The organism is Cupriavidus mimosae (assembly GCF_023952485.1).
GTDB classification, from domain to species: Bacteria; Pseudomonadota; Gammaproteobacteria; order Burkholderiales; family Burkholderiaceae; genus Cupriavidus; species Cupriavidus taiwanensis_C.
Window position 1 is genome coordinate 54,718 of sequence record NZ_JALHRY010000018.1, and the last position, 53,180, is coordinate 107,897.

The 53,180-nt window shown below is 68.3% G+C and carries 58 protein-coding genes; 40 read left to right on the forward strand and 18 right to left on the reverse strand.

All coding sequences use genetic code 11. The annotated features are described in order from the left end of the window. Nucleotides 1-63 precede the first annotated feature (63 nt). The 3 genes from MKD50_RS25925 to lipA all read left to right on the forward strand — a co-directional run bounded on the left by MKD50_RS25925 (nt 64) and on the right by lipA (nt 2,358). Complete coding sequence (locus MKD50_RS25925) at nt 64-432, forward strand: DUF2917 domain-containing protein (RefSeq protein ID WP_115702969.1); 369 nt, start codon at nt 64-66, stop codon at nt 430-432. A 152-nt stretch (nt 433-584) separates the two neighbouring features. Beyond that, entirely contained in the window at nt 585-1,313 is a 729-nt protein-coding gene (lipB, locus tag MKD50_RS25930; RefSeq protein WP_252669300.1) for a lipoyl(octanoyl) transferase LipB, read from the forward strand. A gap of 40 nt (nt 1,314-1,353) precedes the next feature. Continuing rightward, complete coding sequence (lipA, locus tag MKD50_RS25935) at nt 1,354-2,358, forward strand: lipoyl synthase (RefSeq protein ID WP_018006678.1); 1,005 nt, start codon at nt 1,354-1,356, stop codon at nt 2,356-2,358. A gap of 104 nt (nt 2,359-2,462) precedes the next feature. On the opposite strand, the gene MKD50_RS25940 is transcribed toward lipA, so the two are convergent. Together MKD50_RS25940 and MKD50_RS25945 are read right to left on the reverse strand one after the other, a co-directional pair. Next, a complete protein-coding gene (locus tag MKD50_RS25940) occupies nt 2,463-2,774 on the reverse strand; it encodes a type II toxin-antitoxin system RelE/ParE family toxin (protein WP_252669302.1) in 312 nt (103 codons plus the stop codon). Then, nucleotides 2,771-3,049: a ribbon-helix-helix domain-containing protein gene (locus MKD50_RS25945; RefSeq protein WP_252669304.1), complete on the reverse strand. Its 279-nt coding sequence runs from the start codon at nt 3,047-3,049 to the stop codon at nt 2,771-2,773. The genes MKD50_RS25940 and MKD50_RS25945 overlap by 4 nt, the downstream gene beginning before the upstream one ends. Before the next feature lie 203 nt (nt 3,050-3,252). Between MKD50_RS25945 and pxpB the strand changes: the two genes are divergently transcribed. The 6 genes from pxpB (at nt 3,253) to pcp (ending at nt 8,156) form a co-directional block, all read left to right on the forward strand. Continuing rightward, nucleotides 3,253-3,900 carry a 5-oxoprolinase subunit PxpB gene (gene pxpB, locus MKD50_RS25950; protein WP_062796198.1) on the forward strand — a complete coding sequence of 216 codons (648 nt, stop codon included), beginning with the start codon at nt 3,253-3,255 and terminating at the stop codon, nt 3,898-3,900. Further along, nucleotides 3,897-4,916, forward strand: coding sequence for a 5-oxoprolinase subunit C family protein (locus MKD50_RS25955; protein WP_115702974.1), 1,020 nt, complete (start codon nt 3,897-3,899; stop codon nt 4,914-4,916). Before pxpB ends, MKD50_RS25955 begins: the two co-directional genes overlap by 4 nt. A 34-nt stretch (nt 4,917-4,950) precedes the next feature. Next, a complete protein-coding gene (gene pxpA / locus MKD50_RS25960) occupies nt 4,951-5,691 on the forward strand; it encodes a 5-oxoprolinase subunit PxpA (protein ID WP_115702976.1) in 741 nt (246 codons plus the stop codon). Nucleotides 5,692-5,798: 107 nt separating this feature from the next. Then, entirely contained in the window at nt 5,799-6,527 is a 729-nt protein-coding gene (locus tag MKD50_RS25965) for a DUF969 domain-containing protein (RefSeq protein WP_115702978.1), read from the forward strand. Nucleotides 6,528-6,537: 10 nt separating this feature from the next. Continuing rightward, the gene (locus MKD50_RS25970; RefSeq protein ID WP_252669306.1) at nt 6,538-7,488 is read left to right on the forward strand and encodes a DUF979 domain-containing protein; all 951 of its coding nucleotides are present in this window, start codon (nt 6,538-6,540) and stop codon (nt 7,486-7,488) included. Nucleotides 7,489-7,505: 17 nt separating this feature from the next. Next, nucleotides 7,506-8,156, forward strand: a complete 651-nt coding sequence (pcp, locus tag MKD50_RS25975; protein ID WP_252669308.1) for a pyroglutamyl-peptidase I — start codon at nt 7,506-7,508, stop codon at nt 8,154-8,156. A gap of 26 nt (nt 8,157-8,182) precedes the next feature. Here pcp and MKD50_RS25980 read toward each other — a convergent pair whose 3' ends face one another. The 5 genes from MKD50_RS25980 to MKD50_RS26000 form a co-directional block, all read right to left on the reverse strand. After that, nucleotides 8,183-9,433, reverse strand: a complete 1,251-nt coding sequence (locus tag MKD50_RS25980; RefSeq protein WP_115702984.1) for a VanZ family protein — start codon at nt 9,431-9,433, stop codon at nt 8,183-8,185. 18 nt (nt 9,434-9,451) lie between these two features. After that, a complete protein-coding gene (locus MKD50_RS25985) occupies nt 9,452-10,102 on the reverse strand; it encodes an ABC-type transport auxiliary lipoprotein family protein (protein ID WP_501993638.1) in 651 nt (216 codons plus the stop codon). A 67-nt stretch (nt 10,103-10,169) separates the two neighbouring features. Further along, nucleotides 10,170-11,114, reverse strand: coding sequence for an MlaD family protein (locus MKD50_RS25990; RefSeq protein ID WP_115702987.1), 945 nt, complete (start codon nt 11,112-11,114; stop codon nt 10,170-10,172). Then, the gene (locus MKD50_RS25995; protein ID WP_115702989.1) at nt 11,111-11,971 is read right to left on the reverse strand and encodes an ABC transporter ATP-binding protein; all 861 of its coding nucleotides are present in this window, start codon (nt 11,969-11,971) and stop codon (nt 11,111-11,113) included. The genes MKD50_RS25990 and MKD50_RS25995 overlap by 4 nt, the downstream gene beginning before the upstream one ends. Beyond that, nucleotides 11,968-13,104, reverse strand: a complete 1,137-nt coding sequence (locus tag MKD50_RS26000) for an MlaE family ABC transporter permease (protein WP_256503880.1) — start codon at nt 13,102-13,104, stop codon at nt 11,968-11,970. The genes MKD50_RS25995 and MKD50_RS26000 overlap by 4 nt, the downstream gene beginning before the upstream one ends. A 183-nt stretch (nt 13,105-13,287) precedes the next feature. On the opposite strand from MKD50_RS26000, the gene MKD50_RS26005 reads away from it, so the two are divergent. From MKD50_RS26005 to MKD50_RS26015, 3 genes are read left to right on the forward strand one after another with little or no spacing between them, the layout of a single operon-like run. Further along, a complete protein-coding gene (locus tag MKD50_RS26005; RefSeq protein ID WP_252669310.1) occupies nt 13,288-14,163 on the forward strand; it encodes a biotin--[acetyl-CoA-carboxylase] ligase in 876 nt (291 codons plus the stop codon). Then, nucleotides 14,160-15,011 (forward strand): type III pantothenate kinase, encoded by an 852-nt coding sequence (locus MKD50_RS26010; protein WP_252669312.1) that lies wholly within the window; start codon nt 14,160-14,162, stop codon nt 15,009-15,011. Before MKD50_RS26005 ends, MKD50_RS26010 begins: the two co-directional genes overlap by 4 nt. Before the next feature lie 33 nt (nt 15,012-15,044). Then, a complete protein-coding gene (locus MKD50_RS26015) occupies nt 15,045-15,257 on the forward strand; it encodes a hypothetical protein (protein WP_252669314.1) in 213 nt (70 codons plus the stop codon). 15 nt (nt 15,258-15,272) lie between these two features. Here the strand turns inward: MKD50_RS26015 and rfaE2 are convergent, their stop codons facing one another. From rfaE2 to MKD50_RS26050, 7 genes are all read right to left on the reverse strand, one after another. After that, nucleotides 15,273-15,767: a D-glycero-beta-D-manno-heptose 1-phosphate adenylyltransferase gene (gene rfaE2, locus MKD50_RS26020; RefSeq protein WP_115702997.1), complete on the reverse strand. Its 495-nt coding sequence runs from the start codon at nt 15,765-15,767 to the stop codon at nt 15,273-15,275. Nucleotides 15,768-16,120: 353 nt separating this feature from the next. Beyond that, nucleotides 16,121-16,984, reverse strand: coding sequence for a ferritin family protein (locus MKD50_RS26025; RefSeq protein WP_115702999.1), 864 nt, complete (start codon nt 16,982-16,984; stop codon nt 16,121-16,123). A gap of 202 nt (nt 16,985-17,186) precedes the next feature. Beyond that, nucleotides 17,187-18,476, reverse strand: coding sequence for a patatin-like phospholipase family protein (locus tag MKD50_RS26030; protein WP_115703001.1), 1,290 nt, complete (start codon nt 18,474-18,476; stop codon nt 17,187-17,189). Nucleotides 18,477-18,514: 38 nt separating this feature from the next. Continuing rightward, a complete protein-coding gene (locus MKD50_RS26035) occupies nt 18,515-19,354 on the reverse strand; it encodes a PhaM family polyhydroxyalkanoate granule multifunctional regulatory protein (protein ID WP_115703003.1) in 840 nt (279 codons plus the stop codon). Between the two features lie 65 nt (nt 19,355-19,419). Further along, nucleotides 19,420-20,253: an enoyl-CoA hydratase/isomerase family protein gene (locus MKD50_RS26040; protein WP_252669316.1), complete on the reverse strand. Its 834-nt coding sequence runs from the start codon at nt 20,251-20,253 to the stop codon at nt 19,420-19,422. Nucleotides 20,254-20,370: 117 nt separating this feature from the next. Next, nucleotides 20,371-21,351 (reverse strand): fumarylacetoacetate hydrolase family protein, encoded by a 981-nt coding sequence (locus MKD50_RS26045; protein ID WP_252669318.1) that lies wholly within the window; start codon nt 21,349-21,351, stop codon nt 20,371-20,373. Nucleotides 21,352-21,426: 75 nt separating this feature from the next. Continuing rightward, nucleotides 21,427-22,425 carry a Bug family tripartite tricarboxylate transporter substrate binding protein gene (locus MKD50_RS26050; RefSeq protein ID WP_252669320.1) on the reverse strand — a complete coding sequence of 333 codons (999 nt, stop codon included), beginning with the start codon at nt 22,423-22,425 and terminating at the stop codon, nt 21,427-21,429. Nucleotides 22,426-22,605: 180 nt separating this feature from the next. Between MKD50_RS26050 and MKD50_RS26055 the strand changes: the two genes are divergently transcribed. From MKD50_RS26055 to MKD50_RS26070, 4 genes are all read left to right on the forward strand, one after another. Continuing rightward, nucleotides 22,606-23,439, forward strand: a complete 834-nt coding sequence (locus tag MKD50_RS26055; protein WP_252669322.1) for an IclR family transcriptional regulator — start codon at nt 22,606-22,608, stop codon at nt 23,437-23,439. Nucleotides 23,440-23,497: 58 nt separating this feature from the next. Next, the gene (locus tag MKD50_RS26060; protein ID WP_252669324.1) at nt 23,498-24,508 is read left to right on the forward strand and encodes a DUF3108 domain-containing protein; all 1,011 of its coding nucleotides are present in this window, start codon (nt 23,498-23,500) and stop codon (nt 24,506-24,508) included. Between the two features lie 53 nt (nt 24,509-24,561). Further along, complete coding sequence (locus MKD50_RS26065; RefSeq protein ID WP_115703013.1) at nt 24,562-25,404, forward strand: alpha/beta fold hydrolase; 843 nt, start codon at nt 24,562-24,564, stop codon at nt 25,402-25,404. A gap of 227 nt (nt 25,405-25,631) precedes the next feature. Continuing rightward, nucleotides 25,632-25,889: a BTH_I0359 family protein gene (locus tag MKD50_RS26070; protein ID WP_012351433.1), complete on the forward strand. Its 258-nt coding sequence runs from the start codon at nt 25,632-25,634 to the stop codon at nt 25,887-25,889. 104 nt (nt 25,890-25,993) lie between these two features. Here the strand turns inward: MKD50_RS26070 and MKD50_RS26075 are convergent, their stop codons facing one another. Next, a complete protein-coding gene (locus MKD50_RS26075; protein WP_018006652.1) occupies nt 25,994-26,386 on the reverse strand; it encodes a rhodanese-like domain-containing protein in 393 nt (130 codons plus the stop codon). 199 nt (nt 26,387-26,585) lie between these two features. Here MKD50_RS26075 and MKD50_RS26080 point away from each other — a divergent pair, with 199 nt between their 5' ends. The 5 genes from MKD50_RS26080 to MKD50_RS26100 all read left to right on the forward strand — a co-directional run bounded on the left by MKD50_RS26080 (nt 26,586) and on the right by MKD50_RS26100 (nt 32,542). Further along, a complete protein-coding gene (locus tag MKD50_RS26080; RefSeq protein ID WP_115679112.1) occupies nt 26,586-27,647 on the forward strand; it encodes a homocysteine S-methyltransferase family protein in 1,062 nt (353 codons plus the stop codon). Nucleotides 27,648-27,665: 18 nt separating this feature from the next. Beyond that, a complete protein-coding gene (gene metH, locus MKD50_RS26085) occupies nt 27,666-30,413 on the forward strand; it encodes a methionine synthase (protein WP_252669326.1) in 2,748 nt (915 codons plus the stop codon). Nucleotides 30,414-30,675: 262 nt separating this feature from the next. Continuing rightward, complete coding sequence (locus MKD50_RS26090) at nt 30,676-31,137, forward strand: hypothetical protein (protein WP_115703017.1); 462 nt, start codon at nt 30,676-30,678, stop codon at nt 31,135-31,137. A gap of 309 nt (nt 31,138-31,446) precedes the next feature. After that, nucleotides 31,447-32,079 carry a response regulator gene (locus MKD50_RS26095; RefSeq protein WP_018006648.1) on the forward strand — a complete coding sequence of 211 codons (633 nt, stop codon included), beginning with the start codon at nt 31,447-31,449 and terminating at the stop codon, nt 32,077-32,079. 55 nt (nt 32,080-32,134) lie between these two features. Further along, entirely contained in the window at nt 32,135-32,542 is a 408-nt protein-coding gene (locus MKD50_RS26100) for a response regulator (RefSeq protein WP_018006647.1), read from the forward strand. Between the two features lie 4 nt (nt 32,543-32,546). Here MKD50_RS26100 and MKD50_RS26105 read toward each other — a convergent pair whose 3' ends face one another. Continuing rightward, on the reverse strand, nt 32,547-33,950 hold the full coding sequence (locus MKD50_RS26105; RefSeq protein WP_252669328.1) for a sensor histidine kinase: 1,404 nt from the start codon (nt 33,948-33,950) through the stop codon (nt 32,547-32,549). Nucleotides 33,951-34,293: 343 nt separating this feature from the next. Between MKD50_RS26105 and MKD50_RS26110 the strand changes: the two genes are divergently transcribed. Further along, a complete protein-coding gene (locus MKD50_RS26110) occupies nt 34,294-34,461 on the forward strand; it encodes a DUF1328 domain-containing protein (RefSeq protein ID WP_010812883.1) in 168 nt (55 codons plus the stop codon). Between the two features lie 52 nt (nt 34,462-34,513). Next, nucleotides 34,514-34,942: a DUF883 family protein gene (locus MKD50_RS26115; protein ID WP_115703021.1), complete on the forward strand. Its 429-nt coding sequence runs from the start codon at nt 34,514-34,516 to the stop codon at nt 34,940-34,942. A gap of 194 nt (nt 34,943-35,136) precedes the next feature. On the opposite strand, the gene MKD50_RS26120 is transcribed toward MKD50_RS26115, so the two are convergent. Then, a complete protein-coding gene (locus MKD50_RS26120) occupies nt 35,137-35,460 on the reverse strand; it encodes a DUF1840 domain-containing protein (protein WP_115703022.1) in 324 nt (107 codons plus the stop codon). 277 nt (nt 35,461-35,737) lie between these two features. Here MKD50_RS26120 and argS point away from each other — a divergent pair, with 277 nt between their 5' ends. From argS to MKD50_RS26145, 5 genes are all read left to right on the forward strand, one after another. After that, nucleotides 35,738-37,534: an arginine--tRNA ligase gene (argS, locus tag MKD50_RS26125; protein ID WP_115703024.1), complete on the forward strand. Its 1,797-nt coding sequence runs from the start codon at nt 35,738-35,740 to the stop codon at nt 37,532-37,534. A gap of 124 nt (nt 37,535-37,658) precedes the next feature. Next, entirely contained in the window at nt 37,659-38,372 is a 714-nt protein-coding gene (locus MKD50_RS26130; protein WP_252669329.1) for an SPOR domain-containing protein, read from the forward strand. 137 nt (nt 38,373-38,509) lie between these two features. Beyond that, nucleotides 38,510-39,145, forward strand: coding sequence for a thiol:disulfide interchange protein DsbA/DsbL (locus MKD50_RS26135; protein WP_252669330.1), 636 nt, complete (start codon nt 38,510-38,512; stop codon nt 39,143-39,145). A gap of 136 nt (nt 39,146-39,281) precedes the next feature. After that, nucleotides 39,282-40,088: an SDR family oxidoreductase gene (locus MKD50_RS26140; protein WP_115703028.1), complete on the forward strand. Its 807-nt coding sequence runs from the start codon at nt 39,282-39,284 to the stop codon at nt 40,086-40,088. Between the two features lies 1 nt (nt 40,089). Beyond that, on the forward strand, nt 40,090-40,923 hold the full coding sequence (locus tag MKD50_RS26145) for a helical backbone metal receptor (protein WP_115703030.1): 834 nt from the start codon (nt 40,090-40,092) through the stop codon (nt 40,921-40,923). A 5-nt stretch (nt 40,924-40,928) separates the two neighbouring features. Here MKD50_RS26145 and MKD50_RS26150 read toward each other — a convergent pair whose 3' ends face one another. After that, the gene (locus tag MKD50_RS26150; protein ID WP_252669331.1) at nt 40,929-42,005 is read right to left on the reverse strand and encodes an MBL fold metallo-hydrolase; all 1,077 of its coding nucleotides are present in this window, start codon (nt 42,003-42,005) and stop codon (nt 40,929-40,931) included. A gap of 209 nt (nt 42,006-42,214) precedes the next feature. Here MKD50_RS26150 and MKD50_RS26155 point away from each other — a divergent pair, with 209 nt between their 5' ends. The 12 genes from MKD50_RS26155 (at nt 42,215) to MKD50_RS26210 (ending at nt 52,997) form a co-directional block, all read left to right on the forward strand. Continuing rightward, entirely contained in the window at nt 42,215-42,655 is a 441-nt protein-coding gene (locus tag MKD50_RS26155) for a MerR family transcriptional regulator (RefSeq protein ID WP_252669332.1), read from the forward strand. 122 nt (nt 42,656-42,777) lie between these two features. Beyond that, the gene (locus MKD50_RS26160; protein WP_115679124.1) at nt 42,778-43,254 is read left to right on the forward strand and encodes a PaaI family thioesterase; all 477 of its coding nucleotides are present in this window, start codon (nt 42,778-42,780) and stop codon (nt 43,252-43,254) included. 59 nt (nt 43,255-43,313) lie between these two features. After that, complete coding sequence (locus MKD50_RS26165) at nt 43,314-44,495, forward strand: isovaleryl-CoA dehydrogenase (RefSeq protein WP_252669333.1); 1,182 nt, start codon at nt 43,314-43,316, stop codon at nt 44,493-44,495. A gap of 121 nt (nt 44,496-44,616) precedes the next feature. After that, the gene (gene aceK, locus MKD50_RS26170) at nt 44,617-46,440 is read left to right on the forward strand and encodes a bifunctional isocitrate dehydrogenase kinase/phosphatase (protein ID WP_240073435.1); all 1,824 of its coding nucleotides are present in this window, start codon (nt 44,617-44,619) and stop codon (nt 46,438-46,440) included. Then, nucleotides 46,437-47,108, forward strand: coding sequence for a carbonate dehydratase (can, locus tag MKD50_RS26175; protein WP_252669334.1), 672 nt, complete (start codon nt 46,437-46,439; stop codon nt 47,106-47,108). The genes aceK and can overlap by 4 nt, the downstream gene beginning before the upstream one ends. Before the next feature lie 172 nt (nt 47,109-47,280). Next, nucleotides 47,281-48,459 (forward strand): acetyl-CoA C-acetyltransferase, encoded by a 1,179-nt coding sequence (locus MKD50_RS26180; protein ID WP_115703041.1) that lies wholly within the window; start codon nt 47,281-47,283, stop codon nt 48,457-48,459. A 132-nt stretch (nt 48,460-48,591) separates the two neighbouring features. Further along, nucleotides 48,592-49,272 (forward strand): SDR family oxidoreductase, encoded by a 681-nt coding sequence (locus MKD50_RS26185; protein WP_062796281.1) that lies wholly within the window; start codon nt 48,592-48,594, stop codon nt 49,270-49,272. Nucleotides 49,273-49,303: 31 nt separating this feature from the next. Continuing rightward, nucleotides 49,304-50,434 carry an acyl-CoA dehydrogenase family protein gene (locus tag MKD50_RS26190; RefSeq protein ID WP_240073437.1) on the forward strand — a complete coding sequence of 377 codons (1,131 nt, stop codon included), beginning with the start codon at nt 49,304-49,306 and terminating at the stop codon, nt 50,432-50,434. A gap of 94 nt (nt 50,435-50,528) precedes the next feature. After that, nucleotides 50,529-51,185, forward strand: a complete 657-nt coding sequence (locus tag MKD50_RS26195) for a 2-hydroxychromene-2-carboxylate isomerase (RefSeq protein ID WP_115703045.1) — start codon at nt 50,529-50,531, stop codon at nt 51,183-51,185. Beyond that, nucleotides 51,182-51,868, forward strand: coding sequence for an HAD family hydrolase (locus tag MKD50_RS26200; RefSeq protein WP_252669336.1), 687 nt, complete (start codon nt 51,182-51,184; stop codon nt 51,866-51,868). Before MKD50_RS26195 ends, MKD50_RS26200 begins: the two co-directional genes overlap by 4 nt. Beyond that, on the forward strand, nt 51,865-52,323 hold the full coding sequence (locus MKD50_RS26205; RefSeq protein ID WP_115703047.1) for a YchJ family protein: 459 nt from the start codon (nt 51,865-51,867) through the stop codon (nt 52,321-52,323). Before MKD50_RS26200 ends, MKD50_RS26205 begins: the two co-directional genes overlap by 4 nt. Beyond that, the gene (locus MKD50_RS26210; RefSeq protein WP_252669338.1) at nt 52,320-52,997 is read left to right on the forward strand and encodes a glutathione S-transferase family protein; all 678 of its coding nucleotides are present in this window, start codon (nt 52,320-52,322) and stop codon (nt 52,995-52,997) included. The genes MKD50_RS26205 and MKD50_RS26210 overlap by 4 nt, the downstream gene beginning before the upstream one ends. The last annotated feature ends 183 nt before the right edge of the window (nt 52,998-53,180 follow it).

Genomic DNA, 53,180 nt, shown 5'->3' on the forward strand with positions numbered 1-53,180 from the left:
CCGCCGCGAATCCGTACTGCGTCTGGCGTATCCCCGCCAGGGCCGGCTGAACGGAGAACCACCATGAAAACCGTGCTCACAACGACCGAGTTCACCCTGAATCCTGGCGAAGTCACCACGCTGTCGGTGCACGCCGCGCAGCGCCTGCACATTGCAGAGGCCCGCGGTACCGACGTATGGCTGACCCGCGAGAACGATTCGGAGGACTACTGGCTGCGTTGTGGCGGCAGCCTGCTGCTGCGCCCGGGCGACGAAGTGGTGCTCAGCATCGACCCGCGCGCCTTGCATCCGGTGCGCCTGGCGCTGATCGCCGAGGCGCGCCGCCCGGCGCTGGCGCTGGCCGACCTGCCGCACCTGGTGTACCGCAGCCTGCGCCGGATGGTTCGAGGCACGGAGTGGACACCTAACCAGGACCGGGTCACCGCTTCCTGAAGCAGAGCCGGGCGGGGCAGCGTCCGCATCGCACCGGGGCCATCTGCGCCTGGTCTGGTCGCGTGACGCATCGGACGGTTGCCCGCCGCGGGCACGCTGAATGGGCCAGGTCGGGGCCGGCGCAAGCCGGCCCTTTTCGTTACACTCTCGCCATGCATCCGATTCAAGTCATCGAACGCGGCCGCGAGGACTATCAGCCGTGTTTCGACGCGATGCGCGCCTTCACCGCCGCACGCACCCCCGAGACGCCCGACCAGGTCTGGCTGGTCGAGCATACGCCGGTCTACACGCTGGGCCAGGCGGGCGATCCCGCGCACCTGCTGGCCCCGGACGAGCGGATTCCGGTGGTGCAGATCGACCGTGGCGGGCAGATCACTTATCACGGCCCGGGACAAGTGGTGGCCTATCTGCTGCTGGACCTGCGGCGCCGCCGGCTGATGGTGCGCGAGCTGGTGCACGGCATCGAGCAGGCCGTGCTGGAGACGCTCGCGGCGTATAATCTCGCAGCCGAACGCAAGCCCGGCGCCCCCGGCATCTACCTGTCCGACGGGCCGCACCGGGGCGCCAAGATTGCCGCGCTCGGCCTCAAGATCCGCAACGGCTGCAGCTACCACGGCGTCAGCCTCAACGTGCAGATGGACCTGTCGCCGTTCCTGCGCATCAATCCCTGCGGCTATGCCGGACTGGAAACGGTCGACATGGCCACTGCCGGTGCCACCTGTCCGGTGGCGGATGCCGACGGCTCGTCCGTGCCCGTGACGGCGGCAATACAACCCGAAATCGCACAGCGCCTGGCGGCTGCATTGTGCGAGGTGCTGGCAGCGCACGAGGCTCGCGTGCTGGCGGCTGAAGAACCTGCCGCCCCGGCCCTGGCCTCCTAGTCAAAAGCGAAATGCACGCCGAGCGCGTGCGGAGAAATGTATGAGCGACGCACTGATCGCCCCGAACGCCTCTTCCAGCGAAGCCCCGCAGTCCCCCGCGGAGCAGTACGACCCGACCCGCAAGCAGAAGTCGGCCGACAAGACCGCGCGTATCCCCATCAAGATCGTGCCGGCCGAGAAGCTCAAGAAGCCGGACTGGATCCGCGTGAAGGCCGCCACCGGCAACTCGCGTTTCTATGAGATCAAGGACATCCTGCGCGCCAACAACCTGGTAACGGTGTGCGAGGAAGCCAGCTGCCCCAATATCGGCGAATGCTTCGGCAAGGGCACGGCCACCTTCATGATCATGGGCGACAAGTGCACGCGCCGCTGCCCGTTCTGCGACGTCGGCCACGGCCGCCCGGACCCGCTCGACGTGAACGAGCCCGGCAACCTGGCCCGCACCATCGCCCAGCTCAAGCTGAACTACGTGGTGATCACCAGCGTCGACCGCGACGATCTGCGCGATGGCGGCGCCCAGCACTATGTCGACTGCATCTCGCAGACGCGCGAGCTGTCGCCCGATACCCGCATCGAAGTGCTGGTGCCCGACTTCCGCGGCCGCCTGGACAAGGCGCTGGACATCCTGCAGGCGTGCCCGCCCGACGTGATGAACCACAACATGGAAACCGTGCCGCGCCTGTACAAGCAGGCCCGCCCGGGCGCCGACTACGCGCACTCGCTCAAGCTGCTGCAGGAGTTCAAGCGCCGCAACCCCAATGTCCCGACCAAGTCCGGCCTGATGGTCGGCCTGGGCGAGACCGACGAGGAAATCCTGGAAGTCATGCGCGACATGCGCGCGCACGACATCGACATGCTCACCATCGGCCAGTACCTGGCGCCGTCCAACCACCACCTGCCGGTGCTGCGCTACGTGCATCCCGACACCTTCAAGATGTTCGAGCAAGAGGCCTACAAGATGGGCTTCACCCACGCCGCCGTGGGCGCGATGGTGCGCAGTTCCTACCACGCCGACCAGCAGGCGCATCAGGCGGGGTTTGCCTGAAGCGGTTGGTTAGCGGATGGAATAAGAAAAGCGGCCGGGGGATTTCCCGGCCGCTTTTATTTTGGTGCGTGCCCGCCTTTGAGAGGCCACTGACCATCGTCGATTCAATCTGACTCGTTCAGCATCGTCTCGTAGTCCCGGCCTCCATAGAACAAACCGATGATGGAAACCTTGTCGGTATCCACGGCGAACGCGATGACGGCGCGCTTCTTGTAATGGGTAATCCGCAGCCATGGCCGCACGTCATCGCGCAGGGTGCCGCGATGAGGAAAGGTGCTGAGCGACTCGCAATATTCCACGATCGCGTCGGTGTACCGCGCCGCGATATAGGGGGAGGCTGCTTCGGCGACATAGTCGTACAGGTCCTCAAGCTGCTCCACAAACTCCGGCGCGAAGACGACCGGATAGGTTCTCATCGACCTTTGGCTTTCCCAGCGTGTTTGGCAGCCAGACGAGCACGAACGTCATCTCCGGTCACGGCACGGGACGGATCCGTCTGAAGCGCATCATAGGCAGGGCCCACTTGCTGCAGTAACCACGCGTCCACGGCCCGGTCCCGCGCCAGCAGCGCGCGCAAGCCATCGCGAATGACCTCGCTTTCACTGGCGTATTCACCCGACCGCACCTTGTCCTTGACCGCCTGAGCCATCTCGGTCGGCAGCGTGACGCTCAATTGTTGAGTAGTTCGCATGACGATCTCCAGTCGATAGGATTTAATCCTACTCCTCTCGATGCATGCGTCCAACGCGGGACTCCCTAGGGTCAACCCCGACTGTCCCCGCCCGGTCCGTTTCGATATGATGAATTCATCGATAAATTATCGATGAAATACATATACGTCACATTCCGGCTTGACTGCCTACACTGGGTAGCAAGTGCGCTACCGGGACTCTCATGAACTGCACCGTCCACCGACTTGCCGAGCAGGCGCTGCTGTACAGCGTCGCGCCGCCCGCATCGCTGGCAGTCCAGCGCCGCATCTGGGCCATGGCCGCGCGTGCCGCGGACTGGCGCGGCGTGGTCGACGTGGTGCCAGGCATGAACAACCTGACGGTGATCTTCGACGGCAGTGCCGACGTCGACGCGCTCGAGCGCAACCTGAAGCTGGCGTGGGCCTCGGGCGAGGCGCGCAATGCCACCGGCAAGCTGGTCGAGATCCCGGTCCGCTACGGCGGCGAGCACGGCCCGGACCTGGGCGACGTCGCCGCGCATACCGGGCTGACGCCGCAGGAAGTGGTGCGCCGCCATGCAGCGGGCGAGTACGTGGTCTATTTCCTCGGCTTCCAGCCCGGCTTCGCCTACATGGGCGGGCTGGCGCCGGAACTGGCCACGCCGCGCCGGCGCGAGCCGCGGGTGGCGGTCCCGGCCGGGTCGGTCGGCATCGGCGGCGAGCAGACCGGCATCTATCCGGCGGTGCTACCGGGCGGCTGGCAGCTGATCGGGCGCACCGACGCCGAACTCTTCGTGGCGGACCGCGATCCGCCGTCCCTGTTCGCGCCCGGCGATACCGTGCGCTTTGTCGCCGAGGAAATCATCGCGTGATCGAGATCCTTCGTCCGGGCGCGCTCGCCTCGGTGCAGGACCTGGGCCGTACCGGCTTCCGCCGTTTTGGCGTGGGCCGCTGCGGCGCCATGGACATGCTGGCGGTCGAAGTCGGCAACCGCCTGCTTGGCAATGCGCCCGGCTGCGCCGCCATTGAATTCACGCTGGGACGCGCCGCGGTGCGCTTCCATGCCGATATGCGCGTGGCCCTGGCCGGCGCCGAATGTGGCGCCAATCTTGACGGCATGCCGGTGTGGTCGTGGCACGCGTTCGACGCGCACAAGGGCGAGACCCTGACGCTGCCGTCGACGCGCGGCGGCACGCGCGTGTACCTGTGCGTGGCGGGCGGCATTGCGGTCGAGCCGGTGATGGGCTCGCGCAGCACCGACCTGAAGTCCGGTTTCGGCGGATTGGGCGGACGCGCGCTGCAGGAGGGCGACCGCCTTCCGGCGGGGCGGCCGGGACTGGAAGCCGAGACCGACTGGATCGGCGTGCAGGCGCCGGCATGGGCGCTGCCCGCCGCGGTCGAGGGCAAGGCCACGGCGATCCGCATGCTGCCGGGTCCGGAATACGACGATTTCGACGCCGCCTCGCAGGCTGCGCTGTGGCAGGCCGACTGGACCGTCACGCCCAACAGCAACCGCATGGGCCTGCGCCTCGCCGGCCCGGCGCTGGCGCGGCGGGCCGAGCGCAGCGCCGACCTGCTCTCGCACGGGGTAATGCCGGGCGTGATGCAGGTGCCGCCGGCGGGCCAGCCGATCGCGCTGATGGCAGATGCGCAGACCACCGGCGGCTATCCCAAGATCGGCGTGGTGATCGAAGCGGATTTGTGGCGGCTGGCGCAGGTGCCGCTGGGCGCGCCGGTGCGCTTCGTGCAGGTCACGCTGGCGCAGGCGCAGGCGGCGCAGGATGAACTGTCGCGCTACCTGCGGCAGATCGGGCAGGCGCTGCAATGGCAGGGCGATGGCATGCCCATTGCCGCGCGCCGGCGTACGCGCACGCGGGCGGCAGCATAAGCAAGGCGCCCGGGCGCCGCACAGGAGAATGGCAATGCAGATCGATTTGAACGCGGATCTTGGCGAAGGCTGTGGCAATGACGAGGCGCTGCTGGCGCTGATCAGCTCGGCCAATATCGCCTGCGGGTGGCACGCGGGCGACGCCGCCACCATGGTGCAGACGGTGCAGTGGGCGCTGGCGCATGGCGTGGCGATCGGCGCGCACCCGAGCTACCCGGACCGCGAGAACTTCGGCCGCACCGAGATGCAGCGCGACCCGGAACACGTCTACGCCGACGTGCTGTACCAGATCGGCGCGCTCGCAGCGATCGTGCGCGCGCAAGGCGGGGTGCTGCACCACGTCAAGCCGCATGGCGCGCTGTACAACCAGGCCGTGCGCGACCCGGCGCTGGCGCGCGCGATCGTGCGCGCGGTGCGCGACTTCGACGCCGACCTGGTGTTCTTCGGCCTGGCCGGCAGCCAGATGATCGACGTGGCGAAGGAGGCCGGCCTGCGCGTCAAGCAGGAAGTTTTTGCCGACCGCGGCTACAACCCCGATGGCACGCTGGTCAAACGCGGCACGCCCGGCGCGCTGCATGAGGACGAGGAGGTTGCCCTGGACCAGACCCTGACCATGGTGCGCGAGCAGCGCGTGCGCGCCATCGACGGCACCTGGGTACCGATTCAGGCCGAAACCGTGTGTCTGCACGGCGACGGCGCCCACGCGCTGGCCTTCGCGCGCCGCATCCGGGAACGGCTGGGCGCAGAAGGCATCGCGATCCGCGCCGGCGACTGAGCGCGTTCCCGCGCCTTCACGCCGGCATTTCACCCACGCGGCCTGCCCCGTCACGCGTCACGACGGCTGCTGTCCGCGCGCCTTCGTTATCTTCGTTTGGTGTTTCCATGGAACAGGCAGTCAATCTCTGGCCCCTTGTCGGGGTCGGCGTCATCATCGTCGGCTTCGTGCTGCGCTTCAATCCCATGCTGGTGGTGGTGCTCGCCGCCCTGGCCACGGGGCTGGCCGCGCCGATGCCGCTGATGCAGATCTTCTCCGCGATCGGCACCGCCTTCGTCAAGGCGCGCAACCTGCCGCTGATCATCCTGCTGCCGCTGGCCGTGATCGGCCTGCTGGAGCGCCACGGGCTGCGCGAGCATGCGCAGGCGTGGATCGCGCGCATTGCCTCGGCCACGGTCGGGCGCCTGCTGATCGTCTACCTGGGCGTGCGCGAGCTGACCGCGGCGATCGGCCTGACCAGCCTCGGCGGCCATCCGCAGATGGTGCGCCCGCTGCTGGCGCCGATGGCCGAGGGCGCGGCCGAGAACCGCTTCGGCCACCTGCCCGAGCCGGTGCGCCAGCGCGTGCTGGCCTTCTGCGCCGCCACCGACAATGTCGGCCTGTTTTTCGGCGAGGACATCTTCGTCGCGTTCGGCGCGATCGCGCTGATGCATACCTTCCTGCTGTCGTCGAACATTGACGTGGAGCCGCTGCATATCGCCGTATGGGGCATCCCCACCGCGATCTGTGCCTTCCTGATCCATGCCGTGCGCCTCAGGCGCCTGGACGGCTGGCTCGAGCGCGAGCTGGGCGGCAACGCTGCCAGCGCCGCGGTGCCGGCCAAGAGCGCCGAGTAAGGAGCACACCATGATCATTTCGATCGAATACCTCTACTGGCTTGCCGGCCTGGTGCTGGCCATCACCGCGCTGATGACCTTCACCGACCGCGCCCATCCGCGCCGCCTCAGCACCGGCCTGTTCTGGCTGCTGTACGCGCTCGTGTTCCTGGTCGGCGACCGGCTGCCGCCGGCCGCGGTCGGCATCGGCGCGGTGGTGATGGCGCTGATCGCGGGCTTCGGCGGCGTCGGCCACGGCAAGCACGAGAGCCTGCCCGAGGCCGAGCGCCGCGCCAGTGCGAGCCGGCTCGGCAACAAGCTGTTCATTCCGGCGCTGCTGATCCCGCTGGTGACCGTGATCGGCACCATGCTGTTCAAGGATGTCAGGATCGCCGGCGTGCCGCTGCTCGATCCCAAGAACGTGACCTTCGTCTCGCTCGGGATCGGCTGCCTGATCTCGCTGGCGGTGGTGTGCTGGCTCACGCGCGACACCGTGGCGCAGGGCCTGCGCGAATCGCGCCGGCTGACCGAGTCGCTGGGCTGGGCGCTGGTGCTGCCGCAGATGCTGGCAATGCTGGGGCTGGTGTTTGCCGACGCGGGCGTGGGCAAGGCCGTCGCGCACCTGACCACCGCCTACATCAACCTGGACTACAAGCTGGTGGCGGTGGCGGTCTATTGCGTCGGCATGGCGCTGTTCACCGTGATCATGGGCAATGGCTTCGCCGCCTTCCCGGTGATGACCGGCGGCGTCGGCGTGCCCATCCTGGTCGGCATGTTCGGCGGCAATCCCGCGGTGATGGCGGCGATCGGCATGTTCTCGGGCTATTGCGGTACGCTGATGACGCCGATGGCGGCCAACTTCAATATCGTGCCGGCAGCGCTGCTGGAGCTCGACGACAAGAACGCCGTGATCCGCGCGCAGGTGCCGACCGCGCTGGCGATCCTGGCGGCCAATATCGTGCTGCTGTACTGGCTGATGTAAGCGCAGGAGCCTCCGCCATGCCTACCGTGCTGCTGACCGGCTTCGAGCCGTTCGAGGATGAACCCATCAACCCGTCGTGGGAGGCCGTGCGCGCGCTCGACGGCGAACGCGTCGGCGACGCGATCATCGTCGCGCGCCAGCTGCCGTGCGTGTTCGGCGCGGCGCTCGATGCGATCGCCGAACTGCTCGACGCGCTGCAGCCGACCCTGGTGATCGCCGTCGGCCAGGCCGGCGGGCGCGCCGAGATGTCGGTCGAGCGCGTGGCGCTCAATGTCGACGATGCGCGCATCGCCGACAACGCCGGCGCCCAGCCGATCGACACCGCCATCGCGGCCGATGGCCCGGCCGCCTACTTTGCCACGCTGCCGATCAAGGCGATGGTGCGCGACATGCGCGCGGCCGGCGTGCCGGCGTCGGTGTCGCAGAGCGCCGGCACCTTCGTCTGCAACCATGTGTTCTACGGGCTGATGCACCGGCTGGCGCGGCAACCGGCCGGCTCGGTGCGCGGCGGCTTTATCCACATTCCCTACCTGCCCGAGCAGGCGGCGCGCCATCCGGGCCAGCCAAGCCTGGCGCACGAGACCCTGGTGAAGGGCCTGCGCACCGCGGTGGCGACGGCGCTGTCGACCCGCGCCGATGTGCGCGAACAGGGCGGGCAGCTGCACTAAGACCCGGCGCGCAAGTACGCGCCGGCTTACTCCTGCAGGTTGGCCGCGGCCGCCTCACGGCGCGCCGCGGCTTTCTTCATCGCATGGCGGCGCAGGCTGACCTGCTCGAAGCGCCAGATCACATAGCAGAACGCCAGGAAGGGCCACAGCCATCCCAGCCACTGCGCCAGGCTGTTGAAGTGGATGAAGCGGCCCATGCGCCAGCCCTGCTCGGAGATCCACGCGTAGGGGTTTGACGGCAGCACGTTGGTCAGCGCCACCAGCACGATCAGCGCGGCCATCGCCAGCACCGCGCGCAGCCAGCGCGGCAGGTACAGCAGCAGCGCCAGCACCAGCGAGCTGGTCAGCAGCGCGAAGCGCCCGCCTTCGGACAGCCAGACGAAGGCGCTTTCGGTCGGGAACTGCAACTCGGCCGCGGTCGCCTTGAGCAGCAGCGCCGCCGCCAGCAGCCCCGCCAGGATGCGCAGCATCGGCGCGCTGCGGCGCATCGCCACCGAGGCGAACAGGCCGGTGCCGACCCAGCTGCTGGCGGTCACCAGCGATTCCAGCAACTGCTGGCTCTGCATGTCCTCGGGCCGCAGGCCGATATGGTCCTGCCACGCCTCCAGCTGCGGGAACACCATCTGCAGCACCTGCATCGGCCAGGATTCCGGATCGGTCAGCCATTCGCGCACGATGCCGCCCATGCCGAACAGGTGCTCCTGCGGAAACACCTGCGCGAACGGCCACAGCAGCAGCAGGATGATGGCAAAGCTGGCATGGGGCTCGAACCAGGCATGGCGCAGCCGCGTCAGGCGTCCGTCGTCGATCAGCGCGCGCGTGAACGGCGCCACCACGGCGCCGCCGAGCAGCGCCCCCAGCGCATTGGTGATCAGGTCGATGTTGGACGAGATCCGGCTGGGCAGCCAGGTCTGGAAGGCCTCCATGCATGCCGACAGCAGGGCGCCGGCGACCAGTGCCACCAGCGTGGCGCGCCCCCCCGACACGCGCGGATGCAGCGACAGCACCACCAGCGCGCCGAACGGGAAATAACCCAGCACGTTGGTCAGCAGGTCGAAGTCGGTGATGTAGCGCGGCTTGGGCGCGCTGACAAAGGCAAAGGGCGAGATGCCGTTGTCGATCCAGCCGGAGAACGGGTACAGGCTGGCATAGATCACCAGCAGCGTGAAGCAGAGCAGCCCCACGCGCGCCAGCGGCGAGTGCTGCGGCGCGGTGGCGGATGGTGCTGGCACAGCCGCCGGCGGCGGCGCGGAGAGCGGCGGGGGAGCCGGCTCCATGGCAAATCTCCTGTTGCTTTACTTTAGCTGCAGCGTGCCGGTCCAGTCGAGCAGCGCGGCAATCACGGCATCGCTGGCTTCGGCCAGCGCCTTGACGCCGCCGGCGCCGTCGGCGCTGGGCGCGGGCCGGCGCGCCTCGAAGGTCTGCTGGCCGAGCATGCCGTGCCGGTACACCGTGGCACGCAGCCGCACCACGCCCTCGCTGGTGGTGGCGCTGTCGAATACCTGGTCGAACTCGAGCAGGTCCACCTTCAGCGCCGGCACGCTGCCGTCGCCAGACCAGCCCAGCGTGCCGCGCGCGGCCACGGCCTCGCGCAGGCGTTCGTCGAACAGGCGCGTGGGCGACATCACCCAGCGCTGCGTGGCATAGGCCTGCAGCCGCTGCGCCTGGGCGTACTGGAGCCGGTAGAACAGCGCATTGCCTTCCAGCCAGTTGGGCCCGTCGGTCTGCGCCACGCGCAGTTTGGGCAGCGCTGCGGGCGCAGGGTTCCCGCTGCCGGAGGCCGCGCCGGCGGCGACGGCCGGGCCCAGGTCATAGGTGATGGTGGGCTCGCCGCGCGTCAGCGCGCAGCCTGACAGCGCCAGGCCGGCGCAGAACAGCAGCAGGGCCGCGCGCAGGCGGGCGGTTGCGAAGCGCAGCAAGCGTGGCATCTCGGTCGCAGGGTTCACGGCGGATTCTCGCGGTTGGCGTTTGGCGTGATCGAAGGGGCGGGGGCGTTGTCGCATGCCGGCCCAGCTACGGGGCCGCGCTGAAGCCCGGCTCGCCCGGCCCTGGCGTGGGCGTGGGCGCGCCGAACAGCACGCTGCTCGGACTCTCGTTGAACTGGCCGGCGGCGCGCTCGAAGCTGCGCGCGGTCTGGCGCGCGTCGCGGGCCAGGCCATTGAGCTGCGGCAGGGTCTCTTCGCTGAAGGTGCCCGCGGCTGACTGCACCGACGCGGCCGCGCCCTGCAGGTCGCGCCCGACGCTGTCGACGGTGCGCATCACGGTGCCGTTGGGGTTGGCCAGTTCCTGCGTCAGGCGCCGGGTCGATTCCAGCGTCGCGTTCAGGTTCTCGGCCACTTTCGGCAGGCGCTGCGCCGCCGGCGCGAGCGAATCGGACAGGCGCGAATAATCTTCGGCGGTCTTGCGCACCGAGCGGATCGCCGCCATCAGCTCGTCGCGGTTGGCGCCGCGGAACATGTCGTTGAGCGAGCCCATCATGGTCTCGGCCTGGGTCAGCAGCGAATCGCCGCGCTTTTCCAGTTCCTCGAAGAAGCCGGGCCGCATGGCGATGCGCGCCACCGCCCGCGGCGAAGTCGGCAGCGGCGGCGAGGCGGCGGTGCCGTCGTGCGCGGCGGAGTCGTCGAGCTGCACGTAGGCGATCCCGGTCACGCCCTGGAAGCCCAGCGTGGCGTAGGTAGTGCGCGTGATCGGCGTTTCGCGGTTGACGTTGACGCGCACGATGATCTGGCCCGGCACCTGCGGATCGAACTTGATCGATTCGACCTTGCCCACCGCCAGCCCGCGGTACTTGACGTCGGCCTGCGGCCCCAGGCCGTTGACGGTGGAGCGGGTGATCAGGTCGTAGGGCACGCGCACCGCGTGGTCGCTGCTGAACCAGAAGATCGCGAACAGCACCAGCACGGCCAGGCCGATGGTGAACACGCCGGCGAGGAAGGCGTGGGACTTGTTTTCCATCATGCTTCTCCAGGGGGCGACGCCGCGGGCTGCCCGGGCCGGGGCAGCGCCTGCAGGGCGCGCTGGGCGCGCTCGCCCAGGAAATACTCGCGGATGAAGGGGTGCTCCACCTTCACCACTTGGGGGATCGGCGCGGCCGCGATCACCTTGTGGTCGGCCAGCACCGCGACGCGGTCGGACAGCGCCACCAGCGTGTCGAGGTCGTGCGTGATCATGACCACGGTCAGGCCCAGTTCGCGGCGCAGCTCGCGGATCAGCGCGACGTAGTCATCGGACGCCATCGGGTCCAGGCCCGCAGTGGGTTCGTCCAGGAACAGCAGCTCGGGTTCCAGCGACAGCGCGCGCGCCAGCGCCACGCGCTTGATCATGCCGCCGGACAGGTCCGACGGCATCTTGTCGGCATCGCGCGCCGACAGCCCCACCAGCTGCAGCTTGAGCAGCGCCGCCTGGCAGATCAGGTTGTCGGGCAGCGCGCGCAGCTCGCGCAGCGGCAGCGCGATATTGTCGATCACCGACAGCGCCGAGAACAGCGCGCCGCGCTGGAACTGCAGGCCCCAGCGGCTGCGCAGCGCCTGCAGCTGGGCCGGCCGCAGCCGCGCCGGATCCTCGCCGAACACCTTGATGGTGCCCGAGGTGGGGCGCTCCAGCCCGACGATCTGGCGCAGCAGCACGGTCTTGCCGCTGCCCGAGCCGCCGACGATCGACAGCACCTCGCCGCGGTAGACGTCGAGGTCCACATGGTCGTGCACCACGGCCTTGCCGAAGCGCTTGACCAGGTTGCGCACCTCGATCACCGGGCTGCGCTCCGGCGCGGGCTGCGGCGGGCCTGGCTGGGTCGCGTTCGCTGGCGCCGCGCTCACAGGCCCACGTCCTTGAACAGGATGGCGAAGACCGCGTCGGCCAGGATCACGATGGTGATCGCGGTGACCACCGAGGCGGTGGTGCCTTCGCCCAGGCTCTGGGTGTTGGGCTTGATGCGCAGCCCGAAATGGCATGCGGTCAGTGCGATCAGGATGCCGAACACCACGCCCTTGCCCAGCCCCAGCCACAGGTTGGCCACCGGCACCGCATCGGGCAGCTCGCGCAGGAAGAAGGTGGCGCTGATGCCCAGCTGCATGCGCGCGGCCAGCATGCCGCCGGCCAGCGCCATCACGTCGGTCCACGCCACCAGCAGCGGCATGGCGATGGCCAGCGCGATCACGCGCGGCATGATCAGCCGGAAGCCGTGCGAGATGCCCATCACGCGCATCGCGTCCAGCTCCTCGGTCACGCGCATCACGCCGATCTGCGCGGTGATGGCAGAGCCCGAGCGCCCCGCGATCAGGATCGCGGCGAGCACCGGCCCCAGTTCGCGGATCACCGCCATGCCCAGGATGTTGACGATGAAGGTACTGGCGCCGAAGGTGCGCAACTGGTTGGCCGACAGGTACGACAGCACGATGCCGATCAGGAAGCCGACCAGCGCCGTGATCCCCAGCGCCTTGTAGCCGACGTTGTAGATGTTGGCCGAGATCTCGCGCCACGGGCCGCGCTGCGGCATGCGCGCGAAGCGCAGCAGGTCGAACGCCAGCTGGCCCAGCATGGTGATGCCGGTGGCGAGCTGCGCGCCGAACGACAGCACGTTGGCGCCGAACAGCGTGACCGGGTTGAAGCGGTCCACCATGTGCTTTTTCCAGCCCTCGTCGTGCACCGCGGCAATGCGCTCGAACACGCGGCGCTGGCCCTCGCTGGCCTCGAGCCGTTGTGGCAGCGCGCCGTTCCAGGCCTGCCACAGCAGTTGCCCGCCGATATGGTCGAGGCGCTCGACGCCGGCCAGCGACCATTGGGCGTTATCCGGGGCCTGTGCCAGCTCGTGCAGCTGCGCGCGCAGCTGCTGCGCCTGGCGGCAGCCGGCCAGCGCGAGCGCGGTCCAGTCGCCACGCAGCTGTACGCTGACGGTTCCGTGCCCGCGCGTGATCTGGAAGTCTGGCGTCGTCTGGCGTTCCAAGGGCAAGCGATGTGATGGCCGAGTCTCGATTCTAAGCCACGCGCTCCGCTGGCGCGACCGCGCCGTGCCCCGGGTGCATGCCCGGCAGCGCGGCGCGGCTACAATGCGGCATCTGCCGCAGGCCCGGGTTCCGACCCGTATCCTGCCTGTGCCGACCGCGATCCCGCCCATCCCCGTCCAATGCCGCGCATGTCCGCCGTTCCTCCGAATCCGCCCGATCTTTCCACCGCCACGTCATGGCGCATCGATGCCGGCGCGCTGCGCGCCATGCTGTCGCCCGGGCTGCGCGACTGGACCGTGGAACTGGTAGAGGAAACCGGCTCGACCAATGCCGACCTGACCGCGCGGTGCCGCCGGGCGCCGTGGTCCGAGGCCGGCACGCTGCGCCTGGCCCATCGCCAGACCGCCGGGCGCGGACGTCAGGGCCGGCCCTGGCAGGGGCAGGCCGGCATGACCTTTTCCGTGGCGCTGCCGCTGGCGCTGGCGCCGGCGCAGCTGAGCGGCCTGAGCCTGGCGGTGGGCCTGGCGCTGGCCGAGGCCCTGGGCGACGTGGCCCCGGCACTGGCCGCGCGGGTGGGCCTGAAATGGCCCAATGACCTGCAGATCGACGGCCGCAAGCTGGCCGGCATCCTGATCGAATCGGTGCCGGCGGGGCCGCAGCGGGTCTGGGCGGTGATCGGCATCGGCCTGAACCTGGTGCGCGATGCGCAGATGGAGGCCGCGCTGGGCCGCCAACTGGCGGGCGTGGCCGAGGCCATGCCGGGCTTCGATGCCGGGCGCGATGCGCCGCGCCTGCTGGCCGCGGTGCTGGAGCGGCTGGCAGCGATGCGCGCGGACTTCCTCGCGCACGGCTTCGGACCGATGGCGCGACGCTGGTCTGCCGCCGATGCCTACCGCGACCAGCCGGTGCGGCTGCTGCACGACGGCCAGGTGATCGCCGAAGGCATGGCGCGCGGCGTCGACGAGGCCGGCCACCTGCTGCTGGAAACGCCCGCCGGCCTGGAGCGCATCGCCAGCGGCGAGCTGTCGCTGCGGCCCGCCCCGGGCCAGGAAGGTGGCGCATGAACGCGCCGCGCCTGCTGGTCGATATCGGCAATACCCGGCTCAAGTGGGCGTGGTGCGACGCCGGTGCGGCGCTGCCTGTCATCGCTGGCATCTCTGCGCTGCCGACGCCGTGGCAGCACGCCGGCGCGGTCGCGCATGCCGACGACGGCGCGCTGCGAACCCTCGCCGCCGAACTGCGCGCGCTGCGCGCCAGCGGGCCGATGCCGTCGGTGTGGATCAGCAATGTGGCCGGGCCGGTGATCGCCGCCGCCGTCGATGCCGCGCTGGCCGACGCCTTCGGCGGCTGCGCGCCGGTGCAATGGGTGCGCAGCGCCGCCGCGCATGGCGACCTTGCCAACGGCTATCGCGAACCGACCCAATTGGGCGTCGACCGCTGGGTCGGCGCCATCGGCGCGCACCGCTGGCTGCCGCGCGAAACATTGCTGGTGGTCACCGCCGGTACCGCCACCACGCTGGATATCGTCACCGTGACAGAGGCTGGCCAGGCGCGCTTCGAAGGCGGGCTGATCCTGCCGGGGCTGGCGCTGATGCTGGGCACGCTGGCGCGCAATACCGCGCAGCTGCCGGCGCTGGATGTGGGCGAGGCCGGCAGCGTGGCGGGCGCGCAGCGGCGCTGGGCCGACAACACCCACGACGCCATTGCCGCCGGCTGCCTGGCCGCGCAGTCCGGCGCCATCGAGCGCACCTGGCGCGCGCTGGGCGAGCGCGGCGATGCTGCGCGACCGCCACGCTGCCTGCTGTCCGGCGGAGCCCGCGGCGCGCTGGCCGGGGCGCTCGCGGTGCCATTCGAGATGCACGATAATCTGGTGCTGCTCGGCCTGCATGCGATGGCCATGGCCGACGCGTAACGACGCCACGTCCCCATCTCCATCCGATTCCCCATGACCACCCGCTCCCTGCGCATCGCATTGCTGTTGCTGCTGTTGGCCAACGCGGTGCTGCTGGCCGCGGTGCTGGGCGCGTTCGGCGCGCAGCCGCTGTCGGGCTGGTTCGAATCGCCGCGCGAGCCGCACCGGCTGGAGCAGCAAGTGCGGGGCGAGCGCATGCGCCTGCAACCGCCGCGGGCCACGCCGGCCTCGGCGCCGGGCGCGTAGCGCAGGCGCGGCGGCTCAGCCGGCCTGGCGCACCTTGGTCAGCAGCTTGGTGGTGGAGCGGTCGTGCAGGAAGGGGATGGCGTAGGCCTGGCCGCCCCAGCTGCGTACCAGCCGGGTTTCTTCCAGCGTATCGATATCGTAGTCGCCGCCCTTGACGTAGATGTCGGGGCGCACCAGCCGGATCAGCTCCACCGGGGTCTGTTCGCGGAACATGGCCACCAGGTCGACCGAGGCCAGCGCGGCCAGCAGCGCCATGCGGTCCGACTCATGGTTGAGCGGGCGGTCGTCGCCCTTGCCCAGCATCTTCACCGAGGCATCGCTGTTGACGCCGACCACCAGGCTCGCGCCCAGCGCGCGCGCCTGTGCCAGGTAGGTGGCATGGCCGCGGTGCAGGATGTCGAAGACGCCGTTGGTAAATACCAGCGGGCGCGGCAGCGCGGCGATGCGCGCGGCCAGCGCGGCAGTGTCGTCGGCGGGAGTCAGCTTGGATTCGAAAGCGGGTACGGACATGGATCGGGGCATGGGATAGGTGGAGGCCGGCCCGTGGCGGAGCCGGCGCGCTTGCCCGAATGGTACCTGTTCTTGCGCGCCGCCCTGGCTGGCGCCGTCGCGTGACGGCACCGGTCCACGGCACCGTGGTGATGTAGTAACCGGCTACTACCTGCGCGGCGGCTGGCGCGCTTATCATCCGCGCACCGTATTTCCGGGAACAGGAAAACGGCGTTGCGCCCTACCCGCCAGGGCCGGACCCGATCCGGCGCGCCGCCGCGGGCCGCATTTGTCGGGAATGCGCGAAGGCAAAAAAAGAAGGTAAAAAAATGCCCCGCTTCGGCGGGGCTTTTTTTGTGTCCGGGCCGGACCGCTCAGGCCTGCGCCGGGCGGGCCGCGCCGGCGCCTTGCAGGCTGGCGTTCAGCTCCTTGCGGTAGCGGTTCAGGTCCTGCACCGTTTCAAAGGTACGTTCGAACAGCAGCGACATGTTGTGCAGGATCCGTTCGATCACCTTCTTCTCCCAGCCTTCGTCGAAGCGGATCTGCTCGTCCAGCCAGTGCTCCAGCCAGTCCGGGTCCGGCAGGCGCGACTGCACCGTGTCGTTGGGGAACAGCGCCTTGTTGACGTGCAGGTTGGTCGGATGCAGCGGCTTCTCGGTGCGGCGCGCCGAGGCCATCAGCACGCCGATCTTGGCGAAGGCCGCGCGCGCGCTGTCGCCGAACTGCGCCAGGTACTTCTTCATGTAGCGCAGGTAGGCGCCGCCATGGCGGGCTTCGTCCTGCGACAGGGTGCGGTAGATATGCTTGATCACCGGTTCGGTGTGCCATTCGGCGGCACGGCGGTACCAGTGGTTCAAGCGGATCTCGCCGCAGAAATGCAGCATCAGCGTTTCCAGCGGCGGCGCCGGGTCGAACTCGAAGCGCACCGCGTGCAGTTCTTCCTCGGTCGGCACCAGGTCCGGGCGGAAGCGGCGCAGGTACTCCATCAGCACCAGCGAATGCTTCTGTTCCTCGAAGAACCAGATGCTCATGAACGCCGAAAAGTCAGAGTCGTGGCGGTTGTCGCGCAGGAACATCTCGGTGGCGGGCAGGGCGGACCATTCCGTGATCGCATTCATGCGAATGGTCTTGGCCTGGTCGTCCGTCAGCATGCTGGCGTCGAAGGACTCCCAGGGAATGTCCTTGTCCATGTGCCAGCGGACGGCTTCCAACGATTTGAACAGTTCGGGGTAGAGCATGGTAAGCCTTTGAAATTACGGGCAGATTCTACCAGATGCGAATTATTCTCTTCTCTCCTTTTTTAGTCCGGAGCGGGGCAAATATGCAACGCCCGACGGGGTTTGCCGGCGCCTTCTGCATTTTTCCGGGCGATCAACGCCGCGGCGGCGCGTCAAAGTGCCAGCGCGGGCGCCTCTGAGACCGTCATGTGACGGCGGCAACTCAGGGAGAGACTGCCTGCTCGGCCGCGTGGTCGTCCGTGCCGGGCGCGGCCGGCGCCGTGCCCGGCACGATGCCGTAGAGGAAGGCCGCCAGCTCGTCGGCCTGAGCTTCGGCGTCGCGCTCGCCCAGCGCGATCAGCGCCTGCGTAAAGGCCGGCTCGAACAGCAGGTAGCTGGCGAACGCGGCGCCGCGCGCCTCGGTGCCGCCCAGCGGCGCCAGCAGCGCGCGCACGGTGCGCGGCAACTGCTTCTGGTGCTCGGCGGCGATGGCCTCGATCGGCTCGCTGGGCGCCACCGTCATCACCTGCACCGGGCGCCAGCCCTCACGGTCGCCGGCCACCTCGGGCATGCGCGCCAGCAGCCGGTTGATGTGCAGCAGCCGCTCCAGGTCGGCGTTCAGGCCGTCCAGGAAGATGCTGGCCAGCGCCTGGCCGCCCACCTGCGCCAGCGACGGATAGCCACCGCCCGGCATGGTGTCGAACCAGCCCGAGCGCTGGCGCGAGGCCGCGCCGATCGCCAGGATGCGCGACGCGCCCAGGTGGATCGCCGGCGACAGCGGCGACATCTGGCGCATGGTGCCGTCGCCGAACCACTCGTGGTGCCCATCGAGTTCCAGCGGCATGGCCGGGAACAGGAACGGGATCGACGACGAGGCCAGCAGGTGGTCCACCGTGATCTGCGCCGGCACCGCGATGCGCTGGCTGCGGTGCCACGGATGGATGCGGTGGTGCGACTGGTAGAAGGTCACGTGGCGCCCGGTGCTGTACGACAGCGCCGTGACCGCGAACGCCTGCAGCGCGCCGCTGTCCAGGCTGGCCTGCACCCGCGCGGGCTCGAACAGCTCGCCCAGCATGCTGCCTAGCGGGGTGTTGTCGAACAGCGCGCGCGGCGCGCGCCGCTGCGTGGCCCAGCCCAGCGCCAGCGCCGACAGCCAGCGCGCGCCCGACACCCCCACGCGCAGCACGTCGGTGCGGTAGACCTCGTCGGCATGGATGCTGTGCCAGAGTGCCCCCAGGCTCTGCGTGGCGGCCTCGAAATCGCCGGCATGGATGGCCAGCCCCGCGCCGTTGATGGCCCCGGCCGAGGTGCCGGCGAGGATGCCGAACGGCAGCGCGGCCCGCGCCTTGCCATGGCGCGCGGCGATGCCGGCCACGCCGTTGAGCACGCCGGCCTGGTAGGCGGCGCGCGCGCCGCCGCCCATCAGGATCAGGGCGGTGGCGGCGGGGTTCGGCGTGGAAGCGGGCGCGAAGGCGGGCGCTGCAGGGGGCAGCGGCAGCGAATCTCGGTGCATGAGCGGTTGCGGGAAGGGGGCGTCAGGCAGCGGCGGGATCAGTTGGTGACGCTGCCGCCGGCGCCGTTGCTGCTGCCATTGCTGCCATTGCCGCCATTGCCTGCGGTGCCGCCCTTGCCGGCTTCCCGGGCCGGCCTGGCCGTGGCCGACTTTTTGGCAGCCGCTTTCTTCGCCGGCGCCTTTTTCGCCGGCGCCTTCTTCGCGGCAGGGCTGGCGGTACCGGACGAGGGTGTCTTGCCGGCTGCCGCGGTCGCCGGTTTCTCGGCGCTGGATGGCTTGGTGTCGGCTGGCGTGGCGGCGCCTGTCGCGCCAAAGGCGCCCATGCCGAACGGCACCATGCTGGCCGCCGCGGCGCTGCTGGCAATCTGGTTGAACTGCTGTTGCAGCATGTCCCACCACAGCGCAGCGTTGGGCGCCTGGGCCGCATCGGCGTCGCTGGCGCCGGCCTGCGCCGGCTCGGCGGCCGGTGGCTCGGCCTGCGCGCCGCTGCCGGTGTCTGGGCCGGTATTGGCGCCAGTATCCGCGCCGGTGCGCTGCGGCGCCTCGGCGCTGGGCGCGTTGGCCGCGCGTGCGACGTTTTCCATCGCCGATTGCATCGCCTCGGGCGACAGCGCGTTGCCGAAGGTCTGCAGCGCCACCAGCGTGGCGCGCTGCACTTCCAGTCCCTGGATGGTGGTGCGCAGCAGGTTGGTATTGAGCTGCAGCCAGCTTTCCACCGCCTTCAGGTCGGCAATGCGCTTGTCGAGGTCTTCCAGGTCCATCGGCGGCGTCATCGCCTGCAGGCCGGGCATCAGGCCGGCGGGCATGCCGGCGCCGCCACCCCATAGCCGGCGCATGAAGTCGAAGCCGTTGGTGAAATCGGGAATCTGTCCGAACATGGTCGCGCGCTCCGTGTGCGGCGCAGCCCGGTGCCCGGACCTCCGGGGGCGCGGCTGCGTCGTCGTTACCTGAACTGAGGCGGCCGCTTTTCGCGCAGGCTCGCCATGCCTTCGTGCACGTCGGGGCCGGCAAAGCCCATGAATTCGAGCGCCAGCGAGGTATCGAAAGCGGGGCCGGCCATGCGCAGCCAGTTGTTGAGGGCGTACTTGGTCCAGCGGATCGCGCTCTGCGACCCCGCCGCCAGCCGGTTGGCCACCTCGAAGGCGCGCGCCACCAGTTCGTCCTCATCCACCGCCAGCGAGACCAGGCCGATCCGCTCGGCCTCTTCGCCGCTGACCGACTCGCACAGCATCAGATAGTACTTGGCCTTGGCCATTCCGCACAGCAGCGGCCACACGATCGCGGCATGATCGCCCGCGGCCACGCCCAGCCGGGTATGGCCGTCGACGATGCGCGCGGTCTTCGCCGCGATCGAGATATCGGCCAGCAGGCCCGCCACCAGCCCGGCGCCGACGGCCGGGCCGTGCATCGCCGAGACCACCGGCTTGTCGCAGTTGATGACGTTGTAGACCAGGTCGCGCGCCTCGTGCCAGACCCGGGTGCGGGTGTCGAAGTCGTTGGCCATGTCCTCGACCAGCGCCAGGTCGCCGCCGGCGGAGAAGCCCTTGCCCTCGCCGCGGATCAGCGCCACGCGCACCTCGGGGTCGGCGGAGACGTCGCGCCAGATCTCGGCCAGCTCGCGGTGCATGTTGGCGTCGGCGGTGGCCAGCTTCTGGTTGGCCGACTGGGCCGCGCCCATGACGATTTCCAGGATCGGGCCGTGGCGGCGCAGGGTCAGCGCGCGATAGCGCGCGTAGCGCGGGGACAGGGCGGCGTTGTCAGCGGAGGGAGTGGTCATGGGGGCCTTTGAGGTGGACGCCAGCGCGGGCGCGGGAAGCAGGTTAATTTACCAACCGATCGGTCGGTTAATTATATGCAAATCCGGCGCGCGGTTGCGCCCCCGGCCCGGCGGTCCTCAGGCAGCCGCCACCAGCTGGTCGATCGCGCCGAACACCGAATGACCCTGCGCGTCGAACATCTCGATCTTGACCGCGTCGCCGAACTTCATGAATTCGGTCACCGGCTTGCCTGCGTCGATGGTCTCGAGCATGCGCTTCTCGGCGATGCAGCAGTAGCCCTTGTTGCGGTCGACGTTGGAGATCGTGCCCGAGCCGACGATGCTGCCGGCGCGCACGTTGCGGGTCTTGCAGATATGCGCGATCAGCTGGCCGAAGTCGAACACCATGTCGGTGCCGCAGTCGGGCTGGCCCACCTTCTTGCTGTTCCAGTGCACGGTCATCGGCAGGTGCACCTTGCGCTCGCGCCAGGCTTCGCCCAGTTCGTCGGGGGTCACCGCCACCGGCGCGAACGCCGTCGCCGGCTTGCTCTGGAAGAAGCCGAAGCCCTTGCCCAGTTCGGCCGGGATCAGGTTGCGCAGCGAGACATCGTTGGCCAGCAGCACCAGCCGGATGGCCTCGCCGGCCTGCTCCGGGGTGGCGCCCATCCTGACGTCGCCGGTGATCACCGCCACCTCGGCCTCGAAGTCGATGCCGAAGGCCTCGCTGGCGCAGACGATGTCGTCATGCGGACCGAGGAAATCGTCGGAGCCGCCCTGGTACATCAGCGGGTCGGTCCAGAACTCGGGCGGCATCTCGGCACCGCGTGCCTTGCGCACCAGCTCCACATGGTTGACGTAGGCCGAGCCGTCGGCCCACTGGTAGGCGCGCGGCAGCGGCGCCATGCAGTCTTTCGGCGCGAACGGGAACGGATGGCGCGCGCGGCCGCCGTTGAGCGCGTCGTACAGGTCCTGCAGCTGCGGTGCGTAGAACTGCCAGTCGTCGAGCACGGTCTGCAGCTTGCCGGCGATGTCGGTGGCGAAGTGCGCGGTCTTCAGGTCGCGCGACACGACCACCAGCTGGCCGTCGCGCGAACCGTCCTTCAGGGTTGCGAGTTTCATGGGATGCGGTAGGGATCCGGGGGCGCCTGCCGGGCAGGCGCAATGGGCGCTAGTCTAACGCGGCGCACGCGCCGCTCAGTCGACCGTGATGCCCTTGGCTTTGATCAGCTTGCCCCAGCGCTCGGCCTCGGCACGCGCGTAGCTGGCGAATTCCTCGGGCGTGCTCGAGACCGCTTCGACGCCCACGCCTTCCAGCTTCTTCTGCACCTCGGGCGTCTTCAGCGCCTTGACCAGTTCGGCGTTCAGCCGCGTGACCACGGCCTTGGGCGTACCGGCCGGCGCCACCATGCCTTGCCAGGCGTAGGCCTCGAAGCCGGCCACGCCGCCTTCGGCGACGGTCGGCACACTCGGCAGCACGGTGAGGCGCTTGGGCGTGGCCACGCCCAGCGCGCGCAGCTTGCCGGCCTGCACGTTCTGCTGGCCCGAGGCCAGGTCCAGGAACATCAGGTCAACCTGGCCCGCGAGCAGGTCCTGCACCGCGGGCGCTGCGCCCTTGTAGGGCACGTGCGTCATCTTGACCCGGGTCTGGTCCATGAACAGTTCCATCGCCAGATGGTGCGGGCTGCCCGCGCCCGGCGAGGCAAAGTTGACCTTGCCCGGATGCTTCTGCGCATAGTCGATTGCTTCCCTGAGCGTGCGCGCGGGGAAGTTCGGGGTGGCCACCAGCACCAGCGGGAAGCGCGCCAGCTGGCCGATATGGACGAAGTCCTTGTCGGCGTTGTACGGCAGCTTCTTGTACAGCGACGGATTGGCGGCCAGCGTGGCGGTATCGGCGGTCAGCACGGTGTAGCCGTCGGGCTTGGCATGCGCCACGGCATCGGCGCCGACGATGGTGGCGGCGCCTGGCCGGTTGTCGACCACTACCTGCTTGCCCAGTGCCGGCGTGATCGCCTGGGCCACCGTGCGCGCTACCACATCGGTGCCGCCGCCGGCGGGGTAGGGCACCACCCAGCGGATCGGCTGCGACGGCCAGTTGTCTGCGCGCGCGGGCGCGCTGGCGGCGCACAGCAGGGCAAGCAGGGGAGCGGCGGCAAGGACGGCGAGAGCGGGGCGGAAGTAGCCAGGGGGGCGCATCGGTGGTCTCCATGGTAAAACGGGGCCCGGTGTGGCGAGCCGCACGTGCGCCCGCCGGCCAGGTCTGTAGCGAAGAAAGTCTACCGATCGCTTAAAAATTGGTAAATCGATTTCGCTATAGTAAATTCACCTAGGATTTTTCCCTCTCTCAAGCCACCAAGCACACGCCCTGCCACCCGCATGTCAGAGATCGAAGAAGAAGACGCCAAGCTGCGTTCCGGCATCCAGTCCATCGAGGTGGGCTTCAGGCTGCTGCAGGCGCTCGCGGCATCGCCGCGCGCGATGATGCTGCGGGACCTGGCTGCCGCCGCCGACATGAACCCGGCCAAGGCCCACCGCTACCTGGTCAGCTTCATGCGGCTGGGGGTTGTGGCGCAGGATCCCGTGAGCGGGCGCTATGACCTGGGGCCGTTCGCGCTGCAACTGGGGCTGGCCGGGCTGAACCGCCTCGACCCGGTCAAGAAGGCGCGCCCGATCCTGTCGCAGCTGCGCGACGAGCTGGACCTGACCGCCGGCATCGCCGTGTGGGGCAACCACGGTCCCACGGTGGTGCACTGGGAGGAGTCCAGCCACCCCGTGACCGTCAGCCTGCGCCTGGGCGACGTGATGCCGATGCTTAACTCCGCCACCGGCCGGCTCTACGGCGCCTACCTGCCGCGCAAGCAGACCCTGCCGCTGATCGAGCGCGAACTGGGCGCGCGCGGCCATGACGGCGTGCCCGACATGCCGCGCACGATGGCCGACTACGAGGCGATCTGCGCCGAGGTGCGCGCGCACGGTGCCGCGCGCACGCTCGGCGGCGTGCTGCCGGGCATCAACGCGTTCTCGATGCCGGTGTTCGACGCCAACGGCCATCTCGCCATGGGGCTGATCGTGCTGGGCGCGCAAAGCATATTCGATGCAGAATGGGGCGGTACGATGGATCGCCGCGTACGCGCCATCGCCCAACAGCTCTCATCGGAACTCGGCTACCTTGGTGCCGCCGCCCCGGCCGGACAAACCGGCCCCGCCTGATACCCATGCCCGTCCAGGCGCGGATCCCCGCGTCTGGCGCCGGCGCCGCTGGATTTTTGTGATTGCGCTGGTGCTGCTGGTCCACCTGCTGGCGGTGGTGGGGCTGGTGCGCATGCCGGGGCCGCTGATCCCGGTCGATGTCAGCGATACCCCCACGCTGGAAGCCGTGCTGCTGCCGCCGCCGGCGCCGCCAGCCCCACCCAAGCCGCGCCCGATCGCGCGCGCGCCGCGCCCGCAGCCCAAGCCCGCGGCACCGCGGCCTGAACCGGAAGTGCCCGCCCCCGCGCCCGAGCCGGCGCCACCGCTTGCCACCAGCCCGCAGGGCGCTACCGAGATGGCCGCCGGCAGCGGCGGCGAAGGCAGCGCGGCCGCGCCCGCAGCCGCCGCCGCGCCGGCCCCGTCTGGCGGCCCGCAGGGCGGGGTCAACGGCGTGCGCTACAGCGCGCCCCCGTCCGCGACCATGCATTACGCCAGCTTCGTCAATGGCGTGCAGAACCCGGATGGCCTGATCCGCTGGGAGCAGGACGGCAGCCGCTACCGGCTCGCGGTCGAGACCCGCGTGCTGTGGTTCCGCTTTGCCTTCCAGAGCAGCGGCGCGGTGACCGAGCAGGGGCTGTTGCCGGAACGCTACGAAGAGCGCCGCCGCAACAAGGTCGAGGCCTCGCGCATCGACACCGCGGCCGGCACCGTGGCCTTTGCCTCGGGCGCGCAGGCGCCGTTTCCACCCGGCGCCCAGGACCGCTTCAGCGTCTTCCTGCAACTGGTGGGCCTGGTGCGCGGCAATCCCCAGCGCTACCTCACGCCCGGTGTGACGGAAGCGTTCCAGGTGGCCGACACCCGGGATGTCGAACCGATGCAAGTGCAGTATGTTGGAGAGGTCGAGGTCGACACCGGCCAGGGCGTGGTGCGCGCCAAGCACTTTGTGCGGCTGCCGCGCCGCGCCAACGACCGGCGCCGCGTCGAGGTCTGGCTGGCGCAGTCGCTCGGCTGGATGCCGGTGCGGTTGCGCCAGACCGAGCCCGACGGCACCCAGATCGACCTGGTGTACCGCGGCAAGGAAGGACCGTAGCGCTGCAGGTTTGCGCATTTCCAACGCATGCTTGACCGAAAGGAGTCCCAGCCATGACCGTTGCCACGCCGCCCACTGAAACCCGCCGCATCCACGCCGACGGCGCCGACCTGCACGTGCGCCTGGACGGCGCCGACGGGCCCTGGGTGATCCTGACCCATGCCCTGGCGGCCGACCATACCCTGTGGGACCTCACCGCCAGGCACCTGGCCGGCCGCTACCGTGTGGTGCGCCCGGACCTGCGCGGCCATGGCGCCAGCGATGCCCCGCTCGGCCCCTACACCATGACGCGACTGGCCGACGACGTGGTCGCGGTGATGGACGCGCTGCAGATTCCGCAGGCGCACTTCTGCGGCATCTCGGTCGGCGGGATGATCGGGCAGAGCATGGGGCTGCGCCATCCGGAACGGCTGCTGTCGCTGACGCTGGTGGCGACCAACAGCCAGACGCCGATGGAAGCCCACCCGATGTGGCACAACCGCATCGGCCAGGCCGAGGCCCACGGCATGGCGGGGCTGGCCGATGCCACCCTCGGGCGCTGGCTGACGCCGGCGTTCCATGCGTCACATCAGGACGAGGTGTTGCGTATCCGCGACATGTTGGTGGCGACTCCGGTACGTGGATACGTGGGTGTGGCCGAGGCCATCATGGCTTTCGACCTGGCGGGCGCGCTTTCCCGCATTCATTGTCCTACGCTGGTAGTAGCGGGCGAGCAGGACCAGGGCGCTACCGTGGCGATGGCACAAAGCATTGCTGCGGCGATCGCCGGGTCACGGCTCGAAGTGGTGCCGCAAGCGGCGCACCTGGTGCACGTGGAGCAGCCGGAACGCTTCCACGCCGCGCTGGACGCCTTCCTGGGGAGCGCCGCATGCGGGGGCCAGTGCGACGTTCCGTGACAAGCAACACACTGATGTTCCAGGCTCAAGAAACTTGTTGCATTGGCCGATGCCCAATTCATGTAAGGCAGAGAATCGTGGCAACGTGGTGACAGGCACGCGATAACTTGATTTCCCGCCGGTCACCCCAAGTTTGGAGGTAAAGCCGCGGCGCCCCCCTCATGGCAACAACTGAGGCAAGAACCACAAGGGCGAGCCGCCCATCCATGACGCCCAGGAGGTGTGCCATGCAAATGATCTACAACAGCGACAACTACTGCATCGTCGAATTCGGTGCGGATGTCGAGCAAGCGCCGCTTGAATTCGGGGGCTACGAAATCGTCGACAAGAACCTGAAGCGTGAGATTTTCCTCGGCGGCCAGCTCGCCGAGAGTTTCCGCGCCGACGTCAAGCGGCTGATCGAAAGTGAGCCGTCGGTGGAGGAGGTCGACGACTTCCTCGGCAAGTTCGACAACGTCATGACGCACCCGCTGGTGATGCACTGAGCGGCCCCGCCGGGCTGGCGCCCCGAGCCGACGCCCGCCCGGTTCGCGACGAGAACAAGCCCGCTCCGGCGGGCTTTTGCTTTCGTGCCGCGCAGTGCAATGGCTCAGTACTGCTCCCACGGCAGCCCGTCGTGGCGCCACCCGTTGAGCGTATTGCGGTGGCGCTCCGCGTCGAGGTCGCCCTCGAAGCCGTGCAGCACAAAGCGGACGTTGGAAAAACCCGCGCCCTCGAGCGCGCGGGCCGCGGCGGACGAGCGATTACCGCTGCGGCAGATCAGCAGCACCGGCCGCGCCGAGGCCTGCCCGGCGAGCTTCTTCACCATCTGCACGAAATGCGGGTTGACCTCCCAGTCCGGGCCGTCGTTCCAGGGCACGTTGTGCGCGCCCTTGGGATGGCCGACGAACAGGTATTCCATTTCGCTGCGGCAGTCGATGAAGAGCGTCTCGGGCGATTGCGCCAGCAAGGCGTGGGCATCGGTCGGGGACAGGTGTTGCATGGTCGGAAGAGGCGCGGCGCGAGTCGCCGGACGGTGATGTTTACGTCTCTCAGTGTAGGCGCCGGAGCGTCCGGCAGGCAACCGACGGCGCCCGCAAGGCCTTGATACACCTGATAAAATCGCACCTCTTTGGCCGCCATCGGCCACCGCGGCCTACCGTCGAAGCTCCGCCGGACCCGCCTTTCCAGAGTTCCCCGCCATGAGTGCCCCTGAATCCCGCGCGGCCGCACCGCGCCCCTACACCCGGGCTGCCGAGCTGCCCCGGCTGCTGCAAGAACGCATCCTGATCCTGGATGGCGCCATGGGCACCATGATCCAGCGCTACAAGCTGAGCGAGGCCGACTACCGCGGCGAGCGCTTCGCCGAACACAAGGTCGACGTCAAGGGCAACAACGAACTGCTGCTGCTGACGCGCCCGCAGGTCATCAGCGAGATTCACGAGCAATACCTCGCCGCCGGCGCCGACCTGATCGAGACCAATACCTTCGGCGCCACGCGCGTGGCGCAGGAAGACTACAAGATGGCCGAGCTGGCGTACGAGATGAACGTCGAGGCCGCGCGCCTGGCGCGCGCCGCCTGCGACAAGTACAGCACGCCCGACAAGCCGCGCTTCGTCGCCGGCGCCTTCGGCCCCACGCCCAAGACCGCCAGCATTTCGCCCGACGTGAACGACCCCGGCGCGCGCAACGTCACCTTCGAGGAATTGCGCGAGTCGTACTACGAACAAGGCAAGGCACTGCTCGAAGGCGGCGCCGACGTGTTCCTGGTCGAGACCATCTTCGACACCCTCAACGCCAAGGCCGCGCTGTTCGCCATCGACCAGCTGTTCGAGGACACCGGCGAACGCGTGCCGGTGATGATCTCGGGCACCGTGACCGATGCCTCGGGCCGGATCCTGTCGGGCCAGACCGTCGAGGCGTTCTGGAACAGCCTGCGCCACGCGCGGCCGGTCACCTTCGGCCTGAACTGCGCGCTCGGCGCGACGCTGATGCGTCCGTATATCGCCGAGCTGGCCAAGATCTGCGATGCCGCGGTGTCTTGCTATCCGAACGCGGGTTTGCCGAATCCGATGAGCGACACGGGTTTCGACGAAACCCCCGAGGTCACGTCGTCGCTGGTGGAAGAGTTCGCCGCCTCCGGGCTGGTGAACCTGGTGGGCGGCTGCTGCGGCACCACGCCCGAGCATATCGCCGCCATCGCCCAGCGCGTGGCCGACAAGAAACCCCGCAGCTGGCCCGGCCAGTATCGCGACGCCGCCTGAGCCCGAGAGCCCGACAACATGAGCGACAACCAACTGCCCCCGCGCCCGATGCGCCTGTCCGGCCTCGAGCCCTTCACCATCGACGACGACACGCTGTTCGTCAATGTCGGCGAGCGCACCAACGTGACCGGCTCCAAGGCCTTCGCGCGCATGATCCTGAACGGCCAGTTCGACGAGGCGCTGGCGGTGGCCCGCCAGCAGGTCGAGAACGGCGCGCAGATCATCGACATCAACATGGACGAGGCCATGCTGGACTCGAAGGCCGCGATGGTTCGCTTCCTGAACCTGATCGCGTCCGAGCCCGACATCGCGCGCGTGCCGATCATGCTGGATTCGTCCAAGTGGGAGGTGATCGAGGCCGGCCTGCAGTGCGTGCAGGGCAAGCCGGTGGTGAACTCGATCTCGCTGAAAGAGGGCGAGGAGCAGTTCCGCCACCATGCCGAACTGATCCGCCGCTACGGTGCGGCCAGCGTGGTGATGGCCTTCGACGAGAAAGGCCAGGCCGACACGTTCGAGCGCAAGACCGAGATCTGCAAGCGCAGCTACGACATCCTGGTCAACGAGGTCGGCTTCCCGCCGGAAGACATCATCTTCGACCCCAATATCTTCGCGGTCGCGACCGGCATCGAGGAACACAACAACTACGCGGTGGACTTCATCGAAGCCACGCGCTGGATCAAACAGAACCTGCCGTACGCCAAGGTCAGCGGCGGCGTCTCCAACGTGTCGTTCTCGTTCCGCGGCAACGACGTGGTGCGCGAGGCGATCCACACCGTGTTCCTGTACCACGCGATCGGCGCGGGCATGGACATGGGCATCGTCAACGCCGGCCAGCTCGGCGTGTATGACCAGCTCGATCCCGAATTGCGCGAGCGCGTGGAAGACGTGGTGCTGAACCGCCGCGAGGATTCCACCGACCGTTTGCTGGAGATTGCAGACCGCTACAAGGGCGGCGGCGCCAAGAAGGAGGAAAACCTGGCCTGGCGCGGCACGCCGGAGCAGCCGGTGCCGGTGGGCGAACGCCTGGCGCATGCGCTGGTGCATGGCATTACCACCTTCATCGTCGAAGACACCGAGGAAGTCCGGCAGCAGGTCGCCGCGCGCGGCGGCCGGCCGATCGAGGTGATCGAAGGCCCGCTGATGGACGGCATGAACATCGTCGGCGACCTGTTCGGCGCCGGCAAGATGTTCCTGCCACAGGTGGTCAAGAGCGCGCGCGTGATGAAGCAGGCGGTGGCGCACCTGCTGCCCTTCATCGAGGAAGAAAAGCGCCTGCTGGCCGAGGCCGGCGGCGACGTGCGCGCGCGCGGCAAGATCGTGATCGCCACGGTCAAGGGCGACGTGCACGATATCGGCAAGAACATCGTCTCGGTGGTGCTCCAGTGCAATAACTTCGAAGTGGTCAACATGGGCGTGATGGTGCCGTGCAACGAGATCCTGGCCAAGGCCAAGGTCGAGGGCGCGGACATTGTCGGACTGTCCGGGCTGATCACGCCGTCGCTGGAAGAGATGGCCTACGTCGCGTCGGAGATGCAGCGTGACGACTACTTCCGCGTGAAGAAGATCCCGCTGCTGATCGGCGGCGCCACCACTTCGCGCGTGCATACCGCGGTCAAGATCGCGCCCAACTACGAAGGCCCGGTGGTGTACGTGCCGGACGCCTCGCGCTCGGTCAGTGTGGCGTCGAGCCTGCTGTCCGATGAGGGGGCAGCCAGGTACCTGGACGAGCTGAAGAGCGACTACGAGCGCATCCGCACCCAGCACGCCAACAAGAAGGCCACGCCGATGGTGACGCTGGCGCAGGCGCGCGCCAACAAGACGCCGATCGACTGGAGCCGCTACGTGCCGCCGAAGCCAAAGTTCATCGGCCGCCGCGTGTTCCGCAACTACGATCTGGCCGAGCTGGCCAACTACATCGACTGGGGCCCGTTCTTCCAGACCTGGGACCTGGCCGGCAAATTCCCCGACATCCTCAACGACGAGATCGTCGGCGAGTCGGCGCGCAAGGTGTTCTCGGACGGCAAGGCCATGCTGTCGCGGCTGATCCAGGGCCGCTGGCTCACCGCCAACGGCGTGATCGCGCTGCTGCCGGCCAACACCGTCAACGACGACGATATCGAGATCTATACCGACGAGACCCGCACCAAGGTCGCGCTGACCTGGCACAACCTGCGCCAGCAGAGCGAGCGCCCGGTGGTGGACGGCGTGCGCCGGCCCAACCGCTGCCTGGCCGACTTCGTTGCACCGAAGGACAGCGGCATCGCCGACTATGTCGGCGTGTTCGCGGTGACCGCGGGCCTGGGCGTCGACAAGAAGGAAGCCCAGTTCGAGGCCGACCACGACGACTACAGCGCGATCATGCTCAAGGCGCTGGCCGACCGCCTGGCCGAGGGCTTCGCCGAATGCCTGCACGAGCGCGTGCGCAAGGACCTGTGGGGCTATGACGCCGCCGAGGCGCTGAGCAACGACGAGCTGATCGCCGAGAAGTACCGCGGCATCCGTCCCGCGCCCGGGTATCCGGCCTGCCCGGAACACACCGTCAAGGGCCCGATGTTCGAATTCCTCGACGCGGCCGAGATCGGCATGGGCATCACCGAATCGCTGGCGATGACGCCGGCGGCTTCGGTCAGCGGCTTCTACCTGGCGCATCCCGAGTCGACCTACTTCACCATCGGCAAGATCGGCCAGGACCAGCTCGACGACATGGTCGCGCGCCGCCAGGAGGACCGCGCCGCGCTGGCGCGCGCGCTGGCGCCCAACCTGTAACCGGGTGCGACGCCCGGGCGGCAGCGGCGGCGCCGGCGCCCTGCCGCCAGCCCGTTGATGCAGCAGGAAAAGCGTCGCAGGCGTTGCGCCCGGCGCCGCCAGGGCGGTGTGCGGGCCGCCTCACAACTCCTTACAGTGCCTTTCAACTGCTCACAGACCGGCGCAGTCCGGCTCCCTAGACTGAGGGCTCGATACACGCAATCACCAGCGTGATCACCGCGGCGAATGTTTCGCCGTGGGGCATCCTGAAAGGAGTCTGTCCATGAAGAAACTGCTGCTCTCCCTGTCCGCACTGTCGATCGCCGCGGCTTCCTCGCTGGCCATGGCCCAGGGTACCGGCGCTGCCGTCGGCACCAAGGCCGATGTCGGTGCCTCGGTGACCACGCCCGCGCCCGCCGCGGCGGCACAAGGTGGCCTGAACGCCGTCGGCGGCGCCGCCACGGGTGCCGCGGGTGCTGCCGAAAAGGGCCTGTCGACCGCCGGCGCGGCGACCGACAAGGGCTTGTCGGCAGCGGGCACGGCGGCTGACAAGGGCCTGTCGACCGCGGGCGCCGCCGTCGACAAGAGCGCCGGCACCGCCGCCGACGCCACCGGCTCGGCCAAGGCAGAGGCCGGCAGCAAGGCCAAGCATGGCAAGCACGCCGCCAAGTCGACCAAGAAGTCGAAGGCCGACGCGAACGTGGGCGTCAGCGCCGGCGCGGAAGCGGGCGCGAAAGCGCAGTAAGCACCCCGGGTAGTCGCTTGCAGTACTAGCCACAGCCTCTACCGGTGCAGGCCGCGCCGGGCCCCCTCCAGGGAAGTTCACGGGCCTGACGCGCCGCAGCAAAGCGGGACGGATCTTATCCGTCCCGCTTTGCTTTCGTTGCAGCCGCAGCGCGCCCGCGGCCGGCCTTGCCACCGCGCGCATTGTCAGCCTGACACCGACAGCCCGAGCGCGCGCGCGGCACTACAATGACAACATCGCAAGCGGTTCCGCCTGCACCCGACGTGCACCGGGCCAAAGTGCCGGTCCGTTAAACCCGTGGAGCCCCACATGATCCGCGTCCTGATCGCCGACGACCACGAGATTGTGCGTGCCGGGCTGCGTCAGTTCATTTCCGAAGAACCGGATATCCAGGTGACCGGCGAGGCCGGCAGTGGCGACGAAGTCATGGCGCAGCTGCGCGATGCCGAGTTCGATGTGCTGGTGCTGGACATCTCGATGCCGGACCGCAACGGCATTGACGTGCTCAAGCTGATCCGCCAGCGCAAGCCCGACCTGCCGGTGCTGATCCTGTCGACGTACCCGGAAGACCAGTACGCGATCAACCTGATCCGTGCGGGTGCCTCCGGCTATCTGACCAAGGAAAGCGCACCCGACGACCTGGTCAAGGCGATCCGCACGGTGGCGCAGGGGCGCCGCTACGTCAGCGCCACCGTGGCCGACCTGCTGATCGGCGGGCTCGACAAGCCGACCGAGCAGCCGGTGCACCAGATGCTGTCCGAGCGCGAGTTCCAGATCTTCTGCAAGCTGTCGCGCGGGCAGTCGGTGTCGGTGATCGCCGATGAGCTGTTCCTTAGCGTCAAGACCGTCAGTACCTACCGTTCGCGCATCCTGGAAAAAATGGGCATGAAGACCAACGCTGACCTGACCTATTACGCGATCAAGAACGGCCTGGTGGAATAGCAGTTCAATCGCGGCCCCGCGCGGGCCGCCCCGGAAGGGACCCGCAATACAAAATATGTCGGAGCAGGATTCGAACACTTCCTACCGGGCGCTGAACGTGCTGCTGATTGAAGATTCGGCGGTCCTGCGTGGCATGCTGCTCGAATACCTGAAGGATTTCCCGTTTATCGAGAACGTCGACTGGGCCGATACCGAAGCCCTGGCGCTGCGCCTGCTCGGTGCCGGCAAGTACGACGTCGCCATCGTCGACCTGCAGTTGCGCCAGGGTAACGGCATCAACGTGCTGCGCGCGATGCAGCGCGCCGGCACCGGCACCGTGCGCATCGTCTACACCAACCATGCCCAGCTCGAGATGTACCGGCGCCAGTGCGCCGAGGCGGGCGCCGACTACTTCTTCGACAAGTCGCTGGAGCTCGAGCAGGTGTTCCGCGTGATCGAGGAACACGCCGCGCCGCAGGGCTGACGCCTCAGGCGCGTGCCGGCTCCGCACTCTCGGGTTCTTCCGCGGGCGCCAGCACGGAGGCTGTCAACGGCACTTCGATGCGGATGCGCACCCCGGCATCCGGCGACGAATCGATCTGCATGCTGCCGCCCAGCGCCGTGACGCGCTGCTCCATCCCCAGCAAGCCGTGGTGCCCGGCCTGGTTGCCGGCGTCGAAGTCCGGTGGCAGGCCCTTGCCGTCGTCGCGCACGGTCAGCGTCAGCAGTTCGCCCTGGCACGCCAGCGACACCTCGACGTGCCTGGCCTCGGAGTACTTGCTGGCATTGGTCAGCGATTCCTGCACGATCCGGTACAGCGCGATCGCAGCTTCGTCCCGCAGCGCCGGCAGGTCTTCGGGCACGCTGACCTCGGTCTCCCAGTTGTTGCGCGCACCCACTTCGTCGACCAGTTGAGTGACTGCCGCGCGCAGTCCCAGGTTGAGCAGCACGGTGGGGCGCAGGTCCTCGATCAGGCGGCGCTTGATCTGGATGCCCTGGTCCACGTGCAGCATCACGCGCGTCAGGCGCTCGGCCGCCACCGGCTGGTCCGCCTGTACCTTGCGCCGCACCCAGTGCAGGTCCAGCTTGATCGCGGTCAGGATCGCGCCGAGCTCGTCATGCAGTTCGCGCGCGAGGCGGGTCTTCTCGTCTTCGGTCACGCGCTGCAGGTGGCCCGCGAGCGCCGACAGCTGGCGCGTGCGCGCGCGCACCTTGCGGTCCAGCCGCACGCTCTCCTCTTCCAGCTGGGTGCGCACCGCCTCGGCCATCGACAGCCGCTTGGCGTGGCCGATGCCGACCGCCATCAGCAGGATGATGTTGATGGCGGTGAGCAGGCCGATGCCGTAGCGCGACAGCTGCACGTCGTTCTCGGCGCCCTCGAGCCGGTGCGAGACCGCGCCGGCCTCGCGCGCCTGCAACTGGTCGAGCCCGCGGCGGGCGTTGTCCATGGTCTGCTTGCCGTAGTCGGTGCGGATCAGGTCCAGCGCCACTTCCAGGTCGCGCTTGCCGTACACCAGCGTCAGCGCCATCTCGTTGAGCTTGCTGTTGACCAGCTTGGAGGTGTCGCCGAACTGCTTCAGGCCCTCCGGGTCATCGGCATAGCCCGCGCGGATCTGTGCCATCAGCTCGGCGATGCGCGGCAGCGCCTTGTAGTACGGCTCCAGGTAGCTCTCCTTGCCGGTCAGCAGGAAGCCGCGCTGGCCGGCCTCGGCATTGACCAGCTCGCCGTTGAGCGCGGCCAGCTCGGTCTGCAGGCGCTGCGAGCGGATCACGTCGGTATAGCTTTCACGCAGGCGGATATTGCCGGTTTCCGACGCCACCAGCACCGCCAGGGTCAGCAGGATGCCGCCCGCGAGCAACAGCGTGTGAGGGAGAAATGACTGCTTGAACATGGGGCAATTCCTATCGTGAAGGCGCGCTCGCCCGCCGCGGCGCCAAGGGAGGGCCCATGGAATCACATCGACCGCCATGGGTCAACCCGGCGCCGGTTTCCAAAGCTGCGTTTCGCGCCGGCGTGGCAGCCTCGGCGCGTGCGCGCCACGCGCCGCGCGGGGCCCCGCGTGGCGCGCGGCAGGCGTTGTAGGACTTGGCTGACAGCGGAATCGGCTGCCTGTCGGTATTGGCACGAAGCGTGGCTTTCTACGATGAGGCTATGAGCTTGCACCCGTTGGCGCAAGCCTCACATGGGCCCCGCCAGTGCGCCTGGCCTGGTCCGAAATCTTCGGGAGCCTAGCCATGCTGCAATATGCACTCGTATTTTTCGTCATCGCCCTGATCGCCGCGATTTTCGGCTTCGGCGGGATCGCCGCCGGCGCCGTGGAAATCGCCAAGATCCTGTTCTTCATCTTCCTGGTCGTGGCGCTGGTCGCCGCGGTGATGGGCCTCGTCCGCAGGGGACGATGAACCGGCGCAAGCCGGCCTGACCCCGTAGACCGACCGACCCTGAGGAGACCGTATGCTGACGCAGAACCCCAAAGTCCGGAAGGAACTGAACCACCTGTCCGACAGTGCCGACAGTGCGATCCGCCATATCAAGCATGCCGCGCGCGATACGCGCGAGGCCGCGGCGCCGGTGTCCAGCGAAGTCAAGTCGCTGATCTCGCAGCTCGAGCACACCATCCAGGTGCTGGCGCGCGAGGGCTCGGCCGAGAGCCTGCAGGCCGGCCACCGCCTGCGCGAACGCGCCAGCGACATGGCGCATCGCCTGCGCGCGCAGACCACCGACGGCATGATGCGCGCGCGCGAACGCATGGATGGTGCGGTGGTGCAGGCCCAGCACCGCGTGGCCGAGTCCCCGCTGAAGGCGGTAGCGATTGCCGCCGCCGTCGGCGCGGTGATCGGGCTGCTGCTGGCCAACGGCCGGCACCATGCCGATGAGGAGTAGCCGCGCGGATTCACACGACATGACCTGACGCGGAGCCCGGCTGGCGCGCCAGCCGGGCTCCGCCGGAATTCCCCCCTTTCCGGAACCCTCGACCGGAAGCCCGGCCGCCAGCTGTGGTGCCGGGTGTTTTTTTATCCGCGGGCGGCGGACTGGCGCGCAGCGGCGCTCAATGCCCTGTTGCCAGCAGGCCCTGCTCAGACGCCCCAGAGGACATTGGCTCCTTCGCGCTGCGAGGCGCGCAGCATGTCGAGGAAGGGATAGGCGCGCTGGCCCAGGTGCAGCGGCTCTTCCTCTTCTTCCTCGGCATCGGGCCGGGCCTCGATGGCGGTGTCGGCCGGATGGGCGCGGCGCGCATCGGCCACGGCTGCCTCAAGCTTGTGGATCGCGTGCGGCAGTTCTTCGACGGTGATCACCCCCCGTTCCCCGAGATGCTTGCCGATGATGCCCAGGAGCGTCACGGCCAGATCCTTCATCATGATCAGGTCCTGCGCGGCGTGGGATTTGAAGGTGATCAGCATGATGGTTTTTCCTTTCACGGAGAACAGTAGGCGGCGTCCCCGGGGGCGGGATGCCGCGCCGGTTCGGGCACGGTCTGGTGGGGCAGCCGGAGCGGATTGTGGTCCGTGGCCGTCCTTGCGCATGATGTCAGCATAGCACCTGATAAAATTGCGCGTTCCCGATTCCCATGCCTGGCACGCGGCGCGGCGTTGATTCGCCGTCACTTGCCGCGTTCGTGGCACCGGCGCGGCCCGCGGGGCCAGCGCCTGATACCAGCCCACAGGGCCTCCGACATCCATGCTGCCTGTTCAGACCTCCAATCTTGCCGCCGCGTTCACCGATGCCGTGCGCGCGCTCGCCCCGGCCGATGCCACCTTGCCCGCGATCACCTTCGAGCGGCCTAAGGTCGCCGCCCATGGCGACCTCGCCTGCAATGTCGCCATGCAGGTTGCGCGCGCGCTCAAGAGCAATCCGCGCGAGCTGGCGCAGCGCATCGTCACCGCGGTGCAGGCCGATGCGCGCGCGCAGGAGCTGGTCGCGACCATGGAGATCGCCGGCCCCGGTTTTATCAACCTGCGCCTGACGCCGGCGGCCAAGGCCGAGGTGCTGCGCGCGGTGCTGAACCAGGGTGACCACTACGGCGCGCGCGAGCGCGGCGTGCACGGCCAGGTGCTGGTGGAGTTCGTCTCGGCCAACCCGACCGGCCCGCTGCACGTCGGCCACGGCCGCCAGGCGGCGCTGGGCGATGCCCTCGCCAACCTGCTGTCGTGGCAGGGCTTCCATGTCCACCGCGAGTTCTACTACAACGACGCCGGCGTGCAGATCCAGACCCTGGCGCTGTCGGTGCAGGCGCGCGCGCGCGGCCTCAAGCCGGGCGACGCCAGCTGGCCCGAGTCGGCCTACAACGGCGACTACATCGCCGACATCGCCGCCGACTTCCTCGCCGGCAAGACCGTCAGCGCCTCCGACGGCGAGCCGGTGACCGCTTCGGGCAACGTCGAGGATATCGATTCGATCCGCAAGTTTGCCGTCACCTACCTGCGCAACGAGCAGGACATCGACCTGCAGGCCTTCGGGGTCAAGTTCGACCGCTACTACCTGGAGTCGTCGCTGTACAGCGACGGCCGCGTCGACGCCGCGGTGCAGTCGCTGATCGGTAAAGGCAAGACCTACGAGAGCGAGGGCGCGCTGTGGCTGCGCACCACCGACGACGGCGACGACAAGGACCGCGTGATGAAGAAGAGCGACGGCACCTATACCTACTTCGTGCCGGACGTGGCCTACCACACCACCAAGTGGGAGCGCGGCTTCACCAAGGTCATCAACGTGCAGGGCAGCGACCACCACGGCACCATCGCGCGCGTGCGCGCCGGCCTGCAGGGCCTGGACATCGGCATCCCGCAGGGCTATCCCGACTACGTGCTGCACAAGATGGTCACCGTGATGAAGAACGGCGAGGAGGTCAAGATCTCCAAGCGCGCCGGCTCCTACGTCACCGTGCGCGATCTGATCGAATGGTCCAACGGCCAGGATGACACCTGCGAGACCATCCGCGGCTGCCTGGAGCAGGGCGTGGCCGACTGGCCCGCGCACTTCACCCGCGGGCGCGACGCGGTGCGCTTCTTCCTGCTGTCGCGCAAGGCCGATACCGAATTCGTGTTCGACGTCGACCTGGCGCTCAAGCAGAACGACGAGAACCCGGTGTACTACGTGCAGTACGCCCACGCCCGCATCTGCTCGATCTTCGAGTCGTGGGGCGGCGCCGAATGGGAAAGCCGCCTGGCCGAACTGGCCGGCGCCGACCTGTCGGCCGTGACCGGTGCCGAAGCCAGCGCCCAGGCGCTGGCGCTGGGACAGCGCCTGGCCGAGTTCCCGGACATGCTGGCCGCGGCCGCGGCCGAACTGGCGCCGCACGCGGTGGCGTTCTACCTGCGCGACCTGGCCGGCGACTTCCACGCCTTCTACAACGCCGACCGCGTGCTGGTCGACGACGAAGCCGTCAAGCGTGCCCGCCTGGCGCTGCTGGCCGCCACGCGCCAGGTGCTGCGCAACGGCCTGGCGGTGATCGGGGTGTCCGCCCCGCGCCGCATGTAAGCAGGCAGCCGGCGCCCGGCCCGGGCTGCCCGGCAACGCACGGGGCCAGGCGGCCCCGGGGACGATCCGGTGCGGCCGCCGGCAGCACTGGCTCTATAATCCCGGCATCACCGAAGAGGACTTCATGCAACAGCAACGCAAGCGCGAGTCGCGCAATGTCCGCCGCAGCCAGCAACGCGGCGGTACGTTCCTGGGCCTGGTGCTCGGGCTGATCGTCGGGCTGGCCATCGCCGTGGTGGTCGCCCTGTACATCACCAAGTCGCCGACGCCGTTCCAGCAGAAACACGCCCCCCGGCCGAGCGAGCCCGGCAACGTTACCAGCCAGCTGCCGGCTCCGGCCCAGCGCGCCGACGAAGGCCCGAGCGACCCCAACAAGCCGCTGTGGAGCAAGACCCCGGCCAAGCCGGTGGGCCAGGCGCCGGAGCCCGAGCCCAAGCAGAACGGCCAGCCGCCGGTGGCGACCCGCCCGGCGGAGAAGCCGGTGGACAAGCCGGTGGACAAGCCCGTCGAGAAGCCGGCGGACAAGCCGCTCGCCACCAAGCCCGCCGAGAAGCCGGTGTCCGACCCGATCGCCGAGATCGCCCAGGCCGACGCGCACAAGGTTGGCTACCTGCTGCAGGTGGGCGCGTTCCGCTCGTCGGACGATGCCGACCGCCAGAAGGCCAACCTGGCGATGCAGGGCTTCGAGGCCCGCATCACCGAGCGTGACGTCAACGGGGTCAAGATGTACCGGGTGCGCCTGGGGCCGTTCAACCGCATCGAAGACATGAACAAGGCGCGCGACCGGCTGCAGTCGTCCGGTTTCGAGGCCTCGGTGATCCGCTTTACCAAGCAGTAGGCGGCACCGCTTAATACGCGGTAACCGCCGCAACACCGCAGCAACAGGTTCCCGCCAGGAGCGGCGGGCGCGCCGATGAACCGGGTGCCGCCGCCGCTGTCATACGCTCATCGTCCAAACCGCAAGGCCGTTCTCAAATGAAAAAACTCGCCGCACTGTTCGCCATGTTCGCCGCCGTGGGCGGCCTGCTGATGTCCGCCCCGTCGCAGGCGGCACCCACCGAAGGCAAGGAGTACCAGGTCCTGAAGACGCCCCAGCCGGTCGCGGCGGGCAAGATCGAGGTGACCGAGTTCTTCTGGTATGGCTGCCCGCACTGCTATGACTTCGAGCCCGACCTGGAAGCCTGGGTCAAGAAGCAGGGCGGCAATGTGGTGTTCAAGCGCGTGCCGGTCGCGTTCCGCGACGATCTGCTGCCGCACACCAAGATCTTCTACGCGCTGGAAGCCATCGGCAAGCTCGACGCCATGCACAACAAGGTTTTCAACGCCATCCACGTGGAGCGCAAGCGCCTGACCGACACCAACGAGATTGCCGATTTCATGGCCAAGAACGGCGTCGACCGCAAGGCCTTCGTGGATGCGTACAACTCGTTCACGGTGACGACCAATTCGCAGCGCGCCAACAAGATCGCCGACGCCTACAAGATCGACGGCGTGCCGACCGTGGTGGTGCAGGGCAAGTACGTGACCTCGCCCTCGATCGCCGGCAACAAGCAGGGTGCGGTGCAGACCATGGATTACCTGGTGGAGCAGATCAAGGCGAAGAAGATGTAATGCATTGGATGTCCTGCGGGTTTGCTCCCCTCTCCCGCAAGCGGGAGAGGGGAGCACACAAGCAAGACCTGTGGTTTGCCGAACGGCTGGTATCCTGTACCAGCCGTTTTTCATTTCGGACAGCCTTCTTCCTTCCATGCGTCCCCTCAAAGTCTTCCTCACCGGCGCCTCCAGCGGCCTGGGCCAGGCGCTCGCGCGCGAATATGCCGCGCAGGGCGCCATCCTCGGCCTGGTGGCGCGGCGCGAGGACGCGTTGCGCCAGTTCGTGGCCACCTTGCCCAACCCGGGCGCGGTGCGCATCTATGGCGCCGACGTGCGCGATGCCGAGGCGATGGCGCGGGCGGCGGACGACTTCCTCGGCCAGTTCGGCTGCCCGGATGTGGTGATCGCCAATGCCGGGGTCTCGGTCGGCACTGTCGCCAGCGAGCGCGAGGACCTCGATGCCTTCCGCCAGGTGATGGAAACCAACTGGTTCGGCGTGCTGACCACCTTCCAGCCCTTCCTGCATGCGATGCAGGCGCGCGAGCCCGGCCACTTCGGACGGCGCGGCACGCTGGTGGGCATCGCCAGCGTCGCCGGCGTGCGCGGGCTGCCGGGGGCCGGGGCCTACAGCGCTTCCAAGTCGGCGGTGATCAAGCTGCTCGAAAGCCTGCGGCTGGAGCAGCGCCGGCACGACATCCGCGTGGTCACCATCGCGCCCGGCTATATCCGCACGCCGATGACCGCGCACAACCCGTACCGCATGCCGTTCCTGACCGATGCCGACGTGTTCGCGCGCAAGGCCGTGCGCGTGATCGCGGCGGGCCGGCGCTTCCGCGTGATCCCGTGGCCGATGGGCGTGGTGGCGGCGCTGCTGCACGTGCTGCCGCGCTGGCTGTACGACGCGCTCGCCGCGGGCGCGCCGCGCAAGCCGCGCCGTGCCGACGCACCCCGGGAGCCCTGAGATGTGGCGCGACGCCATCGGCCAGCAGCATGCCGCCGCCACCGGCGTGGTGCGGATCGCCTCGCTGGTGCCGTCGGTGACCGAGCTGCTGTTCGCGCTCGGGCTGGCGCGGCAGATGGTGGCGCGCACCGGCTTCTGCATCCACCCGGAACCGGCGGTGCGCGCCGTGCCCAAGGTGGGCGGTACCAAGGACGTCAACGTGGCGCGGCTGCGCGAGCTGGCGCCCACGCATGTAGTGGTCAATATCGACGAGAACCGGCGCGAGACCGTGGATGAGATCCGCGCCTTCGTGCCCAACGTGATCGTCACCCATCCGTGCGCGCCCGAGGACAACCTCGAGCTGTACCGGCTGCTGGGAGGCATCTTCGGCTGCCATGCCGGGGCCGAGGCACTGTGCGCAGCGCTGCAGGCGCAACTGGATGCGATCCGCGTGCGGCCCTGGCCGGCGCGCCGCGTGCTGTACGCGATCTGGCAGGACCCGTGGATGACGGTGTCGCGCGACACCTATATCAGCCGCATGCTGGCGCTGGCCAACTGGCAGACCTGGCCCGGCGGCACGGACACCGTGCAGGCCTGCGAAGGCGGCGACTGCAGCCGTCCGAATGCGCCCGGCGAGCGCTATCCCACTTTCCGCTGGAGCGACGCGCTGGTGCGCGAGCTCGATCTGGTGCTGCTGTCGACCGAGCCCTACCGCTTTACCGAAGACCACGCCGACGCGCTCGAGCGCCAGCTGGGCAAGCCGGTGCTGCTGGTCGACGGCGAGATGCTGTCATGGTACGGCAGCCGCGCCGTCGACGGGGTGCGCTACCTGGCGGCGCTGGCGGCCGCCAACTGAGGCGCTCAGGCGGCGCGGAAGCGGATCACGCCGTCGTCGCCGGTTGCGCGCACCAGCTCGCCGCGGTGCCACAGGCAGTGCAGGTGCGCCAGCGACTCGCCCATGGCGAAGGTCATCTGGTGGATGTCGAACTGGCGCTTGAAGATCACGCTGACGATATCGTGCGCGCAGCAGGGTTTCTCGCGGCACGCCTCGAGCGTTTCGGCGAGGCGGTCGGCATGGTGCTCGCGCAGTTGCATGATGCGGGTATGCAGGTTGCGGAACGGGCGGCCGTGCGACGGCAGGATCAGCACGTCCTGCGGCAAAGGCTCGTACTTGCCCAGCGAATCCAGGTAGAGCTGCAGCGAATTGGCCTCGGGCTCCATGTCGAACACGCTGACATTGGTCGAGATGCGCGGCAGCACCATGTCGCCGGAGATCAGCACATTGGTGGCGGCGTTATGCAGCGCCACGTGCTCGGGCGAATGGCCAAAGCCGGTGATCACGCGCCAGCCGGAGGTTGCCGCGTCGGTGCCGATGCTCACCGTGTCGCCTTCCATCAGGCGGCGGTATTGGGCCGGCAGGTCGGGCACCAGCGACGGATAATAGGTCTTGCGCGCGCGCAGCTTTTCCTGGCTGTCGGCATCGGTCAGGCCATGCAGCGCGAAATGCGCGGCGGCCGCTTCGCCGCCGGCGCTTGAGCCGGCCCCGGTGCCGCTGCCCATCACGCGCGCGCTCATGTAGTCGCCCAGGCTCATCCACAGGCGCACGTCGAAACGCCGGCACAGCCAGTGCGCCAGGCCGACGTGGTCGGGATGGCTGTGCGTGACCAGCACGCGCACCACTGGCAGGCCTTCCAGCTCGTTGGCGAAGATGGTTTCCCAGTGCGCCTTGATGGTGTCGTTGGTGATGCCGCAGTCGACGATGGTCCAGCCGTCGCGTCCGTCCAGGCGGTCGCGCAGCAGCCACAGATTGATATGGTCGAGCGCGAACGGCAGCGGCATGCGCAGCCAGTAGACGCCGGGGGCGACTTCCTGCTTGGTGCCGGGCGCCGGCATGGTATCGCCGAACGGGTATTGGAGCTGGTGTTCGAGTGCGTTCATGAGGAGTCTCGTGGTCGAAGCCTGGCGGCGGGGCGCGGGCTTTCTCGTTCTGCCGGCATGTCCCCGATCATGCGCGAGGGGCGTGCAAGCACCGGTTGCCAGCCGATCTGGTTGACGCTAACGTAAACGTCAACCATACGGGTTCGTTTCCATCTTAAGCGAAAACTTGACTTCGCAACGAACGACCGTTCACTTTCTTTGGTCAGGCCATGTCAGCGACGCCAGCGGCGGCTTCCGCCACCTACACCATTACCGATCTCGCGCGTGAGTTTGACGTCACGCCGCGTGCTATCCGCTTCTACGAGGACCAGGGTCTGCTGGCACCGCAGCGCGAAGGGCCGGGCGGGCGCAAGCGCGTCTACAACGGCCGCGAGCGGACTCGGCTAAAGCTGACGCTGCGCGGCAAGAGGTTGGGGCTTACTCTCAATGAGATCCGCGAGATCCTTGATCTTTATGAATCGCCGCGCGATACCGCCCCGCAACTGGACCGGTTCCTGGTCGCGCTCGCGGCACACCGGCGCACGCTCGAACGGCAGCTGGAAGACCTGCAGGCGCAACTGGCCGAGATCGACCAGCACGAGCGCCAGTGCAGGGCCCTGCTGGCCGCGCAGGCCGGGGACGATGCGCCGGACCAGACCCATGCCGCCTGAGCGGCGCTTGCGCACGCTTCAGTGCGATTCATCATTGACGTTTACGTAAACGTAAATAGAATAGCCGGACAGTGCGTGGCCGTGCGCTGTCCGCCAAACAGGCCCCTACACCGGAATCCGCCATGACCGCCTCCATCGCCCATGCCGTGCCCGCTGAACCGGAACCGCTGTCGCCCGCGCGGGCCGACGCCATTGCCACCAGCTTCTCGCGCCAGGGGCTGATGCGCACCTTTGGCGCCGAGCTGGCGCGCGTGCAGCGCGGCGAGGTCGAGCTGGCAATGCCGTGGTCCGAGGGGGTGACCCAGCAGCACGGCTTTTTCCATGGCGGCGTGGTCGGCGCGCTGGCCGACAGCGCTTGCGGCTATGCCGCGCTGACGCTGGTCGGCGAGGAGGAGGCGGGCCTGACCGCCGAGTACAAGATCAACCTGCTGTCCCCCGCCCAGGGCGAACGCCTGGTGGCGGTGGGGCGGGTGCTCAAGCCCGGGCGCACGCTGATAGTGGCGCAGGGCGATGTCTACGTCGAGCAGGAAGGCCGCCGCAAGCCGGTGGCGACCATGCTGATGACGCTGTGCGTGGTCAAAACGCTGGGCCACGTCTGAACCGATCGATCCGGCAACACCGGAACCACCCGACACACCGATTCCTACAGGAGACCATCATGACTGAATTGCCAGGCCTGAAATTCGATCTGGGCGAAGACATCGAAATGCTGCGCGGCGCCGTGCGCGACTGGGCCCAGGCCGAACTGGCCCCGCGCGCGGCCGAGATCGACCGCACCGACCAGTTCCCGATGGACGCCTGGAAGAAGATGGGCGACCTCGGCGTGCTCGGGATTACCGTGGCCGAGGAATACGGCGGCGCCAACATGGGCTACCTGGCCCACATGATCGCGATGGAGGAAATCAGCCGCGCCTCCGCCTCGGTCGGCCTGTCGTACGGCGCGCATTCCAACCTGTGCGTCAACCAGATCCACCGCAACGGCACGGCCGCGCAGAAGGCGAAGTACCTGCCCAAGCTGGTCTCGGGCGAATGGATCGGCGCGCTGGCGATGAGCGAACCCAATGCCGGCTCGGACGTGGTCAGCATGAAGCTGCGCGCGCAGCTGAAGGGCGACCGCTACGTGCTCAACGGCACCAAGATGTGGATCACCAACGGCCCGGACTGCGACGTGCTGGTGGTCTACGCCAAGACCGAGCCCGAGCTGGGCGCGCGCGGCATGACCGCCTTTATCGTCGAGAAGGGCATGAAGGGCTTCTCGGTGGCGCAGAAGCTGGACAAGCTGGGCATGCGGGGCTCGCACACCGGCGAGCTGGTGTTCGAGGACGTCGAAGTGCCGGTCGAGAACATCCTCGGTGCCGAGAACGGCGGCGCCAAGGTGCTGATGAGCGGCCTGGACTACGAGCGCGCGGTGCTGTCCGGCGGCCCGGTCGGCATCATGAAGGCGTGCATGGACGTGGTCACGCCGTATATCCATGACCGCAAGCAGTTCGGCCAGAGCATCGGCGAATTCCAGCTGATCCAGGGCAAGGTGGCCGACATGTACACCACGCTGCAGGCGGCGCGCAGCTACCTGTACACGGTCGGCAAGAACCTCGACGCGCTCGGCAGCGACCACGTGCGCCAGGTGCGCAAGGACTGCGCCGCGGTGATCCTGTACACCGCGGAAAAGGCTACCTGGATGGCGGGCGAGACCGTGCAGATCCTGGGCGGCAACGGCTATATCAACGAGTACCCGGCCGGGCGCCTGTGGCGCGACGCCAAGCTGTACGAGATCGGCGCCGGCACCTCGGAGATCCGCCGCATGCTGATCGGGCGCGAGCTGTTCGCGGAAACGATGTAACGGTGCGCGGGGACGCCGGAATCACCTCCGGCGTCCCCGGACATCCGGGGCCCTGGCCCGGAACCCATTTACAATCTCACTACCCGTCGCAAGACCGTCACGCAGTCGTCCCCGTCGACCCATGTCCCACTTCCCCAAACTGCTCTCCTCGCAGATTGCCTACGATGTGGCGAGAACGATGCTCGACGGGTTCGACAAGCACTACCGCCTGTTCCGCGAGGTCAGCCACCAGGCCAAGCTGAAGTTCGAGGCCGGCGACTGGCACGGGCTGCAGCAGATCCAGCGCGACCGCATTGCCTTCTACAACGAGCGCGTGCGCGAATCCAGCGTGATCCTGGAAGACGAGTACGACGCCGAGAACATCGAAGACGAGATCTGGCAGCAGATCAAGCTGCACTACATCGGGCTGCTGACCAACCACCACCAGCCCGAGCTGGCCGAGACCTTCTTCAACTCGGTCTGCACGCGCATCCTGCACCGCTCGTACTTCAACAACGATTTCATCTTCGTGCGCCCGGCGATCTCGACCGAGTACATCGAGAACGAGGAATCGCCGACGCGCCCGACCTTCCGCGCCTACTACCCCGGAAGCCGCGAGGGCATGGCCGCTTGCTTCGAGCGCATCGTCCACAACTTCCAGCTGGAGCGCCCGTTCGAGGACCTGCAGCGCGACATCGGCTACGTGGTGCGCGCCGTCGGCGAGCATTTCGGCGACTTCCGCATCGCGCCGAATTTCCAGATCCATACGCTGTCGTCGCTGTTCTTCCGCAACAAGGCGGCCTTCATCATCGGCCGCATCGTCAACGGCGACCGCACTTTCCCGCTGGCGATCCCGATCCTGCACGGGCCCTCGGGCAAGCTGGTGCTCGACACGGTGCTGCTGAAGAAGGAACAGCTGCTGATCCTGTTCTCGTTCACGCACTCCTACTTCATGGTCGACATGGAGATCCCGTCGGCCTACGTGACCTTCCTGCGCGACATCATGCCGCGCAAGCCGCGCGCGGAGATCTATACCTCGCTGGGTTTGCAGAAGCAGGGCAAGAACCTGTTCTACCGCGACTTCCTGCACCACCTGCAGCATTCGTCCGACAAGTTCATCGTCGCGCCCGGCATCCGCGGGCTGGTGATGCTGGTGTTCACGCTGCCGTCGTACCCGTACGTGTTCAAGGTGATCCGCGATGTTTTCCCGGCGCCCAAGGAAACCACGCGCGAGCTGGTCAAGTCGAAGTACCAGCTGGTCAAGCAGCACGACCGCGTCGGCCGCATGGCGGATACGCTGGAATACTCCGACGTGGCCTTCCCGCTGTCGCGCTTCGACGATGCGCTGGTGCGCGAGTTCGAGCAGCACGCGCCGTCGATGATCGAATACCAGCGCGCCAAGGACGGCGGCGAAGAGATCGTGGTACGCCACGTCTATATCGAGCGTCGCATGACGCCGCTGAACATCTACCTGCAGGAAGGATCCGACGCGCAGGTCGAGCACGGCGTGATCGAATACGGCAACGCGATCAAGGAGCTGATCGCGGCGAACATCTTCCCGGGCGACATGCTGTATAAGAACTTCGGCGTCACGCGCCACGGCCGCGTGGTGTTCTACGACTACGACGAGATCGAGTACCTGACCGACTGCAACATCCGCCACGTGCCCCAGCCGCGCAACGAGGAAGAGGAGATGTCGGGCGAAGTCTGGTACACCGTGCGTCCGCACGACATCTTTCCCGAGACCTTCCGCACCTTCCTGCTGGGCGATGCGCGCGTCGGCGCGGCGTTCCTGCGGCACCATGCAGATTTTTTTGACCCTGCCATGTGGCAGAGCCACAAGGACCGGCTGCTGGCCGGACATGTCCATGACTTTTTTGCCTATCACCCTGCCGAGCGATTCATCAACCGCTACGGCGCTGTCCCTGAACTGCCTGCCGCCGACCCTGCAAGGAGAGTCGCATGAATGACGCCATCGCCCAGCTGTTCCGCAACAACCGCGACTGGGTGGACCGTGTCAACGCGGAAGATCCCGCGTTCTTCACCCGGCTGGCCAACCAGCAGGCGCCGGAATACCTGTGGATCGGCTGCTCCGATTCGCGCGTGCCGGCCAACCAGATCCTGGGCCTGGCCCCGGGCGAGGTGTTCGTCCACCGCAATATCGCCAACGTGATCGCGCACAGCGACCTGAACGCGCTGTCGGTAATCCAGTTCGCGGTGGAAGTGCTCAAGGTGCGCCATATCACCGTGGTCGGCCACTACGGCTGCGGCGGCGTCAAGGTCGCGCTCAAGCGCGAGCGCATCGGCCTGGCCGACAACTGGCTGCGCCATGTGCGCGACGTGGCCGACAAGCACGAGGCCTACCTCGGCACCATCCTGCGCGAGGAAGACGCGCATACCCGGCTGTGCGAACTGAACGTGATCGAGCAGGTCAGCAATATCTGCCAGACCACGGTGATCCAGGACGCCTGGGACCGCGGCCAGGTCGTCACGGTGCACGGCTGGATCTACGGCGTGTCCGACGGCCTGCTGCGCGACCTCGGCATGGCCGCCAGCAACAACGACGAGCTGCACGAGCAGCTGGCCGTGGCCTACCGCCAGTACGGCGAGCCGCCGCAGGCGTCGATCCGCTGAACTGAAGCTCTCATGCCATACAACTTAGTGATGGCGCTAAAACTTCGTCGTCCCCGCGAAGGCGGGGACCCAGCGGCTTTATCCCCGAAGGGGACGTGAAAGACGCTGGATTCCCGCTTTCGCGGGAATGACGGTGGTGGTTTACGTTGCACACAAAGCCAGGAGACCCGACATGGAAGAGATCGTCATCGTTTCAGCCGCGCGCACGCCGATGGCTGCGTTCCAGGGCGAATTCGCCAGCGTCACCGCGCCGCAGCTTGGCGCCGCCGCCATCCGCGCGGCGGTCGAGCGTGCCGGCCTGAAGCCCGAGCAGGTCGAAGAAGTAGTGTTCGGCTGCGTGCTGCCCGCCGGCCAGGGCCAGGCGCCGGCACGCCAGGCCGCGCTGGGCGCGGGCCTGCCGCTGAGCGTGGGCTGCACCACCGTCAACAAGATGTGCGGCTCGGGCATGCGCGCGGCCATGACCGTCTATGACGGCCTGGTCGCGGGCTCGTTCGACGTCGCTATTGCGGGCGGCATGGAAAGCATGACCAACGCGCCGTACCTGATCCCGAAGGGCCGCGGCGGTTATCGCATCGGCCACGGCATGATCTACGACCACATGATGCTGGACGGCCTGGAAGACGCCTACGACAAGGGCCGCGCCATGGGCACCTTCGGCGAGGACTGCGCCGCCAAGTACGGCTTCACGCGCCAGCAGCAGGACGAATTCGCGATGGAAAGCGTGCGCCGCGCGCAGCAGGCCACCGAGAACGGCGATTTCCGCTGGGAGATCGCGCCGGTGACGGTATCGGGCAAGGGCGGCGACACGGTGATCGATACCGACGAAGGCCCGCGCCGCATCAAGCTCGACAAGATCCCGTCGCTCAAGCCTGCGTTTGCCAAGGACGGCACCATCACCGCCGCCTCGTCGTCGTCGATCAACGACGGCGCCTCGGCGCTGGTGATGATGCGTGCTTCGACCGCGAAGGCGCTGGGCCTGCAGCCGATCGCCCGCATGCTGGGCCACACCACCCATGCGCAGGCGCCGGGCTGGTTCACCACCGCGCCGGTCGAGGCCATCGCCAAGCTGTACCGCAAGCTGGACTGGAACACCGACAGCGTCGACCTGTTCGAGATCAACGAGGCCTTCGCCGTGGTGCCGATGGCGGCGATGCACGACCTCAAGATCCCGCGCGACAAGGTCAATATCCACGGCGGCGCCTGCGCCCTGGGCCATCCGATCGGCGCCTCGGGCGCGCGCATCATGACCACGCTGATCGGCGCGCTGCGCAAGACCGGCGGCAAGCGCGGCGTGGCGAGCCTGTGCATCGGCGGCGGCGAGGCAACGGCGGTGGGGATCGAGATCCTGTAAGCCTGTCCCAAGTCCCGCTTGTTTTCTCCCCTCTCCCGCGCGCGGGAGAGGGAGCAAGACCGTGGCAGTTTGCACAATCCGCGGCCAGCCGTGCCGTCTGCGGCGCAGGCCAGTTTTTGAAAGGAGCAACCCTTGCCAACCGCCCTCATCCTCGGTGCCTCGCGCGGCATCGGTCTTGAATTCGTGCGCCAGTACCGTGCCGACGGCTGGCGCGTCATCGCGGCGGCGCGCACGCCCGAAGGCGTCGGTGCGCTGGAGGCGCTCGGCGCCGAGGCGCACCAGGCCGACCTGTCCGATGCCGGCGCGGTGGCGGGCCTGGGCTGGAAGCTCGATGGCGAGGCGCTCGACGTGGCGGTCTACAACGCCGGCGTGATGGGGCCGCGCACCGAGAGCGCGCAGCCGGTCACGCCGCCGGAGTTCGACCGCGTCATGCATGTCAACGTGCTGGGGCCGATGATGGCGCTGCCGTTGCTGCTGCCCTATGTCGAGGCCGGGCAGTCCGGCCATGGCGGCGTGCTGGCGGTGCTGTCCTCGCGCATGGGCAGCATCGGCGCGATGGAGCACAGCACCAGCTGGCTGTACCGCGTCAGCAAGGCGGGCGCCAACGCCGCACTGCGCGCGGTGGCGCTGGATGCGCGCCACGCTACCTGCGTCGCGCTGCATCCGGGCTGGGTCAAGACCGACATGGGCGGCCAGGAGGCCGACCTGACCGTGCAGCAGAGCGTCAAGGGCATGCGCCAGGTGCTGGCCAGCGTCAAGCGGCGCGACAACGGCACCTTCCACAACTACGACGGCACGCCCATCCCCTGGTAAGGGCGCCCGCACATCTGAACCCAGAACCGACATGCTGCTGACCCCCGAACAGGAAATGATCCGCGACGCCGTGCGCCAGTTCGCGCAGGAAGTGATCGCACCGCAGGCCGCGCAGTGGGATCGCGACAAGACCTTCCCCAAGGACGTGCACCGCGAGCTGGCGGCGCTGGGTGCCTATGGCGTGGCGGTGCCGGAGGAATACGGCGGCGCCGGACTGGACTACCTGTCGCTGGCGCTGATCCTGGAAGAGATCGCGGCCGGCGACGGCGGCACCTCCACCGTCATCAGCGTCAACAACTGCCCGGTGTGCAGCATGCTGATGTCGTTCGCCAGCGAGGCGCAGAAGCAGCAGTGGCTGGTGCCGCTGGCGCGCGGCGAGATGCTGGGCGCGTTCTGCCTGACCGAGCCGCACGTCGGCTCCGATGCCTCGGCGCTGCGCACCACTGCTGTCCGCGACGGCGACCACTACGTGCTCAACGGCGTCAAGCAGTTCATCACCAGCGGCCAGAACGCCGACGTGGCGATCGTGCTGGCGGTGACCGACAAGGCTGCCGGCAAGCGCGGCATCAGCGCCTTCATCGTGCCGACTTCGACCCCGGGCTACGTGGTGGCGCGGCTCGAGGACAAGCTCGGCCAGCATTCGTCGGACACCGCGCAGATCCTGTTCGAGGACTGCCGCGTGCCGGCCGCCAACCTGCTCGGCGATGAGGGCGGCGGCTACAAGATGGCGCTGTCGGGGCTGGAGGGCGGCCGCATCGGCATTGCCTCGCAGAGCATCGGCATGGCGCGGGCCGCGTTCGAGGCGGCGCTGACGTATGCGAGGGACCGGGAGAGTTTCGGCCAGCCGCTGTTCCAGCACCAGGCGGTGCAGTTCCGCCTGGCCGAGATGGCCACGCGCATCGACGTCGCGCGCCAGATGGTGTGGCACGCCGCCGCGCTGCGCGATGCCGGCCGCCCGTGCCTGAAGGAAGCGGCGATGGCCAAGCTTTTTGCCAGCGAGATGGCCGAGCGGGTCTGTTCCGACGCGATCCAGGTGTTCGGCGGCTACGGCTATGTCAGCGACTTCCCGGTCGAGCGCATCTACCGCGACGTGCGCGTGTGCCAGATCTACGAGGGCACCAGCGACATCCAAAAGATCCTGATCGCACGCGCGCTGGCCTAGCGCCGCCATTTGCGCGTACGATGAGCGGGCGTGCCGCGCCGGCGTCACGTTTTCCCGCAACCGGACCTGCCACCACAAGAATAGGGCCCCCGACATGACCGCAGCGATCGACTTCTACTTTGATTTCTCTTCGCCGTACGGCTATTTCGCCAGCACCCGTATCGACGATCTGGCGCAGAAGTACGGGCGCAACGTCGCCTGGCATCCGATCCTGCTGGGCGTGGTGTTCAAGACCACCGGCGCGTCGCCGTTGCCGCAGCTGCCGCTCAAGGGCGACTACAGCTGGCGCGACTTCGAGCGCACCGCGCGCTTCCACGGCATCGACTACAAGCGCCCCACGCATTTCCCGCTGCCGACCACGCATGCCGCGCGCGCCATGCTGTGGCTGCAGAACCATCACGGCGACGACCTGGCCGCCGCCTTCGCCCGCTCGGTGTACCGCGCGCTGTTCGTCGACGACATCAATATCGCCGAGCCGGCCGAGATCATGAAGCTGGCCGAGCCGCTGGGCGTGGACGTGCAGGCGCTCGATGCCGGCGCCACCAGCTACCAGATCAAGGACCAGCTCAAGGCCGAGATCGAGGTGGCGATGGCCAAGGGCGTGTTCGGCTCGCCCTTCGTCATCGTCGACGGCGAGCCGTTCTGGGGCTTCGACCGCTTCGACCAGGTCGAGGCCCACCTGAAGAGCCGCCGCCAGACCGAGCTCCGGGCCGTGCCCAACCTCGATATAAAGGAAAAGAAACCCGCATGACTGCAGCAACCCCCGACCATTCCGGCCGCTTCGATTGTGTGATCTTCGATTGCGACGGCGTGCTCGTCGACAGCGAGCCCATCGTCAACCGCGTGCTCAACCAGATGCTGAACGAACTCGGCATCGAGATCTCGCTGGAAGACTCCACGCGCCTGTTCCTGGGCCGCGCGGTGCGCGAGGAACTGGACATGATCGAACGCATGCGCGGCGCGCCGCTGCCCGAGAACTGGCTGTCGACCTGGCTGGCGCGCCGCAATGCGGTGCTGGAAGAAGAAGTCGCCGCGGTGGCGCATGTGCGCGAGGCGATCCGCGCGGTCGCTGCCACCGGCATGCCGGTGTGCGTGGCGTCGGGCGCGGATCGCGTCAAGGTCAAGCTGCAGCTGACCAAGACCGGCCTGGTCGAGCTGTTCCAGCAGGACCAGCGCGAGCATATCTTCTCGGCGACCGAAGTGGCGCGCAGCAAGCCCGCGCCGGACGTGTACCTGCTGGCCGCGCGCACCATGGGCGTCGAGCCCGCGCGCTGCGCCGTGGTGGAAGACAGCCCGACCGGCGTGACCGCGGGCGTGGCGGCCGGCATGACGGTGTTCGGCTACGCCGCGCGCAACGATGCCGCGCAGCTGCGCGAGGCCGGCGCGCGCACTATCTTCACCGATATGCGCGAGCTGCCGGAGCTGGTGGGATGACCGGCGCGAGGGCGGCGAAGGCAGCCAAGGCAACCCAGCGCCTGCCCAAGGCCGGGCCGGTGCCGTGCCCGTGCGGCAGTGCTGACTATGACGCCTGCTGCGGCCGCTTTCACCGCGGCGAGGCGCTGCCGCCCAATGCCGAGGCGCTGATGCGCTCGCGCTACAGCGCCTATGTGCTGAACGACATCGACTGGCTGCGCCAGACCTGGCATGCATCCACCTGCCCGGCCGACCTGGTGCCCGACACCGCGACGCGCTGGCTCGGCCTGGCGGTCAAGGCGCATGCGCAGCAGGACGACACGCATGCCGAAGTGGAATTCGTGGCGCGCTACAAGGTCGGCGGGCGCGCCTGGCGGCTGCATGAGCGCAGCCGCTTTGTCTGCGAGGCGCGCGCCCCGGGCGAGGCGCCGCGCTGGCTTTATGTGGATGGCGACATCATCGGGGAGGCAGCATGAGCATCGACAAGCAGAAAGAGCCCGAGTACCTGCTGTATTGCTTTGCCCAGTCCGGCAACGCCTACAAGGTGGCGCAGCTGCTGGAAACCGTCGGCGTGCAGCGCGGCCAGTCGTTGTGGCGCGCGCGCTTCGTCGATTTCTTCAACGGCGAGACCCGCACCCCGGAATACCGCGCCATCAACGTGATGGGCGAGGTGCCGGTGCTGGAGTTCGGCGGCCAGCGCCTGTCGCAGTCCGGCGCCATCCTCGAGACGCTGGCCGCGCGCCTGGATGCGTGCGGCCCGCGCAATGAAGCCGAGCGCGCCGAGGTGCTGCGCTGGCTGCTGTTCGACAACCACAAGTTCACCTCGTACACCGCCACCTATCGCTTCATGCGCACCTTCGCCAGGTCGCCCGATCCGGCCGTGCTGGAGTTCTTCCGCGCGCGCTGTGAAGGCGCGTGGAACGTACTGAACGCACACCTGGACGGACGCGACTTCGTGCTGGGCGAGCGCGCCACCATCGCCGACTTTTCGCTGGCGGGTTACGTCTTCTTCGATGACGAGATCGGCGTGCACTGGCGCAAGGAATATCCGCATATCCACGCGTGGACCGAGCGCTTCCGCGCCTTGCCGGGCTGGAAGCATCCCTATGAGCTGATGCCCGGGCACCCGTTGCCCAAGGCAGCCGGCTGAGGCCGGCCGCGGCAGGACGGCGGCAGGCGGCGCACAACCCTATCTGGCAAGAGACTCCGAGATGCCCACGCTCGCAAGCAAACTGAACGCCCGCTCCGAATCCTTCAAGGCCAATGCCGAGTCCATGCGGGCGCTGGTAGCCGACCTCAAGGCGAAGATCGCGAAGCTGGCTGAAGGCGGCGA

What these genes read in the sequence shown, in the direction of transcription:
- MKD50_RS25925 (WP_115702969.1), top strand. Translation starts at nt 64, where the DNA reads ATGAAAACCGTGCTCACAACGACCGAGTTCACCCTGAATCCTGGCGAA.
- lipB (WP_252669300.1), top strand. Translation starts at nt 585, where the DNA reads ATGCATCCGATTCAAGTCATCGAACGCGGCCGCGAGGACTATCAGCCG.
- lipA (WP_018006678.1), top strand. Translation starts at nt 1,354, where the DNA reads ATGAGCGACGCACTGATCGCCCCGAACGCCTCTTCCAGCGAAGCCCCG.
- MKD50_RS25940 (WP_252669302.1), bottom strand. Translation starts at nt 2,774, where the DNA reads ATGAGAACCTATCCGGTCGTCTTCGCGCCGGAGTTTGTGGAGCAGCTT.
- MKD50_RS25945 (WP_252669304.1), bottom strand. Translation starts at nt 3,049, where the DNA reads ATGCGAACTACTCAACAATTGAGCGTCACGCTGCCGACCGAGATGGCT.
- pxpB (WP_062796198.1), top strand. Translation starts at nt 3,253, where the DNA reads ATGAACTGCACCGTCCACCGACTTGCCGAGCAGGCGCTGCTGTACAGC.
- pxpA (WP_115702976.1), top strand. Translation starts at nt 4,951, where the DNA reads ATGCAGATCGATTTGAACGCGGATCTTGGCGAAGGCTGTGGCAATGAC.
- MKD50_RS25965 (WP_115702978.1), top strand. Translation starts at nt 5,799, where the DNA reads ATGGAACAGGCAGTCAATCTCTGGCCCCTTGTCGGGGTCGGCGTCATC.
- MKD50_RS25970 (WP_252669306.1), top strand. Translation starts at nt 6,538, where the DNA reads ATGATCATTTCGATCGAATACCTCTACTGGCTTGCCGGCCTGGTGCTG.
- pcp (WP_252669308.1), top strand. Translation starts at nt 7,506, where the DNA reads ATGCCTACCGTGCTGCTGACCGGCTTCGAGCCGTTCGAGGATGAACCC.
- MKD50_RS25980 (WP_115702984.1), bottom strand. Translation starts at nt 9,433, where the DNA reads ATGGAGCCGGCTCCCCCGCCGCTCTCCGCGCCGCCGCCGGCGGCTGTG.
- MKD50_RS25990 (WP_115702987.1), bottom strand. Translation starts at nt 11,114, where the DNA reads ATGATGGAAAACAAGTCCCACGCCTTCCTCGCCGGCGTGTTCACCATC.
- MKD50_RS26005 (WP_252669310.1), top strand. Translation starts at nt 13,288, where the DNA reads ATGTCCGCCGTTCCTCCGAATCCGCCCGATCTTTCCACCGCCACGTCA.
- MKD50_RS26010 (WP_252669312.1), top strand. Translation starts at nt 14,160, where the DNA reads ATGAACGCGCCGCGCCTGCTGGTCGATATCGGCAATACCCGGCTCAAG.
- MKD50_RS26015 (WP_252669314.1), top strand. Translation starts at nt 15,045, where the DNA reads ATGACCACCCGCTCCCTGCGCATCGCATTGCTGTTGCTGCTGTTGGCC.
- rfaE2 (WP_115702997.1), bottom strand. Translation starts at nt 15,767, where the DNA reads ATGTCCGTACCCGCTTTCGAATCCAAGCTGACTCCCGCCGACGACACT.
- MKD50_RS26025 (WP_115702999.1), bottom strand. Translation starts at nt 16,984, where the DNA reads ATGCTCTACCCCGAACTGTTCAAATCGTTGGAAGCCGTCCGCTGGCAC.
- MKD50_RS26030 (WP_115703001.1), bottom strand. Translation starts at nt 18,476, where the DNA reads ATGCACCGAGATTCGCTGCCGCTGCCCCCTGCAGCGCCCGCCTTCGCG.
- MKD50_RS26035 (WP_115703003.1), bottom strand. Translation starts at nt 19,354, where the DNA reads ATGTTCGGACAGATTCCCGATTTCACCAACGGCTTCGACTTCATGCGC.
- MKD50_RS26040 (WP_252669316.1), bottom strand. Translation starts at nt 20,253, where the DNA reads ATGACCACTCCCTCCGCTGACAACGCCGCCCTGTCCCCGCGCTACGCG.
- MKD50_RS26045 (WP_252669318.1), bottom strand. Translation starts at nt 21,351, where the DNA reads ATGAAACTCGCAACCCTGAAGGACGGTTCGCGCGACGGCCAGCTGGTG.
- MKD50_RS26050 (WP_252669320.1), bottom strand. Translation starts at nt 22,425, where the DNA reads ATGCGCCCCCCTGGCTACTTCCGCCCCGCTCTCGCCGTCCTTGCCGCC.
- MKD50_RS26055 (WP_252669322.1), top strand. Translation starts at nt 22,606, where the DNA reads ATGTCAGAGATCGAAGAAGAAGACGCCAAGCTGCGTTCCGGCATCCAG.
- MKD50_RS26065 (WP_115703013.1), top strand. Translation starts at nt 24,562, where the DNA reads ATGACCGTTGCCACGCCGCCCACTGAAACCCGCCGCATCCACGCCGAC.
- MKD50_RS26070 (WP_012351433.1), top strand. Translation starts at nt 25,632, where the DNA reads ATGCAAATGATCTACAACAGCGACAACTACTGCATCGTCGAATTCGGT.
- MKD50_RS26075 (WP_018006652.1), bottom strand. Translation starts at nt 26,386, where the DNA reads ATGCAACACCTGTCCCCGACCGATGCCCACGCCTTGCTGGCGCAATCG.
- MKD50_RS26080 (WP_115679112.1), top strand. Translation starts at nt 26,586, where the DNA reads ATGAGTGCCCCTGAATCCCGCGCGGCCGCACCGCGCCCCTACACCCGG.
- metH (WP_252669326.1), top strand. Translation starts at nt 27,666, where the DNA reads ATGAGCGACAACCAACTGCCCCCGCGCCCGATGCGCCTGTCCGGCCTC.
- MKD50_RS26090 (WP_115703017.1), top strand. Translation starts at nt 30,676, where the DNA reads ATGAAGAAACTGCTGCTCTCCCTGTCCGCACTGTCGATCGCCGCGGCT.
- MKD50_RS26095 (WP_018006648.1), top strand. Translation starts at nt 31,447, where the DNA reads ATGATCCGCGTCCTGATCGCCGACGACCACGAGATTGTGCGTGCCGGG.
- MKD50_RS26100 (WP_018006647.1), top strand. Translation starts at nt 32,135, where the DNA reads ATGTCGGAGCAGGATTCGAACACTTCCTACCGGGCGCTGAACGTGCTG.
- MKD50_RS26105 (WP_252669328.1), bottom strand. Translation starts at nt 33,950, where the DNA reads ATGTTCAAGCAGTCATTTCTCCCTCACACGCTGTTGCTCGCGGGCGGC.
- MKD50_RS26110 (WP_010812883.1), top strand. Translation starts at nt 34,294, where the DNA reads ATGCTGCAATATGCACTCGTATTTTTCGTCATCGCCCTGATCGCCGCG.
- MKD50_RS26115 (WP_115703021.1), top strand. Translation starts at nt 34,514, where the DNA reads ATGCTGACGCAGAACCCCAAAGTCCGGAAGGAACTGAACCACCTGTCC.
- MKD50_RS26120 (WP_115703022.1), bottom strand. Translation starts at nt 35,460, where the DNA reads ATGCTGATCACCTTCAAATCCCACGCCGCGCAGGACCTGATCATGATG.
- argS (WP_115703024.1), top strand. Translation starts at nt 35,738, where the DNA reads ATGCTGCCTGTTCAGACCTCCAATCTTGCCGCCGCGTTCACCGATGCC.
- MKD50_RS26130 (WP_252669329.1), top strand. Translation starts at nt 37,659, where the DNA reads ATGCAACAGCAACGCAAGCGCGAGTCGCGCAATGTCCGCCGCAGCCAG.
- MKD50_RS26135 (WP_252669330.1), top strand. Translation starts at nt 38,510, where the DNA reads ATGAAAAAACTCGCCGCACTGTTCGCCATGTTCGCCGCCGTGGGCGGC.
- MKD50_RS26140 (WP_115703028.1), top strand. Translation starts at nt 39,282, where the DNA reads ATGCGTCCCCTCAAAGTCTTCCTCACCGGCGCCTCCAGCGGCCTGGGC.
- MKD50_RS26145 (WP_115703030.1), top strand. Translation starts at nt 40,090, where the DNA reads ATGTGGCGCGACGCCATCGGCCAGCAGCATGCCGCCGCCACCGGCGTG.
- MKD50_RS26150 (WP_252669331.1), bottom strand. Translation starts at nt 42,005, where the DNA reads ATGAACGCACTCGAACACCAGCTCCAATACCCGTTCGGCGATACCATG.
- MKD50_RS26155 (WP_252669332.1), top strand. Translation starts at nt 42,215, where the DNA reads ATGTCAGCGACGCCAGCGGCGGCTTCCGCCACCTACACCATTACCGAT.
- MKD50_RS26160 (WP_115679124.1), top strand. Translation starts at nt 42,778, where the DNA reads ATGACCGCCTCCATCGCCCATGCCGTGCCCGCTGAACCGGAACCGCTG.
- MKD50_RS26165 (WP_252669333.1), top strand. Translation starts at nt 43,314, where the DNA reads ATGACTGAATTGCCAGGCCTGAAATTCGATCTGGGCGAAGACATCGAA.
- aceK (WP_240073435.1), top strand. Translation starts at nt 44,617, where the DNA reads ATGTCCCACTTCCCCAAACTGCTCTCCTCGCAGATTGCCTACGATGTG.
- can (WP_252669334.1), top strand. Translation starts at nt 46,437, where the DNA reads ATGAATGACGCCATCGCCCAGCTGTTCCGCAACAACCGCGACTGGGTG.
- MKD50_RS26180 (WP_115703041.1), top strand. Translation starts at nt 47,281, where the DNA reads ATGGAAGAGATCGTCATCGTTTCAGCCGCGCGCACGCCGATGGCTGCG.
- MKD50_RS26190 (WP_240073437.1), top strand. Translation starts at nt 49,304, where the DNA reads ATGCTGCTGACCCCCGAACAGGAAATGATCCGCGACGCCGTGCGCCAG.
- MKD50_RS26195 (WP_115703045.1), top strand. Translation starts at nt 50,529, where the DNA reads ATGACCGCAGCGATCGACTTCTACTTTGATTTCTCTTCGCCGTACGGC.
- MKD50_RS26200 (WP_252669336.1), top strand. Translation starts at nt 51,182, where the DNA reads ATGACTGCAGCAACCCCCGACCATTCCGGCCGCTTCGATTGTGTGATC.
- MKD50_RS26205 (WP_115703047.1), top strand. Translation starts at nt 51,865, where the DNA reads ATGACCGGCGCGAGGGCGGCGAAGGCAGCCAAGGCAACCCAGCGCCTG.
- MKD50_RS26210 (WP_252669338.1), top strand. Translation starts at nt 52,320, where the DNA reads ATGAGCATCGACAAGCAGAAAGAGCCCGAGTACCTGCTGTATTGCTTT.